This window comes from Methylobacterium sp. 37f (assembly GCF_023093475.1).
GTDB lineage: Bacteria > Pseudomonadota > Alphaproteobacteria > Rhizobiales > Beijerinckiaceae > Methylobacterium.
The window spans coordinates 1-55,969 of sequence record NZ_JAGHKN010000030.1 but is presented as its reverse complement, the minus strand read 5'-3'; the positions used below and the strand labels follow the sequence as shown (position 1 = coordinate 55,969).

Here is a 55,969-nt window from a genome sequence, read left to right as displayed (position 1 = left end):
GGCTGAGACGATCCTTCTGATCGCGGGGCTCGGTACGCAGATGATCCGCTGGGCCGCCCCCTTCTGCCGCGCGTTGGTGACGCGCGGCTATCGTGTCGTGCGGTTCGACAACCGGGACACAGGACGCTCGACCCACTTTACCGAGCACGGCGCGATGAATTTCGCGGCCTTAGCCGCGACGCTTGCCGAGGGGCGACGGCCGGAACTCGCCTACACGCTCGACGACATGGCCTCAGACGCGCTCGGCTTGCTCGACGTCCTGTCCATACGCCGCGCCCACGTCGTCGGTCGCTCGATGGGCGGCATGATCGCCCAGATCATGGCAAGCGAGCACCCGTCCCACGTTCTCTCGCTCACCTCGATCATGTCGAGCACAGGCAATCCGTGTCTGCCACCGGCCGCGCCCGACGCGTTGGCAATCATGATGCGTCCCGCTCCCGATCCCGTCTTGGACGAGGCGGGCTTCCTCGATCACGGCGTCGCTTTCGCACGCCGCATTGCTGGCACTGCTCATCCGTTCGACGAAGGGGGCTGCCGCGCTCTCCTCCAAGAGGAAGTTCGGCGAGGCCGTGCGCCGGGCGGGTTCGGACGACAGGTCGCGGCGGTCGGGGTGGCTGGCGACCGTCGCTCACGGCTTGCCGCGATCACGGCGCCGACACTCGTCATTCACGGGACGGACGATCCTCTTTTTCCTCCTGCCTGCGGCGAGGACACTGCAGCCTCGATCCCGAATGCGGAGATGATGTTGATCCCCGGGATGGGCCATGATCTGCCGCCATCCTTATACCGAGCCATTGCCGATGCGATCGAGCGAACCACTCGCCGTTCAACCATCTCTGCATCAGGAGATGAGAAGAGCACCATCCAAGGGGTCGAATGACCGCTTTCGAGAAGGCCGCCGCGCTATCCCTATGACGTTGTTGGGTCGAACGCAGACGGTCCCGAACGTCGGGCTTCGGCGGCCTGGACAGTCGCCCAAGCTCCACCATCCACAACGCGCGCCTCAGGCGCCGCCCCACTGCATGGTCAGGCCGCCGTCGACCACCAGGGTGTGCCCGGTGACGTAGTCGGAATCGTCCGAGGCGAGGTAGAGGATCGCCTTGGCGATCTCGTCCGGCTGGCCCGCCCGGTGCCAGGGGATGCGGTCCAGGGACTGGGCGAGCTTGTCCGGGTTCTCGAAGCGGTCGCTCGTCATCGGCGTCTCGATCAGGCCGGGCGCCACGTTGTTGACGTTGATCCGATCCTCGGCCAGTTCCCGCGCCAGGCTGCGGCAGAGGGAGCCGACGCCGGCCTTGGACATGCCGTAGGGGGCGCTCTCCGGGGTCGGCAGGTGCTGGGCCACCGAGGAGACGATGACGATCTTGCCGCGTCCGCCCGCGGCGCGCCGGACCTTGATGAAGGCCCGGGCGCAGAAGACCGGCGCCATCAGGTTGACGCGCAGGATCCGCTCGAGCGTGGCGTCGTCCATCTCGGCCACCGGCATGCCGCTCATGGCCTGGCCGGCATTGTTGACCAGGATGTCGAGGGCGCCGAGGTCGCGGGCGACCGCCGCGAAGGTCGCCTCCACCGAGGCCGGGTCGCCGACATCGTTCTGGATCACGAGGCAGCGCCGGCCCGCCGCCTCGACCCGGCGCGCGGTCTCGCGGGCTCCGTCCGCATCGGTGTGGTAGGTGATCGCCACGTCGGCGCCTTCGCGGGCGAACAGCTCGGCCGCCGCCTGGCCGATCCCTGAATCCGCGCCGGTGATCAGCGCGCGCTTGCCGTGCAGCTTCATGGTGAGCCGGTCTCCTCGCATCGGGGGTCGATGCGAGGACTAAGGACGCGACGCCCGGTCCTGTTCCGGGCGCCGATCGTCCCGGATCAGGGATGGCTTCGGCTCAGGTGATGACGCTCGGCTCGGAGCGGCCGGTGAGGGCGGCGATGTCGGCCAGCGCGTTCGCCACCGCCACCACCGGGGCGAGCACCTCAGCCACCGGCAATTCGAGCCGGTCGGGGGCGGATTCGTAGCGCTCGAGATAGACCCGCAGGGTCGCGCCCGCCGTGCCGGTGCCGGACAGACGGTAGACCACCCGGGCATCCTCCGCGAAGGTGACGCGGATGCCCTGCTGCTCGGTGACCGAGCCGTCGACGGGATCGACGTAGCGGAAGTCGTCCGCCGCCGCGACGGTGAGATCGCCGAGCTTGGTGCCGGGCAGCGTCGCGAGCTTGGCGCGCAGGCCCTCCATCAGGCGCTTGGCGGCCGCGGACTCGATCTCCTCGTAATCGTGCCGGGTGTAGTAGTCGCGCCCGAACTGCGCCCAGTGGCCCCGCACCACGTCCTGGGCCGGCTTGCCCGTGACCGCCAGGATGTTGAGCCAGATCAGCACCGCCCAGAGGCCGTCCTTCTCCCGGACGTGGTTCGAACCGGTGCCGGCGCTCTCCTCGCCGCAGAGGGTGATGAGACCGGCATCCAGCAGGTTGCCGAAGAACTTCCAGCCGGTGGGGGTCTCGTAGGCCTTGATCCCCAGGGAGGCCGCGACCCGGTCCAGCGCCCGGCTGGTCGGCATCGAGCGGGCGACGCCGGCGAGTCCCTGCGCGTAGCCGGGGGCCAGGTGCGCATGCGCGGCCAGGATCGCGAGGCTGTCGCTCGGGGTCACGAACAGGCCCGGCGCCACGATCATGTTGCGGTCGCCGTCGCCGTCCGAGGCCGCGCCGAGATCGGGCGCGTCGGCGCTCAGCATCAGGTCGTAGAGGTCATGGGCGTGGACCGGGTTCGGGTCGGGATGATGCCCGCCGAAATCCTCCCGCGGCGTCCCGTTGACCACGGTGCCGGCTTGCGCCCCGAACACACCCTCCAGGATGGCGTGGGCGTAGGGGCCGGTGACCGCGCTCATGGCGTCGAAGCGCATGCGGAAGCCGCCGGCGAACAGCCGGGTGATGGCGTCGAAATCGATGAGGTCGCGCATCAGCGCGAGGTAATCGGCGACCGGATCGATCACCGCCACGGTCATGGGGCCGATCCGGGTCTCGCCGAGGGTGTCGAGGTCGAGGTCCGGCCCCTCGACGATGCGGTATTCGGTGAGGGCCTGGGTGCGGGCGTAGATCGCTGCCGTCACGCCCTCGGGGGCCGGGCCGCCATTGGCGGTGTTGTACTTGATGCCGAAATCGCCGTCCGGGCCGCCCGGGTTGTGGCTCGCCGACAGGATGATGCCGCCGATGGCTCCGTGCTTGCGAATGACGCAGGAGGCGGCGGGCGTCGAGAGCAGGCCGCCCCGGCCGACGAGCACGCGGGAAAAGCCGTTGGCCGCCGCGATCCGCAGGGTGGTCTGCACCACCTGCCGATTGAGGAAGCGGCCGTCGCCGCCAAGCACCAGGGTGGCGCCCGCCCGGTCGGGAATGCAGTCGATGATCGCCTGGACGAAGTTCTCGACGTAGCGTGCCTGCTGGAAAACCGGCACCTTCTTGCGCAGGCCGGACGTGCCCGGTTTCTGGTCGTCGAAGGGCGTCGTCGGCACGGTCGTTACGGACATCGTTCTGGCACTCCTCAATCCCGCGCTCAAGAACGCGGTTTGCCCGCGCGGGTCAATCGCCGACGGTCCTGTGGGACGGACCGGTCCTCCGGCACCCGCATCGGCCGGCGTCAGCCAAGCATCGCGCGACCCGATCCGGAGGAACGGCAAGTCGAGGCGAGCAAAGCTGATGGATGTGTCGTTCATGACTTCGCAACCGTTCCTGCGCCCGTAAGACGAGGCCCGCTTGCATCGTCAAGACCACCATGCAAGACCACCATGATTGATAGCCCTCGGCCAGGTGGGTGAGTGTCGAGCCAGGATCCCCGCAAGGATTCGCACGTCCGGTTCAAATCCGGACCCCGGCCTCCATCCGACCTCTCCGCCCGGTCCGCACAACGTCGACTTGCGCGAGGCCGCCGATGCACGGGGCGCACCGTCCCGGCTCGGGATGAATCCCCCCGCTGAGACGTGTTGCCCCGGGAACGATCCGAAACGGTCAAGATTTGTCCTTCACGAATTCGCGCGTGAGGACCATGCATGGAATGCCCCCAGGATGTCAGCCTGCGCGCTGATGCGTCGAGCGCGACCGAAATGCAGCCTCAGGCCGACGACATCCTGCTGGCGCCGCTCGCCGACATTCCGCGCATCAACCTGCGCGAGGCGGGCGAGCCGTGGGACAAGCGCCGCCACGCCGGCAAGGCCCTGCGCGAGGCGGTGCCGCACGCGGCCCACGGGGCGTGGCACCCGCCCGCCAACCGGCCCGACCCGGTCTCGCTGATCGAGGCGGCGCATGACGGGCGCCAGCCGCACCTGATCCCGCTCCGGGTCGCCCGGATGGCGAGTTCGCCCTTCGCCTTCCTGCGCGGCGCGGCGCACGTGATGGCGTGGGACCTCGCCCATACCCCGCGCAGCGGCATCGCGGTGGTGATGAACGGCGACGCGCATCTGGCCAATTTCGGCCTGTTCGGCACGCCTCAGCGCGACATCGTCCTCGACCTGAATGATTTCGACGAGGTGACGATCGGCCCGTGGGAATGGGACCTGAAGCGCCTCGTGGCCAGCATCGAGGTGGCGGCCCGGACCGACGGCGTCGCCAAGCCCGAGCGCCGCGAGGCTGCCCTCGCGGCGGTGGCGGGCTACCAGCACACCATGACCGAACTGGCGCCGCAGGGCCCCCTCGACGTCTGGCATCAGGCGGCGCGGGCCGACCAGCTCGACTTCGCCGGCCTCTCCATCGACGAAGATTCCAAGGCGGTCATCGCCCGGGCGGTGGAGAAGGCGCGCAAGAAGCACAACAAGAGCCTGCTCGCCCGGGTCGGCGAGCGCCGCACCGACGGCGGCTGGCGCTTCAAGGAGGCGCCTCCCATTCTCACCGGCGTCGATGCCGAGACCCGGGAGGCGGTGATCGGCGGGCTGGAGCATTACGCCGAGACCCTGCCGCGCGAGCGCCGCTTCATGTTGAGCCGCTACCACGTGGTCGACGTCGCCCACCGGGTCGTCGGCGTCGGCAGCGTCGGCACCCGGGCCTACGTGGCGCTCCTGTGCGGCAATTCCGACCAGGACGTGCTCTTCCTCCAGGTCAAGGAGGCGGTGACGCCGGCCCACGCGCCCTACCTCTCCGGGATGCCGGATTCCTACGGCGACCACGAGGGCGAGCGGGTGATCTACGGCCAGCGCCTGCTCCAGGCGGTGGGCGATCCGCTGCTCGGCTGGACCACCATCGACGGGCGGCCGTTCTACGTACGTCAGATGAAGAACATGAAGGGCGACATCCCGGTGGCGGGCCTGACCGGGCAGCCGCTGATCTACTTCTCCTGGGCCTACGGCGCCCTGCTCGCCCGGGCGCATGCGCGCACCGGGGATGCGGCCGCCATCGCGGGCTATTGCGGCCGCGACCGTCAGTGCGACCTGCGCGAGGCCCTGGCCGACTGGGCCTTCGCCTATGGCGACCAGAACGAGGCCGACTACGCCGCCTTCCGGGCGGCCATCGCGGACGGTCGCCTCGAGGCGGCGCCCGACCCGGAGATGTGATCCGAAAAGGCGTCCCGGAGGGCATCCAAGGATCTGTGCACAGGTCTGCCCACAGGTCACCCAGAGGGTGCTGCGACAAACTGGGGACGGCGGGGCGAATGACGGAGCCCGGCCCCCTTGGACCGCGTTGCCTGAGTCCAGATCTCAAGCCGGGCAGCGCACCTCTCCGATGGCAAAACGCAGGACCGAGACGTCTTCCGCACACGCTTCCCCCGCTCCGGCACGCACGCCGAAAACGCCCACGTTGAAAACACCCACCTCGAAAACATCCGCGTCGAAAACATCCGCGCCGAACACGTCTGCATCCAGAACCCGCCCCCGCAAGGCCGCCGGTCGCAACGCCGTCGCGCCCAAGCGGACCGAGCCGGCCCCGGCCCCCGCCAGTCCCGAGATCGTCGCGCCCCTCGTGCCCACCGGCGCCCTCGCGGTGGCCCTCCTGGGGCTGACCGAGTGCGGCAGGCCCCTGATCCACATGGCCCGCGAAAGCCATCGCCTGGAGGCCATCGCGGGCATCCTTCGGGCGCTGTCGCCGGATCGCACAGTCGCCCTCTATCCGGAATGGGACTGCCTCCCCTACGACCGGGCCTCGCCCTCGCGCGGGGTGATGGGCGCACGCACCGGCGTGTTGCGCTGGCTCACCGACACCGCGGCCCTGCCCGACATCGTGCTCACCACCGCCCCGGCGCTGATCCAGCGCGTGCCCCCGGCCGAGACCTGGGCGGGCGCCCACCTGGAGATCCGCATCGGCGACGCCCTCGATCCGCCCGCGATCACCGATGCCCTGCAGCGCCTCGGCTACATCCTCGACGACCGGGTCGACGAGCCCGGCGAGGTCGCGGTCTGGGGCCGCACCGTGGACGTCTTCCCGGCCGCCGCCGACCGGCCTTGCCGCATCGAGTACGAAGCCGGCCGGGTCACGGCGATCCGCTCCTACGACCCGGTCTCGCAGCGCTCGCTGGCCGATGCCGAGGTCCTCGTCATCGATCCCGCCACCGAGATCCTCCTGGCCGAGGGCTCGGAGCACCGGCTGGAGCCCTTCACCGGGCAGGAGCACGGCCTCGCCCGGTTCTATCCGGCTCTCGTCACCGTGCTCGACCAGGTGCCCGACGCCCGCCTCGTCGTCGAGGAGGGGGCCGAAGAGCGGGCGCAGGCCTTCTTCGAGCAGATCGCCGAGGGGCGGGAATCCGCAGCCCGGTCCCGGCGCGGGGCGGCCGACGATGGCGGCCTCTACCTGAGCCCCGAGGCCTGGGCGACCCAGCTCGCCGCGCGGCGCGTCGCCGACGCCGAGACGGCGGAGGGCGAGGATCTCACCATGCCGGCCTTCGTGCGCAAGGCCCGGCCGAACACCGCGCTGGCCGAGACCCTGCGCGAGCGCCTCACGGCGGGCGACCGCATCCTTCTCACGGGGCCGGCCGAGCCTCTGGCGCGGCTGGTGCGCATCGCCGAGCGGGCGCTCGGCCGCAAGGCCCGCCGGGTGGGCGCCTGGGCCGAGGCGACCGCGGCCAAGCCCGGCGCCCTGCTCATCCTGGAAGCCCCGATCGAGGCCGGCTTCCGGGTGCCGGACCAGGGCATGGCGGTGATCGCCGCCGCCGATCTCTTCGGGGCACGCGCCGCCACCGTGGCGAGCGGAGGCCCGAGCGCCATCCTGCCCATCGGCGAGGTGGAGCTGCGGATCGGCGACGTCGCCGTCGACCGCGACAACGGGCTCTGCGTGTTCGAGGGGCTGGAGGCGGTGAGCACCGGCACCGGCGGCCAGGAAGACGCCCTGCGCCTGCGCTTTGCCGGGGACGGCATCCTGATGGTTCCGGTGTCCCAGGCCGACCGGATCTGGCGCTACGGCTCCGAGGCCGAGGCCGTGACCCTGGACAAGCTGGAAGGCGGATCCTGGGGCCGTCGTCGCCTCGAAGCCGAGGCCTGCATGGCCCGGGCCGCCCGGGTGATGCTGGCGGATGCCGAGAAGCGCCGGGCGGTCCGCGCACCGGTGCTGGCGCCGCCGGACCGCGAGATGGAGCGCTTCGCCGCCGGGTTCGGCTTCGCCCTGACGGCCGACCAGGCCGGGGCGGTGAGCGGCGTGATGGCCGACCTCGCCTCCGGCCGGCCGATGGACCGCCTCGTCTGCGGCGATGTCGGCTTCGGCAAGACCGAGGTGGCCCTGCGCGCCGCCGCCGCCGCGGTGTTCGCCGGCAAGCAGGTGGCGATCGTCGCCCCCACCACCGTCCTGGCGCGGCAGCACGTGCAGACCTTCACCCGGCGCTTCGCGCGCTTCGGCGTGGAGGTCGCGCACCTCTCGCGCCTCGTCTCGCCGGCGGATGCCAAGCGGGTGAAGGCCGGGCTCGCCGACGGCTCGATCCGTCTCGTGGTCGGCACCCACTGCCTCGCGGCCAAGGGTGTGGCCTTTGCCGATCTCGGCCTGATGGTCATCGACGAGGAGCAGCGCTTCGGCACCAAGATCAAGGAGGGCCTGCGTCAGGCGGCCGGCGACGGCCACGTGCTGACGCTGACCGCGACACCGATCCCCCGCACCCTGCAGAGCGCCCTGGTCGGCCTCCAGAGCCTCAGCGTCATCGCCACGCCGCCTTCCGTGCGGCAGCCTATCCGCACCGTGATCGCCGCCTTCGAGGACGCGGCGATGCGGGACGCGCTGATGCGCGAGCATCGGCGCGGCGGCCAGAGCTTCGTCGTCTGCCCGCGCATCGAGGACATCGCCCCGATGGCGGCGCGCCTCGCCAAGCTGGTGCCGGACCTGACGACCATGATGGCCCACGGCGAGCTCAAGGCCGCCGAGATGGATGACGTGATGGTGCGCTTCGCCGATGGCGAGGGCGATGTGCTGCTCGCCACCAGCATCATCGAGAGCGGACTCGACGTACCGCGCGCCAACACCATGCTGGTCTGGGATGCGGAGCGCTTCGGCCTGTCGCAGCTGCACCAGCTGCGCGGCCGGGTCGGGCGTGGCCAGCGCCGCGGCGTCGTCTATCTGCTGCACCGCCCGGACCGGCCGCTGTCGTCCGCCACCGAGAAACGCCTGCGGACCCTGGAGGCCCTCGACCGCCTTGGTGCGGGCTTCGCCATCAGCGCCCGCGATCTCGACCTGCGCGGCGCGGGCGACCTCGTCGGCGAGAACCAGGCCGGCCACGTCAAGCTGATCGGCCTGGGGCTGTACCAGCACCTGCTGCACCTGGCCCTGCGGGCGGCCAAGGGCGAGCCGGCGGAGGACTGGAACCCCGAGATCCGCCTCGGCCTCTCCGGCTCCGTGCCGGCGGATTACGTGCCCGAGCCCGAAGTGCGGCTGAGCCTCTATACCCGCACCCTGCGCCTCACCAATCCGGAAGAGGTCGAGGCCCTGCGCAGCGAGGTGGTCGACCGCTTCGGCCCGCCGCCCACGCCCTTCGAGGACCTGATCGCCCTCGCCCGGCTCCGGGTCGGCTGCCTGGCGCTCGGCATCCATCGCCTCTGCGGCGGCCCGCAGGGTCTGGCGGCCGACCTCCGGCCCAACGCGCCGCCGCTGGCCGTGCCGGCCCACGCCCATATCGAGCGCCGGGACAACCGCGTGCTCCTGCGTCAGGGCCACGACGACCCGGCCGAGCGCGGCCGCCTCGCCGCTGCCTTCCTCGAGCGCCTGACGGCGCAGGGCGATCGCGGAGCCGGTGCGAAGGCCGGCTGACGCGTCGAACGATCGGGCGGAACGCCCGATCGACCCCGTCCGCACCGGTCAGACGGCCATCCCTGCCGTGGGCGGGATGACCGCGCCCGAAGCGTAGCGCCGGCGGTCGGCCGAAATCCGGCTGCCGCAGCGTGCGAGGTGCATCGTGCACAGGCCTGAATCGCGCGAGCCACCGTCGTCTCAATCTTTTCGGCGCGTCACGATCCGGCCCTGCGCAGTCCGGCCCCCGCCGTCGCCCCAATCCTCCGGTCTCGCGCCAGCAGATGGCCGTCGATGCGACGGTCCGACGCGTCGTTGGAGCGCTCTCATGTCCAGGTTGCACCCGTTCAACTCGGGATCATCGCCTGTGTCTGGCGCGCAACAGGCGATGGATCAGCAATTTTAAGTACGCATTCGTCTTGCGGATCAATCTGCGGGTGATATCGACCTTGATGGCTTTTTCAATCCATCCGGAACTATAGACGATGTCTTCAGCCGCCTCAAAAGCAAAAGATATACTGAAATCGGTTTTCTATAAAGAGGGCAGCTACAAACAGGCAACGATATCGGGGACAAAATTCAATATCCCGATCAACAAAAGTTTTCATTCGCAACATCTGAAGTCATACGAAGATTACTTCCACGATTTCATTGAATTATCGCTGAAGTTGAATCCGGGACTCTTCGTCGATGTGGGGGTCAATGTCGGGCAGATCCTTCTCAAGATGAAGTCCATCGAGCCGTCGCGGGCCTATGTCGGCTTCGAGGCGTCGGTTCCCTGCTGCGCTTACGTGTATGACCTGATCGACGCCAACGCGATCAAGGGGTGCAAGATCATCCCCTTTGGCCTCAGCGATCAGGCCTGCCTGGTGCCGTTCTACTATTCGAGCGCGGTCGATCCCCAGGCCACCATCGTGCAGGGCTTCTGGACCGGCGCGAATCAGCGTTCCTACGAGCGGTTCATCTATGTCAGCCGAGGCGACGAGGTGCTGGCGACCCTGGGGACGGACACCGTCGGGATCATCAAGATCGACGTGGAGGGCGGCGAGCTGGAGGTCCTCAAGGGCCTGGTCGACACGATCGGGCGCGACCGGCCGCTCATCCTGTCCGAGGTGCTGCCATTCGTCGAACGGCAGAACGTCGCCGAGCAGGCGACGATGCTGCGGCGCCGGCAGCGCTGCGAGGAACTGACCCGCCTGATCGAATCGCTGGACTATGTCTGCCTGCGAGCCCTGCCGCGATTCCAGGTCGAAGAGGTGGAATCCTTCGGCGCGCAGGAGTTCGTGGCCGACCGCACGAACTATGTCATGCTGCCCCGCGAACAGAAGAGCGTGTTCCTGAACGCGTTGCACCGCAAGGCAGCCTGAGGCCGCCCGACGCGCCGGCGGATTGGGGACGTTTCCGCCTTTGCGCCGGCCGCATCACGGGAGCCGGCATCGCTCAACGCCGGCCGTGGAACGAGGCACCGCGCGGGACCGGCTCGGGCGGCCTCGGATCGCGCAGGCGCAGGACCACGATGGCGGCAAGCGCGGCGGTCACTGCGATGATGAGCAAGCGTGGTCAGTCTGTTGGACCGGTCGCGGTTCACAGGCAACGTCCGTCGTGCTTCCCCGCCACCGTCGCGAGCCGGCCGACCTCCACCCCCCAGCGGACGCGCCACGTCAGGGTGCAGGATGACTCGGAGACAGTAAATCGCATCCGACGCTCGTCGGACGGGTCAGCCGCCATCAGGTCGCGGCCGAAGCCCTCGGCCTGCAGGCGCTGGACCAGGACCGATTCCGGCGACCCAAGCGGGAAGGTATCGGCGATGCGGGCCGCGAAAGCCGCGTCGGCCTGTGCAAAGCCGGCGGGCAGGTCGCGCAGCAGGGGCGGCCGCGCCCGATGCGGTCCGGCCGTGGCGAGGACCAGGAGGGGCACGGCGAACAGAATGGTCAGCGCGAGCAGCACGGCCCCGCTGAACAGGATGACCAACGTCCGCCCCGTCATGGCGTAGCCTCGGCGATGCCAGCATCCCCTGCGGAGCTGCGCGCGAAGGTTACGCCTCACTCGCTTCAATGCAACTCATAGATGCATTCGTGTTCAGCTTCCGGGCTTGCGCACCGCCGAGGCGACATCGAGCGGCTTCGGCAGAAGGCCGAGGCGGTGGAAGGTGTCGGCGACGCGCTGCTGGTCGGCGGTGGTCTCGGCGTTCAGGGGCGTGACCCCGTAGGTGAGGCGCCGCAGCGCCACCGTGAGGATCGGGGCCGGAATGCCGACCGAGGGCGCGAGCTCGGCCGCCACCGCGTCGGTGTTGTCCTTGGCCCAGGCATCGATCTCGCCGATGGCGGCGAGCGTCGCGTCGAGGGCCGGGCCGTTGGCCGCCGTGAAGGCGCGGGTCGAGAGGTAGAACTGGCGATTCGGCACGAGGCCGGTGCCGTCGACGAGGATGCGCCCGCCGGTGCTGCGCTCGCCCGAGGCCAGGAAGGGGTCCCAGATCGCCCAGGCGTCGACCGCGCCCCGGGCGAAGGCGGCGGCCCCGTCGGCCGGCGCCAGGAAGGTCGGGCTCACGGCCTCGTAGGGCACACCGGCCTGCTCGAGGGCGCGGACCAGGAAGTAGTGGACGTTCGAGCCCTTGTTCAGGGCGATCTTCCGGCCGCGCAGGTCCGCCACCGTGCGGATCGGGCTGTCCTGCGCCACCAGGATCGCCTCGCCCTTCGGCGCCGCCGGCTCGTGCCCGACATAGAGCAGGTCCGGGTTGGCGGCCTGGGCGAAGATCGGGGGCGCCTCGCCGGCCGAGCCGAGATCGACGGCCCCGGCATTCAGCGCCTCCATCAGGGGCGGCCCCGAGGGGAACTCGGCCCAGGTGACGCGGTAGCCGAGCGGCTTCAGGCGCTGCTCCAGCAGGCCCTTGCCCTTGAGAAGCACCAGCGTGCCGTATTTCTGATAACCGATGCGGATGACTTTCTCGTCCGCGCGGGCGTGCAGGGTGCCGAAGGTCAGCAGCGCCAGGGCGGTGAGGAGAATCCAGGCGCGGCGCGTGCCGTCGGGGCGGAGCGCAAGGGCACGGGTGGCGGCGGGCATGGGGGGCTCCTTCACGCGGGGATGCTCGGGCTCGATGTTCGATGGATGAACCCAGCCGCTCGGCTTCCCTCTGCTCTCCGTCATCCCGGAGCCGCGCAGCGGAGTCCGGGAACCAGAAACACAGGTGGGGCAGAATCCGATGCTGTCGCGGCTCTGGATTCCGGGCTCGCCTGCGGCGCCCCGGAATGACGGTGGCTCTCCTGTCCGCCAAGCTCTCGTCGTTCGGGGACGTCGCCCCCTCAATGCGCCGCGATGCGGCGGCTGGGCACGATGTCGTTGGCGATGACCTCGCCGAAGGGGCCGTTGTTGCGGGCGTTGCTGGGCGCGACGCCGGTGGTGGCCCGCAGGGGGAGCTTCGGGAAGACCAGCTCGGCGAAGCGGTAGGCCTCCTCCAGGTGCGGGTAGCCCGACAGGATGAAGCGGTCGATGCCGAGGTCGATGTATTCCTTCATGCGGTCGGCCACCTGATCGGCCGAACCGACCAGGGCGGTGCCGGCGCCGCCGCGCACCAGGCCGACGCCGGCCCAGAGGTTCGGCGACACTTCGAGCTTGGTGCGGTCGCCCCCGTGCAGGGCCATCATGCGGCTCTGCCCGACCGAATCCTGGCGCTTGAGCGTGGCCTGGGCCTTGGCGATGGTCTCGTCGTCGAGGCGCGAGATCAGGTTTTCGGCAGCGGCCCAGGCCTCGCCCTCGGTCTCGCGCACGATGACGTGCAGGCGGATGCCGTACGAGAAGGTCTTGCCCTTGCGGTCGGCCGCCTCGCGGGCCTTGGCGATCTTTTCCGCGACGCCGGCCGGAGGCTCGCCCCAGGTCAGGTAGACCTCGCAATGCTCGGCCGCGACCTCGATGCCGGCCGGCGACGAACCGCCGAAATAGAGCGGCGGGTAAGGCGTCTGCACGGGCGGGAAGATCACCCGGCCCTCCTCGACCTTGAGGTGCTTGCCCGCGTAGCTGACGGTCTCGCCCGACATCAGCCCGCGCCAGATGTGCAGGAACTCGTCGGTGACGACGTAGCGCTCGTCATGATCGAGGAAGACGCCGTCGCCGCGCAGCTCGACGGGGTCGCCGCCCGTGACGACGTTGATCAGCAGGCGCCCGTCCGAGATCCGGTCGAGGGTCGCGGCCATGCGGGCGGCCATCGCGGGCTCCTGCAGGCCGGGGCGCACGGCGACGAGGAAGCGCAGGCGCTTGGTCAGGGGCGCCAGCGCCGAGGCCACCACCCAGGAATCCTCGCAGGAGCGGCCGGTGGGCAGGAGCACGCCGTAATAGCCGAGCTCGTCCGCCGCCTGGGCGATCTGGCGGAGATAGGCGATCGAGACGTCGCGGGCGCCTTCCTGCGCACCGAGATAGCGGCCGTCGCCGTGGGTGGGGAGGAACCAGAGAACGTCGGTCTGTCCAGTCATGGGGGCTCTCGTGTGGTGGGAGGCGGCGGCGCTCAGGACGGCGCGCGCTCGGACAACAGGTGATCGAGGATGCGGCCTTCGAGAGCCGCGAGGTCGGCGTCGCCCCGGCGTCGGGGCCGGGGCACGTCGACCGTCACGTCGAGGGCGATGCGGCCGGCCTCCACCACCAGGATGCGGTCGGCCATCGCCACGGCCTCGGCGACGTCGTGGGTGACCAGGATGGCGGTGAAGCCCTGCGCCCGCCAGATCCGCTCGATCATCGCCTGCATGTCGATGCGGGTCAGGGCGTCGAGGGCGCCGAGCGGCTCGTCGAGGGCGAGCAATCCGGGACCGCTGACGAGAGCGCGGGCCAGGGCCACGCGCTGGCGCTGGCCGCCCGACAGGGTCGCGGGCCAGTTGCCGGCCTTCTCGGACAGGCCGACCTCGGCCAGGGCCGCCTCGGCCTTGGCGCGCCGCTCGGCCTTGCGGCCACCCTCGCCGAGACCCACCGCCACGTTGTCGACGACGCGGGCCCAGGGCAGCAGGCGCGGCTCCTGGAACATGATGCGCTTCGAAGGCGTGCGCAGGGCCTCGGATTCGAGGGCGATGCGGCCGGCACTCGGCTGCTCCAGGCCGAGGATCAGCCGCAGCAGGGTGCTCTTGCCGCAGCCCGAACGCCCGACCACGGCGACGAACTGCCCGGCCGGGATGTGCAGGTCGAGCCCCTCGATCACCGTGTGGCCGTCGAAGTCCTTCCGTAAATCCCGGATCGTGACGCCGATGCCGGTGGCGGAGGCCTGCGGCGCGACCCGAGGCGACGCCTTCGGGGCGGCGACCCCGCGCGGTTTCAGGTCGCGGATCGGCGTGTCCTCGCGAAGCTGGGAATCGTCAGGGACGCGAAGGGCGGTGGCGAGCATGGGGCGGACCGTCGAATGGGAGAAGGGGGTTTTGGGAGCGCCGCTGGCGTGAAGCGGCACGCCTCGAAGGTCTGGTCGAAGGTCTGGCGCTCCCTCCCGCTTGGCGAGGAGGAGAGGCGCCAACGGCGCATCACGCGTTCCGGTAGGCCGGGTTCCAGGCCAGGAACCGGCGCTCCAGCAGGCGGGTGACGGCGTCGGCAGCCTTGCCGAGGCCGGCGTAGATCACGATCGCCAGCACCACCACGTCGACCAGCATGAACTCGCGGGCCTGCATCGCCATGTAGCCGAGGCCGGACGAGGCCGAGATCGTCTCGGCGACGATCAGCGTCAGCCACATGATGCCGAGCGCGTAGCGCAGGCCGACGAAGATCGAGGGCAGCGCGCCGGGCAGGACCACGCGGGTGAACAGGGTGGTCGCCGACATGCCGTAGACCCGGCCCATCTCGACGAGCTGCGGGTCGACCGAGCGGATGCCGTGCAGGGTGTTGGCGTAGACGGGGAAGAACACCCCGATCGCCACGAGGAAGAGCTTGGCCTCCTCGTCGATGCCGAACCACAGGATCACCAGGGGGATCAGCGACAGGTGCGGGATGTTGCGGATCATCTGCAACGTCGTGTCGGTGAGGCGCTCGGACAGGCGCGACAGGCCGTTGGCGAGGCCGAGCGCGAAGCCGATGCCGCCGCCGATGAGGAAGCCTACCGCCGCACGGGCGAAGCTGATCGACAGGTTGGTCCAGAGTTCGCCGCTGCGCGCCGCCTGCCAGCCCGCCGCGACGACCCCCGAGGGAGCCGGCATGAACCGGGTGGAGACGAGGCCCGTGGAGGCGGCGACCTGCCAGCCGAGCAGGATCACGGCGGGCACGAGCCAGGGCGTCAGACGCTCGAGGGTGCGGGTGCCGAAAGAGGGAGTCATGGGTCAGCCCTTGCTTGCCGGAGGTGCCGGCGGCGTCCACACGGCGTCGCGCACGCGGATGGGGTTGGCGATCAGGCCCAGGGCCTGGAAGCGGTCGGCCACGCGCTGCTGGCCGGCGATCACGGCCTCGCTGAGCGGCGCGATGACGTAGACGCTGCGGTCGACGGCGCGCCGGGTCGCATCGAGGGGCACGCCGGTGCCCTTCGACAGCAGGGCGGCCACCTCCGGGCGATTCGCTTCGCACCAGGCCGCCACTTCAGCCAGGGCTGCAACCGCCGCCTGGACCACGGGGGCGTTGGCATGCGTGAAGTCCCGGTTGCCGAGAAAAAAGTTGGTGGGCCTCTCGATCTCGGCGGCACTGGCCAGGATGCGGGTGCCGGGCTGGCGCTCGGCGATAGCGAAGTACGGGTCCCAGATCGCCCAGGCGTCCACGGCGCCGCGCGCGAAGGCCGCCGCCGCATCGGCGGGCGCCAGGGTCACGGGCTCGATGTCGCCGTAGGTCAGCCCCGCCGTCTCCAGGGCGCGGACGACGAGGTAGTGGGCGCTCGATCCCTTGGCGAAGGCGACGCGGCGGCCCTTGAGGTCGGCGAGCGTCGTCAACGGCGAGCCCTGCGGTACCAGGATCGCCTCGCCGGAGCCGCCGGCATCCTGCGCCGCGACGTACAGGAGGGTGTTGCCGGCGGCCTGGGCGAAGACCGGGGGCGGCGCGCCGGTCTGGCCGAAATCGATGGCGCCCATGCCGAGCGCTTCGAGCACCGGCGGCCCGAACGAGAATTCGGTCCAGCGCACCGTGACCCCGAGGGGTTTCAGCGCCCGCTCGATGGTGCCCTGCTGCTTGGCGACGACGAGGATGCCGTTCTTCTGGTAGCCGATGCGAAAGCTGCCGGCTTCTGCGGCGGCCGGCAGGATGACCGATCCGGGCATGGCGGCGGCCACGGCACCGGCGAGGAGGCTGCGTCGGGACAGCATTGCGGGCGCGCCCTCAACCAGCGCTGGCGAAGGCCGAGACCGGCGCATCGGCCTCCGGCGACGCGGCGCGGGCGGCCCGCGCCGTGAGGAGTTCCGCGAGCTGGTTCGCCGCGTCGCCGATGCGAGCCTTCACGCCGTCATCGACCAGGACGCCCTCGCGAAAATCGGCGTCCGAGCCGTAAACCGCGCTCGGGATGGTGTGGGCGCTGAAGAAGCCGAAGAGCGGACGCAGGGAATGCTCGACCACGAGGGCGTGGCGCGGGCCGCCGCCGGTTGCCGAGAGAATCACGGGCTTGCCCACCAAAGCCGCCGGATCGACGAAGTCGAACAGGTGCTTGAACAGGCCCGTATAGGCGCCCTTGTAGACCGGCGAGCCGACGATGAGCGCGTCGGCGCCCTCGATGGCCTCGACGATGCGGCGGGCCGGCAGCGGCAGCAGATCCCGCGACCAGGCGGCCCCGAGGCCGGTGCCGGCATCGACCATGTCGAACAGACGGATGTCGGCCCGGACCTGGGCTCCGACCGCCTCGGCCAGCGCCTCGGCCAGAGCGCGGGTCTTCGACGGGCGCTGGAGATTGGCGGTGAAGCCGACGATGCGGGGCAGTGACAAGCGGGGCACAGACATGAGCTCACTCTCGTGGGCGACGCGCTCGGGCTCAACGATCCGATTGGCGCAGTCGGAAAGATCTGGCGCCGGGCTTTTCGGATGCATTGCGTCACCGCTCAAGACGAACGTTGGACGACAACGACTATTCCGAAGATCCTGGCACAGCAGGGGGAGATATAGGCCCTGTGAAACCAACCGGTTTGTCGGTGTTTTCGCAGCGCCGTTCTGACGAAAACGTGCCCGTTGCGCGCCCGAGAATCAATGAAACGTTCTTTTGAATGCGTGATGCGCCGGAGAGGATCTCTCTGAGTCGCGACGGATCGGGAGATGAACGCGTTCGACACGCATTATCGTGCCGGAATCCTCATCCCTCGGGGTCTTCGCGCTCGAGGGCTTCGTCCTCGGGGTCACCGGGCCGAGATCTGCAGATCTCGGACCTCAGGCGACGGCGTCGGCCAGCGCGCCCTGCAGCACCAGCCGCTGGAACGCGGCCAGGAGGTCGGAATCGAGCTTCGGCAGCATGCCCTGCATCACCGCATAGGCCTCGCCGTGGGGAAGCGGATCGCGGTACGGCCGCCGCTCGGTCAGGGCCGAATGGATGTCGCAGATCGTGACGAGGCGCACGAGGTCGGGGATCGCCGCCCCGGCGAGGCCGTCCGGATAGCCGCTGCCGTCCAGCATCTCGTGATGGGAGCGCACCACCTCGAGGGTCGCTGCGTCGAAGCCGCTTTGGGCACCCAGCAGGTCGGCGCCGAGCGCCGGATGGGTGCGCATCACCGCCATTTCCGCCGTGGTGAGGCGGCCGGGCTTGTTCAGGATCGCGAGGGGAATCTTGGCCTTGCCGACATCGTGCAGCAGGGCGGCGCGGGCGAGACGCTTCTGGTCGGCGCGGGCCAGCCTCAAGCCGGCCCCGAAGGCGGCGGCATAGCCCGCGACGCTGAGGGAGTGCTGATAGAGCTGCTGGTCATGGCCCTGGAGGACGTCGAGCCAGGTCCGGATGCCGGCCTCCGAGACGGCCTCCAGGATGAGGTCGGTTCCCGCATCGATCTCCTGTGGGTTCAGAGGCTGCCCGGCCTCGGCCGCCCGGAAGGCGTCGGCCACCAGGGCGACGGCGGCCCGCGCCCGCTCGGCGGTGGCGCGAACCTTCCGCCGCCGCGGTGCCTTCGCGGCCGGAGGGAGGATCATCTCGGCCGGCGCATCGGTGGGCGTATGGGCCGGCGTCTCGCCCGGCAACTTGGCCGGCAACTTGGCCGGCAACTTGGCCGGCAACTTGGCCGGCAACTTGGCCGGCAACTTGGCCGCCGCCTTGACCCCATTGCTCCGGCGCGCCGCCTGCCAGGTCCCGACGAGCCCGAACAGGGCGGCGAGCACCACGGTGCGGGGCGCGTTCGACGGGAGGGTCCGGGTGGCGGCGGCGGACCGGCCCACGCCGACCGGAGGGTGGTTGGTGAGCTGGAGGCTGGCGATGCGGGAGCCATGCAGCCGGGCGATCCAGGTGGCCGCCAGCATGGCATCCCCGCCGATGTCGACCACCGCCACGAGGGGAAGCACCGACGGCAGGGACTCGAACGGCTCGATGCAGCGGCAGGTCACCACGGTCTCGACGGCACGGCACAGCAGGGCCGCAAGTTGAGGTCTGTCCGAGACGATGAGAACGGAACTGTCCTGGGTCACGAGAGGGTCCGTCAACGGATGCGCGGTCCGGCTCCGTCGCCCGACGCGACACATGTGACATGAAATTATTATCGAACAATTCACGGCAAAGCAGCAGGCAATTCATCCGGCCGTCTACGCGATCTCTGCGGATCAGTGAGCCTTTTCGGGCCGCGAGAACCCGTTCTGAAACAGATCAGTTCGGGCGCAGAGCGCACAAAGCTTGCATAGGTTCGGCCCCGCACACGCGGTGAGCGAAGCAGAGCGCGGCCGCGCGTCGTCCGCTGGCGACCCGATCCGGGACAGCACGTCCGGCGCCCTGCTCAAGCGAACAACGTGCCATCCGGGGCCGTGCCAGGCACGGCGTGCCATCCGGGGCCGTGCCAGGCACGGCGTGCCATCCGGAGTCCTGACAGGCGTGGACTTTTCCCGCGCGGTCGCGCACCCCAGCGCCTCGGCGGGGCGCGGAGCGGAGGGCATCGATGATCCCGGGCGGATGGCGGTGACGGAGGGCGAGGCATGAACCGGCGCGAGGTGGTCGCCGCGGCGCTGGCGCGGCTCGCGCCACGCCTGCCCGATTTCGAGACCGAGGCGGTGATCGACCGCGCCCTGGCGAGCCCGGGCCTGCGCAATGCGCAGCCCGAGACCGCCGCCTGGCTCGCCCTGGTGGCCTATGGGCGCCACGTCTTCACCGAGTACGACACCCTGCTGGACGAGGGCTACGATCGCGACAGCGCCCGACACTTCGTCCTCGACGACCTCAATGCGGTGCTCGCCGAATGGGGGTCGCGCCGCCGGGTCTCCGAGGTGGAAACCGCGACGGAGGACGATCCCGAGGCTTGAGCGGCCGCCGCGCTCCGGTTCCGGTCCCGACCTCCGATGCAGGGTTGCGTCGCGCCGCCTTGCACCACGGCTGCCTGCGCGGCATCGTCCCGATCCGCCGGAGGAAAAGTCTTCGCCCGGCCCCAAAGAGTTCAAGGATCACGGTTTCATGAAGATCAGCGCGCGCAACGTCCTCAAGGGCAAGGTCGTCTCGGTCGAGAAGGGTGCCACGACGGCACACGTGAAGATCGAGATCGCGGGCGGCCAGCTGGTGACCGCCTCGATCACAAACGAATCCGTTGACAGCCTGAAGCTGACCGTGGGCGGCGACGCCTATGCGGTGGTGAAGTCTTCCGACGTTCTGGTTGCGGTGAATTGAGGCCGATGCGCCGCATCGCCGCGATCGCGGTTTTCGCATTGGTCGCCAGCGCCGCGCAGGCGCAGCAGCCGACCGCCGATCCGGCAGCCTGCACGCAGTTCGACTGGTCGCTCCTGCGCGAGCAGGCCTGGTTCTCGGCCGCGGGCCTGCCGCGGGTGGAATCCGGCGGCAGGCTGGCGGCAGCGATGCCGGCGGCTCTGCTCGGGCTGAAGCCATTGGCGGAGGTCGCGTCGCCCTTCCCGCCGTCGCGGGAGGCGAAGCCCGGCACCTATGCGGGCGTGCTCCACCTCGATGCGCCGCTGGCGCCCGGTGCCTATCAGGTCACCCTGTCGGACCGGGCCTGGGTCGATGTGAGCCAGGACGGACACACCACCCGGCCGCCCACGGCGCATACGCAGCGGCACGGCTGCCCGATGCTGGCAAAGAGCGTGCGCTTCCAGCTCGGCACCGCCCCCATCACCCTGCTGGTGAGCAACGCCGCGGCGGACTCGATCCGCATCGCCGTCTCGCCGGTGGACTAGGCCGAGCTTCTCCGTCCTACCCGGGGGCGTTCGCGAACCTTCGCTGCGCGCCCTCGACGGGCCGAGCCCCGATCGACTAGCGTGGCGCCACGATCCAGGATTCACCCCGAGGGTCTCGACCTCGGCCTGGATCCTCGGCCTGATTCACGGCGCCCCGCTCGGTGGGGACGCGATTCCGGGAGCCTTCCGCTGACCCTCCGTCTCCGCCTCGCGACCCTCCTGCTCCTCGCTCCGGTCCTCGGGCTGCCCCTGTGCGCCGAGGCCCAGGACCGGGGCAGCGTCAACCCGAAACCCCTGCCGCCTCTGGCCAATCCGGACGCGCCGGACACCCCCGCCAAGGCCCTGTTCGGCCGCGCCACCACGCCCGCTCCCGGCCCCGCCGAGGCCTACGGCTCCTACGCCAAGGGCTGCTTCTCGGGCGGCGAGGCGCTGGCCGTCGACGGGCCGAACTGGCAGGTGATGCGCCTGTCGCGCAACCGGATGTGGGGCACCCCGCCGCTGGTGGAATTCCTGGAGCGGCTGGCCGCCAAGGCGCCCCGCATCGGCTGGAGCGGCCTCCTCGTCGGCGACATGTCGCAGCCGCGCGGCGGCCCGATGCTCACCGGCCACGCCTCGCACCAGCTCGGCCTCGACGCCGACATCTGGCTGACCCCGATGCCCGATCACCGCATGAGCCGGGCCGAACGCGAGGAGACCTCCGCCACCAACGTGGTCCGGGCCGACCGCCTCGACATCGATCCGCGGGTCTGGACTCCCGAGCACCTCAAGCTGATCCGGATGACCGCGCAGGAGCGCGAGGTGGCGCGCCTCTTCGTCAATCCGGCGATCAAGAAGGCCCTGTGCCGCGAGGCCGGCGGCGACCGGGCCTGGCTCTCGAAGGTGCGGCCGATGTACGGGCACAACTACCACTACCACATCCGCCTCGCCTGCCCGGCGGGCCAGGACCAGTGCGGCGACCAGGCCCCGCCGCCCTCCGGCGACGGCTGCGGCGAGGAGCTGGCCTACTGGTTCAGCGACGCGATCCTGAATCCGAAACCGGCGACGAAACCGCCGCGCCCGAAGCCTCCGATGACCATGGCCGCCCTTCCCTCCGCCTGCCGGGCGGTGCTGAAGGCGCGCTGAGGACCCCTCCCGCCGCACCCATCTGGGGAGCGGCCAGCCGGACGACAGGACGTGAGATGGGCGAACGGATTACGATCAGCGCCGGCGACGGCACGCAGGCGGTCATCGACGTCGATGGCGCCGAGCCCGTGTCCTGGCAGGTGGCGGGACGCGAATACCTCTGGAGCGGCGATCCGCAGCACTGGAATCGCCACGCGCCGTGGCTGTTCCCGGTGGTCGGCGCCTCCTCGGGCGGCACCGTGCAGGTGGGCGACCAGGCCTACCCGATGCCGCAGCACGGCTTTGCCCGCGACCTGCCCTTCACGGTGATCGAGCGGGCCGCGGACAGCGTCGGCCTGCGGCTGACCGACAGCGCCGAGACCCGCGCGCATTTCCCTTACGCCTTCCGCCTCGACATCACCGCCCGGGTCGGCCCCGGCCTGCTCGACTTCGAGATCTGGATCGAGAACACCGACACGGTACCCCTGCCCTACGGCCTCGGCTTCCACCCGGCCTTCCCGTGGCCCTTCGCCGGCGGCACCCGCGCGGCGGGCGGCGGCTACGCGGTCCGGTTCGAACACCCGGAACGTCCGTTCGTGCCGGAGGTGGGGGACGGCGGCCTGCTCCTGCGCGCGGAGCGGCCGGTCCCGCTCGACGGCGACACTCTGCCCCTCGATCCGGCCCTCTTCACCGAGGCCCTGGTGTTCCGGGATGCGGCGAGCGCCTGGATGCGCTTCACCGGGCCCGACGGCGCGGCGATCCGCCTGGCGGTCTCGGACTTCCCCCATCTGGCGGTCTGGACCAAGCCGACGGCCCCGTTCCTCTCGCTCGAATGCTGGACCGGCCATGCCGAATGGGCGGGCTTCGCCGGCGACCTCACGCGGCGGGATTCGCAGCGGATGCTGGCCCCGGGCCAGCGCGCCCGCCACGGCGTCACCCTGTCCTTCGAGCCGGAGAGCCGGGTATGACGAGGGCCGTCTCGACAGACGCTGGATCGGGCGAGGCGTTCTCAGCAGAGGCCTGGGCGCGCAACGCGGAGGCCTACGAGACCATCCGCACCATGCCGTTCAACGCCGAACTCGCCGCCGGCACCCTCACCCGGGCGCGCTTCATCCACTACATCGTGCAGGATGCACATTACCTCGTGGGCTTCGGCCGGGCGCTGGCCCTCGCCGCCGCCAAGGCGCCGGACCCGGACCGGATGGTGCAGTTCGCCCGCGCGGCCGAGACCGCGATCGTGGTGGAGCGCTCGCTGCACGGCGGCTTCTTCCGCGATTACGGCATCGACGCCACGACCTTCGCGGAGATACCGCTCTCGCCGCCCTGCGATCACTACGTGTCGTACCTCCTCGCCACCGCCTACGCGGAGCCCTATGAGGTGGTGCTCGGCGCCCTGCTGCCGTGCTTCTGGATCTATGCCGAGATCGGCCGGGACATCGTTGCGCGGGCTGGCGCCGACAACCCGTACCGGGCCTGGATCGACACCTATGCGGGCGAGGATTTCGCCGAGGCCGTCGCCGCCATGATCGCCGCCACCGACGCGGCGGCCCGCGGCGCCTCGCCGGACGTCCGGGCGCGGATGCACCGGGCCTACCGCCAGGCCACCCGGCTCGAATACCTGTTCTGGGACGGCGCCTACCGGGATGCGGCCTGGCCGGTCTGACGCCGCCCCGGGTGTCGCGATGCGCCCGGGTCGCCCGCTTACACCGCCCGCAGGCGTTCCCCGAGGGCGCCGGCCCGCGGGCGGGTCTGGCTGCGGAAGCGGTCGCGGGCGGCCCGGGCGGCCTGCTCGACGCTGCGGAACACCGTGCCCTCGAGGGGCGCGAAGTCGCGGCTCGATGCGAAGAAGCGGACCCCGCCCGGCTCCGGCACGGCGATGCCGGCGGTGACCTCGCCGATCTCGATGATGCGGGTCGGCTCGGCATGGAGGCGGTTGCGGGCGCGGTCCGCCCGGTGGTCCGGGAAAGCGGGCGTGGCGTGCAGGCGGTTCAACGCCCGATCGGCGTCGGTCTGGGCATGCGGCATGACGGGAACTCCGGTGGCCGGCTTTGGGCCGGCAGAGACAGGATCGTGGGACGCGACGGAGAGGTCAGCGTCGACAACAACCGCGTTGGAACCGGGCGTTCTGTGGAGATCGGAGCGCAGTGCAGACAGTCACGGCAAGTCATCCTTGTTAAGAAGGACCACGAGGCGCGCGCGCATCGCGGTGCTTTAGCGTTTGATGACGCGGCGCAAGCTACACACTTCAAATCACCGCGGTCCGGCGACCCGATTGGGGGCCACCGAACGTCTTCAAGATGCTCATCCGGCGAGCTTTCGTCAACGGATCGATCTTTCGAATGCAGGGCGAAACGTGGCACAAACGGCCCCGCTTGGGGCGCGGGGCGCGTGCTTCTTTCGCGGCGCGCCCGCACTCCGCGCGCCGGAGGCGTCAGGCGGCCGCGATGATGGCGGCAAGGTCCTGATAGTCGCGAAAGATCCGGGCGGCGCCGGCCCGGGTCAGGTCGGCCGCCGCCGGATCGTGGCTCCAGTGACCGCCGCCACTGAAGCCGACGACGCGCATGCCGGCGGCGCGGGCGGCGGTGACGCCCGGAACGCTGTCCTCGATCACCAGGCAGGCCTCCGGGGCGACGCCCATGGCGGCGGCGGCGTGGAGGAACAGATCGGGGGCCGGCTTGCCCCGCGCCACCAGGGTCGAGGAGAAGATCCGCCCCTCGAACAGGGGCAGCAGGCCGGTGAGCCCGAGGGAGTGGCGCAGGCGCACGGGGTCGCTGCTCGAAGCGACGCAGGACGGCAGGCCGAGTTCGGCCACTGCCGCCGCGACGCCCGCCACGGCGCGCAGCTCGGTGTCGAAGGCCCGCAGGGTATCCTCCTTCACCGCCTCGACGAAGCCTTCCGGCGCCGTGACTCCGTAATCGCGGGCGATGTGGCCCATGATGGAAACCATCGAGGTGCCGGCGAAGCGCGCCCGCACGGTCTCGACGTCGATGGGCACGCCGATGCGGTTGAGACCGGCAGTCAGGCGCCCGAGGCTGATCGGCTCGCTGTCGACGAGGACGCCGTCGCAATCGAAGATCACCAGCGCGAGGGCGGGTGCGGTCTCGCCGGGGGCGGGCACCGGATCGAGGAGGGAGGAAGCGTCGCGCATGGGCTTCGATCGGGTCTCGGGCTGCGGATGGGCCCCGCGCCGCGCGGCCCCGTGCCCGCATATGGCGCGATCGCGATCCCGCGCAAACCGCAGCGCCCGCCGCTCGGACGACGGTGGCTTGCGCACCGCGACGTGCCCTCCTACTCAGCCTCCGGGGCCGGCCCGGATGCCGGCGGTGCGATCGGGTGCGATGGTCCGTTTCCTCAGCCGCTTCCTCGGCCTCGTCTTCCTCGCGGCGGGCTTCGTCTGCCTCGTCTATGACGGCGCGCGCTCCATCGCGAACGACGCCGTGCGCGTCACCAGCGTCAGCGACCTCGCCTTCACCCTGTTCAAGGACCGGGCGAGCGCCCTGCAGGGCACGGTCGAGGGCGTCGCCCCCTGGTTGTGGAAGATCCTGGTTCTGCCGCTCACCCTGGCGCCCGCCGCCCTGGTCGGACTGGTGATCGGGGCCGTCCTGCTCTGGCTCGGCCAGCCGGCCCGCCAGCGGATCGGGTTTCTCAGCGGTCCGTGACGGCACTGCCTGACCGACGAAAGCCGCCCAGGGGTGCCATTTCGCACCTGATCAGGGCTCCGGCGGGGTCCGGCATGGTCAAGGCGCCATATTTTCAAGCGCTGTCCATCGTAGGGATCAGAACGAAGCGAGTGGCGGATCGCCAGGCCGTCAGGCCTGCGGACCGATCCGTCCTTCGGCTCCATGCGCTGAAATCTGTCGGGGATCGTCTGCCCTCATGTCCCGCATCCTTGTCGTTTCGACCCTCGCCGTTCTCCTCGGTGCCGCTCCGGTGCTGGCCCAGCCCGCGCCGGGCGCGCCCGTTCCACGGAACATCACGGCATCGGGCGTGACCAAGCCGCCGAGCGGCGGCGACCGGGGCGGCGCTCCCTACACCCGCGCCTCCACCGAGGCCGACATGGTGAAGGCCCAGCGCGCCTCGGCGGCCCGCGACAAGGCCTGGGACAACAAGATGCGCACCACCATGGGCTCGATCTGCAAGGGCTGCTGAGCCGCAGACCGGCGTGCGTCACGTCGGAACCGTGCCGTGATCCGCCTGGAGGGCGTCAGCAAGCGGTTCCCGGATGCCGGGCGCCCCGCCGTGGACAATCTCGACCTCGCGGTCGCCGAAGGCAGCGTCTGCGCCCTGATCGGCCCCTCGGGCTGCGGGAAATCCACCACTCTGCGCATGGTCAACCGGCTGGTGGAGCCGGATGCGGGCCGGGTCCTCGTCGCGGGCGTGGACGTGATGCAGGGCGATCCGGTCGCCCTGCGCCGACGCATCGGCTACGTGCTCCAGGGCGTCGGCCTGTTTCCCCATCGCAGCGTCGCCGACAACATCGCCACCGTGCCGGGCCTGCTCGGCTGGCCCCGCTCCCGGATCGCCGAGCGGGTCGATGCCATGCTCGATCTCGTGGGACTCGACCCGGCCGAGTATCGCCGGCGGCGCCCGCACGAGCTCTCCGGCGGCCAGCGCCAGCGCGTCGGCGTCGCCCGGGCGCTCGCGGCCGATCCGCCGGTCCTCCTCATGGACGAGCCCTTCGGGGCCGTGGACCCCGTCGCCCGCGACCGGCTCCAGGGTGAGATCGGCGCCATCCTGCGGCGCCTCGGCAAGACCGTGCTCCTCGTTACCCACGACATCGACGAGGCGATGCGGATGGGCGACCGGGTGGTGCTGATGCGCGCCGGCCGGATCGTCCAGGCCGACACCCCGGAGCGCCTCCTCGCCGCACCGGCCGATGCCTTCGTGGCCGGCTTCACCGGTCAGGACCGGGCGCTGCGCCGCCTCGCCCTGATCCCCGCCGGCACCCTGGCGCGCCCCGGTGCCGCCCCGGGCGCGCCCGCCCTCGACAAGGGCGCCTCGGTGCGCGAGGCGCTGTCCCTGCTGCTGGCCACGGGCGCCGACCGGCTCGACCTGACCGGCGACGGCGCGCCGGCCCATCTCACCTTGTCATCGATCCGGGACGAAGCGGCCCAGGCGGGAGACGCCGCAACGCGGGCGTAGACCCGCCTGCTTGCTGCGCGCCTGGAGACCTGTAGCCTGGAGACCTGCGGCTCGCAGACCTGCGGCTCGTCTGTCTACTTGCACTCGTCGCGGGCGCGCTTCATCGCCTCGGCGAAGCCCGCCAGGGCGTAATCGTCCTGGGTGGGATTGCCCCGCATCGAGGTGGTCTTGATCTGGAGCTTGGCCGTGCGCGTCATCTCGGTGACCACGCGGGTCTCCTCCGCCGGGTTCTGGAGCCAGGCGTTGTTGTCCTTGGTGACGAGGCCGTAGCGGGTGGCGCCGAGGATCAGGGTCGGGTCGGTGGGCGCCGGCCCCGCATTGGCCTTGGCCTGGCTGCTGGCAGGCTTGGCGGGGAAGCCCAGCATCACCGCGACCTCGTTGGCCACGTTCTCGGCTTTGCGCACGGTCACGAAGAGATAGGCCGTGTCGCGCTTCAGGGTCTTGGGCGAACGCGTCTGCGGCTGGGCGATGGCGTAGCAGACGCGGGTCTTGCCCTGGCCGTTGGCGAAGACGTTCCAGTCGCCGAAGATCGCGACCGGCGTGGCCTGCTGCATGCCCGGCGCCGTCAGGGGGGCCTTCTCGCGCCCGCGCCGGCCGCGCTTCCGGCTGGGCGCTTCGGACGCCTCGGGCGCGGCATCCTGCGCCAAAACCTGCGCCGCGCCGAGAAGCGCGCCGGGCACGGCCGGCATCGGCAGGAGGGAGACCGGACCGGCCAGGACGATCGTGACGGCCCCGAGCCGGAGACCGCGCCGCAGAACTGGAAGCATGGAGGACCCTTCGGGACGGTGCCGGGCCGGGAGGCCCCGCCCACGCGTCCGGACTTGCGGCGCGAAGGCACGCGGACTTCAGGAAACAGGACGATGGCGCCGCCCCCGCTCCGGGGCGCCGCCGGCACGCGTCAGGCGGCGTGCGGCTCCGCCGGCACGGCACTCGGAAAAGCGCTCGGCAGCGTCGCCATCACGGCTGCCGCGAGGCTCGAGACCGTGGTGCGAGCCGGTTCGGCGACGGGCGCGACGGCCTGAGCCTCCCCTTGGACCGGTCTTTGGACCGATACCTGGACTGGTCCTTGGACCGGTCCTTGGACCGGTACCTGGACCCGCGGCAGCGCCCGGGGCTTCGGGTCGTTGTAGGGCGTGTTGTAGCACTTGCGCACCGAGGCCCAGAAGGCGGCCCGGTCGGCCTCGGGCAGCCGGCTCAGGGCCACGTCGATCAGGGCCGTGGCATCGGCCGCGAGGGCCGGGACATCATCCGGCGCAATCGCGCTTTCAGGGGTCATGGAAAGATCTCCGAAGGGCTCGGGTCAGGTCTTACACAGCATCACATAGCTAAGCCGTGAACGCACCTGCCCCGAGGCCGGTTCTTTCGGCCTATGCGTCCGCGAGGGCCGCGATCCAGCGTGCGGCCTGGGCGCGCACGTTGTCGGGGGCGGTGCCGCCGTAGCTGGTCCGGCTCGAGACCGAGTTCTCGACGCCCAGCACCGCGTAGACCGCCTCGGTGATGCGGGGCTCGGCGGACTGCATCTCGGCCAGCGACAGGTCTTCCAGGCCGACATTGCGGGCGGAGGCCGTGCCGACGAGGCGGCCCGTGACGTGGTGCGCTTCGCGGAACGGCAAGCCGAGTTCCCGCACCAGCCAGTCGGCGAGGTCGGTCGCGGTGGCGTAGCCGGAGCCGGCGGCGCGGGCGAGCACCGCGGCATTCGGTTCGAGGTCGCGCACCATGCCGGTCATGGCGGCCAGGCACAGCGAGAGGGCCTGGAGCGCGTCGAAGGTGCCCTCCTTGTCCTCCTGCATGTCCTTCGAATAGGCGAGCGGCAGTCCCTTCATCACGATCAGCAGTCCCGTGAGCGCACCGATGACGCGGCCGGACTTGGCCCGCACCAGCTCGGCCGCGTCCGGGTTGCGCTTCTGCGGCATGATCGACGAGCCGGTGGTGTAGCCATCGGACAGCCGGACGAAGTTGAACTGGGCCGAGGTCCAGACCACCAGCTCTTCGGCGAAGCGCGACAGGTGAACGGCGCAGATCGCCGCGGCGGAGAGCGATTCCAGGGCGAAGTCGCGGTCGGCGACGGAATCGAGGGAGTTCGCCGTCGGCCGGTCGAAGCCCAGCGCGGCGGCGGTGGCATGCCGGTCGATGGGGAACGAGGTGCCGGCCAGCGCCGCAGCACCCAGCGGGCACTCGTTCAGGCGGGCGCGGGCATCGCGGAACCGGCCGCGGTCGCGGGCCAGCATCTCGACATAGGCGAGGCAATGGTGGCCGAAGGTGACGGGCTGGGCCGATTGCAGATGGGTGAAGCCCGGCATCACCGTGGCGGCATGGGCCTGCGCCTTCTCGGCCAAGGCCTTCTGCAGGCCGGCGGCCTGGGCGTCCAGGCTGTCCAGGGTGTCGCGCACCCACAGCTTCATGTCGGTGGCGACCTGATCGTTGCGCGAGCGCGCGGTGTGCAGGCGCCCGGCCGCCGGGCCGACGATCTCGGTCAGCCGGCTCTCGACGGACATGTGGATGTCCTCGAGCTCGCGCTTGAACACGAAGCCCCCCGCCTCGATTTCGTCGCGCACGGCCTTGAGACCGTCCTCGATCGCAGCCACATCGGCGGGGGGGAGGATTCCCGCCTGTCCCAGCATCGCCACATGCGCCAGCGAGCCACGGATGTCCTGGGGCGCGAGGCGCTTGTCGAACCCGATGGAGGCGTTGATCTCCTCCATGATCTCGGCGGGGCCGCTCGCGAAGCGCCCGCCCCACATCCGGTTGCTCATGCTCTCACTGACCCTTCCAGCCCTTCGGCCCGTCCATCCGGGCAAGCAACGCCATTCGGGCAAGCAACGATGATGCCCGGCACCCGGGCGATGGTCGCCGGCGGAGCCGCCCTCGTCGCCATCCTCGGCGGATGGCTTGCCGTATACGGGACGGGCTCGACCGGCGGCAACTCCGCTGACCTTTCCGCAACCCCGTGCGCCGACGCATCCGCGACGGCGGCCCGGATCGCGCCGCTGGCCCGGGGCGAGGTCGCCGCGTTCGCGGTCGCGCCCCGGCCGGTGCCGGCCCCCGCCCTCGCCTTCAAGGGGCCGGACGGGGCCGACGCCACCCTCGACGACCTGAAGGCCCTGCGCCTGGTGAACCTGTGGGCGACCTGGTGCGCGCCCTGCAAGGCCGAGATGCCGGCCCTCGACCGGCTTCAAGGCAAGCTCGGCGGTCCGGATTTCAGCGTGGTGGCGATCAATGTCGACACCCGCAACCTCGACGCGCCGCCGGCCTGGCTCAAGCAGAACGGCATCCGGCAGCTCGCCTACTACGCCGATCCGGCCGGGCGGGTGCTGCCGGCCCTGCAGAAGGCCACCGGCTCCCTCGGCCTGCCGACCACCCTGCTGGTCGACGGACGCGGCTGCACCCTCGGGGTGATGAAGGGACCGGCGGAGTGGGACAGCCCCGACGGCGTCAGGCTGATCGAGGCCGCTCTCGGACGATCCTGACGCCAGGGCGCAATCGGCCCCGGTTCAGAGCAGGGCGTCGAGGCTGCGAACCACACGCTCGGGTGGGAAATCCGGGTACTCGTCCGGCACCCCCTTGCGGTTGACCCAGACGGGCCGGAAGCCGAAGGCGGCCGCCCCCGCCACGTCCCAGCGGTTGGAGGAGCCGAACAGCACGGCCTCGGGCGGGACGCCGAAATGCGTCGTGGCGATGCGGTAGGCCGCGGGGGCGGTCTTGAAGGTCCGGGCCGACTCGACCGAGAGCACCGCGTCGAGATGGTCGGCGAGCCCCGCCGAGGCGACGGCGCGCTCCAGCATCGCGGCGTCGCCGTTGGACAGGATCGCGGTGCGCCAGCCCGCCGCCCGCAGGGCCCGGAGCGCGCCGGGCACCTCCGGATAGGCATCGAGATCGCGATAGGCATCGAGCAGGGCGGGCCGCAAAGCCCGATCGACGTCGGGATACGTCGCCAGCGCATGGTCGAGCGCCCGCTCGGTCAGGCTCCAGAACGGAACCGGCCGCTGCATCAGGCCGAACACCCAGGAATATTCGAGCTGCTTGGCGCGCCAGGTCTCGGACAGGGCGGCGGCATCCGGGCCGATCGCCCCGGCATGGCGCGACACCGCCGCGTGCACGTCGAACAGGGTGCCGTAGGCGTCGAAGACGGCGACGCGCGGGGATGCTTCTTCTGCCATGCGGCCTCTTCAGGCGCGCCGCAGGCGAACCCCGCACACGCGTAGCGTCGCCAATAACACTCCCGCATAGACCAGCGTTCCGGCGAGCCCCAGCACGCAGAGCACCGCGATCTCGCGCAGGCGCGGCAGGGCCGGCACCACGGATTCGGCGAGCGGCAGGCCATAAGAGGCGGTGGCGGCCAGCGCGGCGCAGGCCACGGTCACGCCCAGGATGGTGACGCCCAGCGTCCGGCCCGGTGCCATCCAGCCGCGCCGCCAGGCGAGCACCACCAGGAGGCCGAGATTGATCCACTGGCCGATGGCGGTGGCGAGCGCGAGACCGGTGACGCCGTAGGGGCCGGTGAGTACCACCTTCAAGGCCACGTTGACCGCGATGGCGGTCAGCGAAGCGATGAGCGGGGTCATCGTGTCCTGCCGGGCATAGAAGCTGGCGAGCGCGCTGCGCAGGAGCACCACGGCCGGCAGGGCGAGCCCGTAGGCGGCCAGCACCGAGGCCGCCCGCGCGGCATCATCGGCCCCGAAGGCGCCGCGCTGAAACAGGGCCGTCATGATCAGGGCCGGCAGGGTGAGGAACGCCACCGTGAAGGGCGCCGAGAGGGCGAGGGAAAAGCCCGCCGCCCGGTTCTGCGCCGCGTGCGCCCCGGCGACGTCGCCGGCCGCGATGCGCCGGCTCATCTCGGGCAGCAGCACGGTGCCGGCCGCGATGGCGATGACCCCGAAGGGCAGCTGGTAGAGCCGGTCGGCGTAGTACAGGGCCGAGACCGCGCCGGTGGGCAGCAGACTGGCGATGATGGTGTCGGCGAAGGACGAGATCTGGAATCCGGCCGAGCCGATCACCGCCGGACCCAGCACCGTGAAGAAGCGCCGCATGGCCGGGTCGCGCAGGGTCGGCGCGGCCAGGACCGGGGCGATGCCGGCGCGCCGGCAATCCCACCACACCAGGGCGAATTGCAGGACGCCCGACACCGTCACGCCCCAGGCGGCGGCGTAGGCGGCGTTCGGAAACAGCGATGCGGAGGCCAGGGCGGCCAGCATCGACAGGTTCAGGAGGACCGGCGCCCCGGCCGCCACGGCGAAGCGCCGATGCGCGTTGAGGAGGCCGGAGAACAGGGTCACCAGCGTCATGAACAGCAGGTACGGAAAGGTGATCCGGGTCAGCGAGACGGCGAGCGCGAAGCGCTCCGGGTCCTCGGAGAAGCCGGGCGCCAGGGCCCGGACCACCCAGGGCATCGCCGGCATCGCCAGGGCCAGGAAGCCGATCTGCACCAGCAGCATCAGGGTGAAGATGCGGTCGGCGAAGCGCCGGGCCGCGCTCCCCGCCGGGTCGGCCTTCTCGCTCTCCGACAGGCTAGCGTAGCTCGGCACGAAGGCGGTGTTGAAGGCACCCTCGCCGAAGATCGCCCGGAAATGGTTCGGCAGGCGGAACGCCACCACGAACGCGTCGGCCACCGGCCCGGCGCCGAGAATCGCGGCCATCACCACGTCGCGGGCGAAACCGGTGATGCGGGAGACCAGCGTCCAGCCACCGACGGAGAGGATGCTGCGGATCATGGGTCTCACTCGACGGACATCGCGCACCCTCCCCCCGCCGCGGGGGAGAGTGCCTGCGGAGCAGGCGGGAGAGGGGCAGCGCGACCTCTTCGAATAGGGCGGCGCTCCCCTCTCCCGACCCGCATTCGCGGGTCACCCTCCCCCGCAGAGGGGGGAGGGTGAGGTGCGGGCTGGATAGATCTCTGAGAAAGAAGGACCCGACTTGATCGATCGGATCTCGTCGAGACGGGCGCCGCCGGTCTCGGGAGGGGTCGGCGTGACAACGCCGCGAGTCGGACGACTCGCGGCGCGAACGTCCTGGCCTTCGGCCTTACGCGGTGGCCTCGCCGTACATCTTCTCGACGTGCTCCCAGTTCACCAGGTTCTCGATGAACGCCTTGAGGTAGTCGGGACGACGGTTGCGGTAGTCGATGTAGTAGGAGTGCTCCCAGACGTCGACGCCGAGGATCGGCTTGGCGCCGTGCACGAGCGGGTTCTCGCCGTTGGGGGTCTTCATGATGGCGAGCTTGCCGTCCTTAACCGCGAGCCAGGCCCAGCCGGAGCCGAACTGGCCGACGCCGGCCTGGATGAAGTCGGCCTTGAACTTCTCGAAGCCGCCGAGATCCTCGTCGATCTTCTTGGCGAGCGCACCCGGAGCGGCGCCACCGCCATTGGGCTTCATCCACTGCCAGAAATGAATGTGGTTGTAGTGCTGGCCGGCATTGTTGAAGAGCGGCTGGTTGTTGCCGTAGGCGGAAGTCAGGACCTCCTCGACGCTCTTGCCTTCCAGGCCCGTGCCCTCGAGCAGCTTGTTGCCGGTGTCGACATAGGCCTTGTGATGCTTGTCGTGGTGAAACTCGAGGGTTTCCTTCGACATGTAGGGGCCGAGCGCGTCGTAGGCGTAAGGCAGTTCGGGCAGGGTGAAGGTCATGGGCAACTCTCCGGCTCGTGAGTCATCGGACACGATCAGGCGCGCGACCCGCGCGCGATCTTCGCACCAACGCGTCGTTACGTAAGTCGATGCCCGGGTGAAGTCGATGCCCTTCCGGGGCCGGCCCCATTCCCGGTCGGAGCCCGATCCGGTCGATCATCTTGACCGTGCGCCACGTGCGCGGAGGCGCCCGCCGGGCCATTCGGCGTTTTGCAAATGCCGGTCAGGCCTTTAGTGTGCGCGCCGCATCTGTAAGATGCAGGCGTTTGTCGAGAAGTCCATGAGCATCGCGCTGTTCGCGCTGGCCGCCGTCATGATCGTCGGAGGCATCGTATCGGTCATCCAGGGATTCCCCTACGTTCGGCTCGAGAGCGGTCTCGCCATGACCATCGCGGGCGCCACCACGGCTTCGGCCGGAGCCGTGCTGCTCGGCCTCGCCGTCGTCGCCGGCCGCCTGCGCGGGCTGGAACGGACGATGACGGCCACCCGCGCGCCGGAGACCGCGCCTCCGGAGCCGCCGACGGCGGCGACCGACCCGGACAGCTTCACCGGGGGGATGGAGCCGGGCGTAGGTGCCCGCGGCCGCCCGAGCCTAGCCGCCACGGCTGCCAGCCTGGGCGCAGGATTTGGCGCCGGGGCAGGGCTCGGCGCAGGCGCAGGGCTTGGATCAGGCGCAGGGCTTGGATCAAGCGCGGGGCTTGGGACCACCGGCCGTCACGGCCTCGAACCGACCTTCTTCGATCCCGACCCGCCCTCGCAGCCGCAGCCGCGTGCGGTCGAACCGCTGCTGCCGAACCATCTGCCCGAGGACGCGCGGACGGACGGCGCCTCCGCCTCGGACCACGACCTCTTCGCGGCTCCGTTGAGGGACACCCTCCGCCCCGGCATGCCCCTCGAAGAAGCCCCGCACGAGGATGCCCCGCACAACGAAGCCCAGCACGACGAAGCCCGGCACGACGAAGCCCGGCACGGGACAGCCTTGGTCGAAGGAGCCTCGCCCCCGGACACTTTGCTCCCGCAACCGCCCCAGGCGGAAACCCCGTTCACGGAGATCGAGCCGGACGCAGCGGCGGCGACGCCCCCGCCCGCCGCCCCGATCGAAACGGTGCCGTTCGTGGAGATTCCGGCCGAGGAGCCTGCTCCGGAGAGCGTCCGGGAGAGCGCCCCTGCGAGCGCTTCAGAGACTGCGGCGGTTCCGACCGACGAGGCCGAGCCCGTCCCCGAGCCGGACCATCCGGTCGTGGGCACCTACAAGTCGGGCGGGAACACCTACGTCATGTACGCCAACGGGGTGATCGAGGCGGAGACGCCGCGCGGGCGCTACACCTTCGATTCCCTCGACGAGCTCAAGGCCTTCGTCGAGGCCGGCGGTGAAACCGACAACCGCGGCGCCGCCTGAGCGGCGCCCCGACCGGCACTCAGGCCAGCGGATTGAGCGCGGCGTTGCGGACAGGCAGGGGGGCGAGCATCGTCAGGGCGAAGCCCTCCGCCGGGTAGGCCATCGACACTTCCGCCCGGACCTGGGCCGTCAGCACCCGCTGGAGCAGGCGCGAGCCGAAGCCCTGGCGGGTTGGCGGGCTGACGGGCGGGCCGCCGCTCTCGACCCAGGAGAAGCGCAGGGTCCCGGCCGGGCCGCCGGGTTCCAGCGCCCAGGTGATGGCGACGCGCCCGTCGCGGGTGGACAGGGCGCCGTACTTGGCCGCGTTCGTGGTCAGTTCGTGGATCGCCATGCCGATCGGCACCGCGATCTCGGACGACATGTCGACCGGGGGCCCGGACAGCTGGATGCGGGCATCCCCGTCATCCGTTCCGGTCAGGGCGCCCTCGGCATAGGGCTTGAGTTCGTTGGCCAGCAGAGTGCGCAGGGAGGCGGTCTGCCACGTGTCCTCGGTGAGAACCGAATGGGTATGGGCCAGCGACATGATCCGCCCGACGAAGGCCTCGTAGAAGCTCTCGATGCTGGAAGCGGTGCGGGCGGTCGATCCGACGATGGCCTGGACGGTGGCCAGGGTGTTCTTCACCCGGTGGTGCAATTCCCGGATCAGGAGCGTCTGGCGCTCCTCGGCGAGCCGGCGCTCGGTCACGTCGGCGACGACCCCGATCAGGCGGCGCGGCAGGCGGTGGGGGGCATCGCGCTCGAAGCGCCCCGCGAAGTCGAGGGTGCGCCACGCCCCGTCGCTGAGGCGGCGGATGCGGCCCGAGACCGCCAGGGTGCTGTCCTCGCGCAGGGCCTGGGTGATGGCGGCGCGAAAGGCCGGGCGGTCCTCGGGGTGGAGCACGGTCTCGAGGAATTCGCGCTTGCCCAGGGCGCCGTCGGCGGCGCTGCGCCCGAAGATCGCGAACATGCGCTCGTTCTCCCAGATCGCCTGATCGTCGAGCATGTGCCACTCGAAGATCCCCAGGGCCGCCAGGGAGGTGGCGATGCGCAGGCGCTGCTCGCCGTCGCGCAGGGCGTTGCGGGCCTCGACCCGGGTGGTGACGTCCTCGACCACACCGACGAGGGCGGTGGTCCGGCCATGGCCTTCAGCCGCCGGGATGGCCTGCCCCCGGACCCCCACGTCGACGGCGGCCCCGTCGCGGGCGCGGCGCAGGCGGCATTCGAAGGCGAAGGGCTGGCCGTCCTTCAGGGCGGCGCGGACCTGGACCCGGATGCGGGCGGCCTCGCCAACGTCGAGGGTGGCCTTGAGGGCATTCCAGGACACCGGCATGCCGGGGGTGTAGCCGAGAAGGTGCGCGGCGCGGCGCGAGAGGACGACCCGCCCGTCGGTGAAATCGTAGCGCCACTCGCCGAGGCCCGCTGCCGTCAGGGCTGCTTGATTCTCCTCGGCCCGCACGACCTCGTCCGGGTCGACGGCTTCGACGACGAAGACCTGCCGGTCGTCGCGCATCGGCGAGGGCCGCAGACGCATGTCGAGACCGGTGCCGTCCGCGCGCATCCAGCGCCGGATGCAGGCCCGCGGGGCCACGGCGCCCAGGACCGAGAGAGAGCGCCCGTCGAGGGCACCGGCCGGATAACCCAGGAGGTCGCACAGGTAAGGATTGACGTCGCGGATCAGGCCGGCGCCATCGCTGACGAGAATGCCGATCGGTGCCTGTGCGAAAGCGGTGTCGCGCAGGTCCGCACTCCGATGCGGAGCCTGTTCCGAAGCCTCTCGCAAGCCCGGAGCTTCTCGCGAGCCTGAAGCTTCCTGCAGACCCGGAGCCTTCTGCCGATCTGAAGCGTCGTCCACGCCACATCCTCGCTCAGCGGGGTCCGACCTCGTGTCACGGACTCGCGGGCGAGTCCGACCGACAAGCGCGCACGCCATCGTCGACCATCAGACCGCTGAAGATCGGATGGAATAAGGCAGGAATGAGATGGCAATCCAGATTCGACGAACAACCCCCCACCGAATGACGGCGTCGGATCTTTGATCCCCTGGGTCGATTTCGTGCGAGAGTCGCAGCCTGTCGGAGGATGTCCTGTGCAACATCTTGGGGATGCCGGGGTTCGGCTTCGTTCAGGCGCCCGGTGCGACGCCCAAAACTGTCGCGACGCGGCGGAACTCCAGATAGCTCGGCGGCCGACCGGCGGCCAGCGCCTTGGCCTCGTAGCGCGTGCCGGGCCAGTCGGCCCAGGGCCGGGTCCAGTCTCCGGCCGCTTCGGCGGTCCAGGTCAGATCGGGGCAGCGCGCGGCGCGGACCAGCGTCCAGCCGGCGTAGTCGTCGATGTCGCTGGCGAAGCGGAAGATGCCCCCGGGCTTGAGCACGCGAGCGATCTCGGCCAGTGCGGCGTCGGAGACGAAGCGGCGCTTGCGCTGCCGGCGCTTCGGCCACGGATCGGGATAGAGCAGGTAGACCCGCGTCAGGCTCGCCGTCGGCAGGGCCGCGAGCAGGGCCGTGGCGTCCTCGTCCCAGACCCGGACGTTGCGCAGATCGGCCTCATCCACGGCGCGCAGGAGCTTGACCACGCCGTTCACGAAGGGCTCGGCGCCGATGATGCCGGTGCGGGGGTTGGCCGACGCCTGGGCCGCGAGATGCTCACCGCCGCCAAACCCGATCTCCAGCCAGACCTCGTCGGTCGGCACCGGAAACAACGCGTGCGGATCGAGGTGTTCGCCCTGGGGCGGCAGGCTGAGCCGCAGCATCGGCAGCAGCTCCGTCAGGCGCTGCTCCTGGCCGGCGCGCAGGCGCTTGCCCTTGCGGCGCCCGTAGAAGGCGCGGTCGGCGCCCTCCCCTTCGGTCCCGCCTCGCTGGGGCGGGTGTGGATCCCGCCCCAGCGTCATGGGGTCAGGCCAGCGCCGACTTGAGGCTGTCGGCGAGATCGACGCGCTCCCACGAGAAGCCGCCATCGGCCTCAGGGGCGCGGCCGAAATGGCCGTAGGCGGAGGTGCGGGCGTAGATCGGCTTGTTGAGGCCGAGCTTGGTGCGGATGCCGCGAGGCGACAGGTCGAAGGCGTTCATCAGCACGTCCTCGAGCTTGGCCTCGTCCACCTGCCCGGTGCCGTGCAGGTCGACATAGATCGACAGCGGCTTGGCGACACCGATGGCGTAGGCGAGCTGGATCGTGGCGCGCGTCGCGAGGCCGGCCGCGACCACGTTCTTGGCAAGGTAGCGGGCCGCGTAGGCGGCCGAGCGGTCGACCTTCGTCGGGTCCTTGCCCGAGAAGGCGCCGCCGCCGTGGGGGGCCGCACCGCCGTAGGTGTCGACGATGATCTTGCGGCCGGTCAGGCCGGCATCGCCGTCGGGACCGCCGATGACGAACTTGCCGGTCGGGTTCACGTGCCAGACCGTCTCCTCGGAGACCCAGTTCTGCGGCAGGGCCGCCAGGATGTAGGGCTCGACGATGGCGCGGACGTCGGCTGAATCGAGCGATTCGTCGACGTGCTGGGTCGAGAGCACGATCTGCGTGACGCCGACCGGGCGGCCGTTCTCGTAGCGGACCGTGACCTGGCTCTTGGCATCGGGGCCGAGCTTGGCGGCATCGCCCTTCCGGCCCTTGCGGGCGTCGGCGAGGTCCTTGAGGATCTTATGGGCGTAGTAGATCGGCGCCGGCATCAGCTCGGGGGTCTCGTCCGAGGCGTAGCCGAACATGATGCCCTGGTCGCCGGCGCCCTCGTCCTTATTACCGGACGAGTCGACGCCCTGCGCGATGTCGGCGGACTGCGCGTGCAGGTGGATTGCGATGTCGTTGTTCTTCCAGTGGAAGCCCGACTGCTCGTAGCCGATGTCCTTGACCGCCTCGCGGGTCAGCTCGGTCAGGTGATCGAAGGTCACCGAATCGGGACCGCGCACCTCGCCCGCGATGACGATCCGGTTGGTGGTCGCCAGCGTCTCGACGCCGAGGCGGGCCTCCGGCATGGCCGCCAGATAGGCGTCGACGACGGTGTCGGAGATCCGGTCACAGACCTTGTCCGGGTGACCTTCGGAGACCGACTCGCTGGTGAACAGGTAGTTGGAACGCGGCATGGAGCCCCCAATGGACTGAGCGCCCAGACGGATGGGGCGCCTTTTCTGAACGTCTCAGGCGCGAATGTCTGGCAGTCACGGCGCAGAGGGTCAAGCCGAAAGACCGGATAAATCCGCCATAGCGAACGAACCGGACGATAGATCAGCCCACAAGCTTGTCGTCGATGACCTGGAGCGCAGCGGCGAACTGGCGGCGCTCCGCCTCGGGAAAATGCGCCCTGACGTGGCGCACCACGATTTCGGCCAGTCCCAGCCAGGGGTTTTCGGAGGCATAGGTCTGCTGGGCCGGCTCGGAGAAACCGGGGCCGCTCGCCTCGCCGGCCGACGCCGTCTCCCCGTGGTCGAGGCCGTCGAAGAAATACGCGATCGGAACACCGGTCATCCGGCTGAAGGTGTCGAGATGGATGGCACTGATGCGGTTGGTGCCCTTCTCGTACTTCTGCAATTGGGCCGCGGACATCCCGAAGCTCTGGGCGACGCGCTTCTGGGTCAACGCAGCCTTCTTGCGCTGCTCCGCGATCCGCTGTCCCACATGCACGTCGCGTGCATCGGTCTTCTGTCCCGCCATTCCGCCCGACCCTCGTAAGCGCGCGAACGGTATGACCGGCACTCCCGGGCGTCAAACCGGCATCCCTGCGCGGCCCGCCTCCGGACCGCCGATCATGTGGACAATCAGACGCCGTCCCGCTTGAGGGCGTGCACGAGGCGGGCCGCGCCGGATTCCGCGTCCGGATTGCGCAGTTCCCGCATGCCCGGCGCCCGGCCGGTCGTCAGGAAGACGATCAGCGTCAGTGCCAGAATGATCTTGGAGCTCATCACCGCGGTCCCATCCGTTCAGGGATGGGCGGTCTAGGGTGTGAACCGAACCAAGACGTTGCGAGAATTCTGGTTTTGTGATTCAGAGCCGCCGTTTGCAGCACGGAGGCGGCGATGGCGGACCTGTTCTGGCTCTCGGATGAGCAGTGGGCGGTGATGGAACCGTTTATGCCCAAGAACCAGCCCGGGCCGGAACGGAACGACGATCGGCAGGTCATTTCCGGCATCCTGCACGTGCTGACCTCGGGCTGCCGCTGGCGCGACTGCCCGGCCGCGTATGGTCCGCGCACGACCGTCTACAACCGCTTCAATCGCTGGTCCCGCCGCGGCTTTTGGCGGGCGATGTTGAGGGCGCTGGCCAAGAGCGGATGGGCGGGCGAGGCGGCCGCTATCGACAGCACCTACGTCAAGGCGCACCGCTCGGCGCATGGCGGTAAAGGGGGGCTCGTACGCAAGGCATCGGCCCGTCGCGTGGCGGCCAGACGACCAAGATCCACGCCCTCACCGATGTCCTCGGCCGCCCAGGCGTCCTTCTGCTGACGCCTGGCAACGCCAGCGACGTCGCCACCGCCCCAGCCGTACTCGCCGAGGCTCCCGGTCGGGTCCGTCGCTTGGCCGCCGACAAGGGCTACGACGCCGACTGGCTCCGGGCCGACCTGCGGGAAAAAGGCATCACGCCGATCATCCCCGGCAAGCGCGGCCGCAAGCGGAAGATCCGCCACGACAAGCGCCGCTACTGCGAGCGCTGGCGGATTGAAGCAACCTTCAATCGCCTGAAAGACCTCCGTCGCATCGCCACCCGCTACGACAAGCTGGCCCGAAACTACGCCTCGGCCGTCGCACTCGCTGCCGTCATCGCCTTCTGGTGCTGATCGAGTCCAGACCCTAGCTTCGGCGGTGGGACAGAGACGCTGCGCCAGCGCACCTCGATTGGCCCTGGGCAGAAATCCGGGCGAACACGGTTAAGAAACGCTCATGCCCCCTTCGTCGACCGGATCGGTCAGGAGTCTTGACCGATCCTGAAAGAATATGTGGCACGCCTATATTTCTCGCAACTTCCTGATTTCTCAAGGTTTGCAGGATGCAAACCTGCTCTTCCGTGCCTATACTCTCGCCATACGGCACCCCAATGGCAGTGCAGGCAAGGACCCGCGCACAAGGTCCCGACACACGAAGGACTCTGCGACCTATGACGAGTGGACATCATCAGCAGACGGCCCAGATTCTGCCGTTCCGCAGCCGGCGCGATCTGGCGACCGACGCCTCGGGCCTGATCGGCAAGACGGAGGCGAAGGCGCAACGCCTGCCGCAGGCGGTTGCCTTCGACAGCTGGTATCATCAGGCCGCCATCGAGGACGCGTCGCGGACCCGCAAACCCTGACACCCGCATGCCCTGACACCCGTATGCCCTGACGTCGGCTCGCCCGCGCTATGGATGCGATGTTCAGATTCGCGTCCACGCTTCACTGACGGGTCTCGCCCCCCCTTGCCGGGCGGTATCAAGTCGGGCGGTATCAAGTCCTTGGCGAAGGGAAACGTCAGGCTCATGTCGCCGGCCGCATCGACCATCACGAGATGCGCGCCGATCAGGCGGGTGTCATTGGGTAATTCGCCTACCCGGTGGTCGCCGATCTGCGAACACATACCTCACGGCGTATGCGGATCTCACGGCGTATGCGGGCGGCCCTGATCCGTCCCACGCGGGACGCAGCCCCGCCAGCCCGCCAGGAGAAGCGCTCGGCGCCGCGACACGTCGCACGCCCGAGCAAAGATGGTGGCGTCCCCGGCAGGTCTCGAACCTGCGACCCCAGGTTTCATCCCACTTCGGCTTCCGCCGCCGCACCCCCGAGGGCGCGTTCGTGGTCTGGACTATCCCTTCACCGTAGACCTCGTCGCCGAGGTCCTTAGGTGCCGCCCGTCTAGTCTCTACACCGTCCCGGTCCCCGTCGGGGCATCGGGCTTGGCTCGGGATTGGCTGTGTCCGCGGGAAGCGGACGTTGAGCGTTCCCCGAATTTGAGCGGATCCGCCGCGCGGTTTCCCCTCGCGACGCCCAATTGTGATCTAGGAAACCTGTGCTCTGTCCAGCTGAGCTACGGAGACTCACCGGGAGTGTTCCTAACACCATCGCACGGGGCCGCCAACCGGGCAGGCGCATTCCGGGCTCCGCCCCAAACTCCTGCGTGGCGATCGATTTGTGTGGCGATCGATTTGTGTGGCGATCGATTTGTGTGGCGATCGATTTGTGTGGCGATCTTGCCGCAACGCGTCCTGAACCGCTCCGAGACACCGAGACTTCCTTGTCTCGGCCCGATCGCGGAGGACAATGGCGCCGGATTCGCAACGGGAGCCGGGGGCCGGGTTCGTGACAATCGCGCAGCGACCATCGCCCTGCCGGTGGAGAGCGGGCTGGCTCCTCGGCTTTGCCATGAGCGGGTTGCCGGCGCTGTCGAGCCCGGCCAGGGCCGTGGCGCCGGAATGCCGTGAGGCGCCCGCGCGGGAGGACCGCCTCGTTGGGCTCGGCCCCCGGGGCGAACTGATCCTCGCCTCGGGTGCGCGGGCCGTGCTCGACGGGGTGCACTGGCCGGACGGCCCGGAGAGCGCCGAAGCCGCGCGGGCTTGGCTCATCGCGCGACAGGGCCGCGCCCTGACCGTCGTGCCTCGGGGTGACACCGACCGCTGGGGCCGGTCACGGGTCGACGCGATCCCGGTCGAAGCGATCCCGATCCATGCGAGGGCGGGCGAGGCTGAGGCCGGCAGACAGCCGGAGGCCATGGACCTCGCGGCCGGCCTCGTGGCGGGCGGCCTCGCCGAGGTCGATGCGGGTGAGCGGGACAGCCTGTGTCGCCCTGCCCTCCTGGCCGTCGAGGCCGGAGCCCGGAGCCAGCGGCTCGGTCTCTGGAGTCAAGGCCGCCCCGAGGTCCGGGACGGGCCCGCCCTGCGCGAACGGATCGGCCGTTTCGTGGTGGCGGAAGGGACCGTCCTGTGGGTCGGCGAGAGGGCGCGACGGACCTATCTCGACTTCGCCCGCAAGGGTGAGGACGGGCTTACGGTAACCGTGTCGAAACGCACTTGGCGCCAGTTGCAGGAACGTGGTTTGCAGAGACCGGTCTTCCGGGACACGGATGGCCAAGATGTCGTTGGCCAAGATGCGGGTGGCCGGGGTGCGGGTGGCCGGGGTGCGGACGGGAAGACGCCTGCGCCGCGGGCCACCGCTTGGCGTGGACGTCACCTCCGGGTCCGGGGCATCCTCGAAGCTTGGCGCGGCCCGACCCTCGACATCGCGAGTGCCGACATGATCGAAGTTCTGGACGGGGAGCAGGCGCAGCGGCGCTGAACGGCATGGGTTCGATCCTCCGCCTCACGATGCGCGCGACCGCCCGGCCGCGCGCGGCCCGTCGCGGCGCCCGGTGGGGCGTCCGCGCCGGCACCTGGCCGGTCCTCGGCCTGCTGCTCTCGGGCTGCCTCGGCGATCAGACCGGCGCGGTGCCGCAGACGGCAGCGGTCGCGGTGCCACGCGAGGCGCCGCGCACCACCGGACGCGAGCGCACCGCCTCGGATGCCGACCACGCCAAGCTGGTGGCGTCCTTCGGGGGCGAGTATCGCTCGCCAGCCGCGCTCAAGCTCGTCAGCGACGTGACAGACCGCCTCGTGCGCTCGACCGAGCGGCCGGAGGAGACCTACGCGGTCACCCTGCTCGATTCGCCCGTCATCAACGCCTTTGCGCTCCCGAGCGGCCGCCTGTACGTGACCCGGGGCCTGCTCGCCCTGGCCAGCGACACCTCGGAAATCGCGGCGGTGCTGGCCCACGAGATCGCCCACGTCACCCTGCGGCACGCCACGGCGCGCACCGAACTGGCCCTGCGCTCGCAGCTGGTCAGCAAGGTGGTGGCCGACGTGCTCAACGATCCCGTCACCGGCGCGCAGCTGCAGAGCCAGTCGAAGTTCGCCCTCGCCCGGTTCTCGCGCGACCAGGAACTCGAGGCCGACACCGTCGGCGTGCGCACTCTGGCCCGGGCCGGCTACGATCCGTTCGGGGCCGGGCGCTTCCTCACCGCCCTGAACCGCACCACAGCGCTGAAGACCGGCACCGGCATGGCCGGTGAGCCCGACATGCTGGCCACCCACCCGGGCACCACCGAGCGGATCACCCTGGTGACCCGTGCCGGCCGCCTGATCGGTGCGCCGGGCCTCGGCGTCGACGAGCGCGCCCGCTACCTCGCGGCCATCGACGGCATCGCCTACGGCGACAATCCCGGCGACGGCGTCGTGCGCGGGCGCCGCTTCCTCCATCCGGGCCTCGGCATCGCCTTCGAGGTGCCCGAAGGCTTCTCGATCGAGAACACCCGCAACGCGGTGCTGGGCACCACCGGCGAGGGCAGCCGCCGCCTGCTGTTCGACCAGGTCGAGAGCCATCCGGGCCAGGGCCTCGACGAGGTGCTGAAGGCGACCTGGAGCGACGTGATCGAGCCCGGCTCCCTGGAGAACCGGATGGTGGCCGGCTACCCGGCCGCCACCGCCCTGTCGCGGGGCAAGGACTGGACCTTCCGCCTCGCCGCGATCCGGACCGGCGAGACGACCTTCCGGATGATCATGGCGGCCAAGGGCAGCACCGATCCGGACGGGGCCTTCCGACGCTGGACCGAGAGCCTGTCGGCGATCGATCCGGCCGAGACCCGCACCCTGCGCGCCCTGCGCCTCGTGGTCGTGACCGCGGGGCCGGGCGACACCGTCGAGACCCTGGCGCAGCGCATGGTGGTACCGGACAAGCCGCTGGAGCGCTTCCAGGTGCTGAACGGCCTCGAGCGCGGCGCGCACCTCCGGGTCGGCCAAGCCTACAAGGTCGTGGTCGAATAGGCGGCGCCGTTTCCCGGCTCCGCCGCCCGTCGTCCGCCCCGTCGACCGTGCGCGCCCGCCCCGGATATCGACTGAAGCACGATAGACTTGAGCTTTCGAGATTAGAAAAAAAATTAAAGCACAATTCATGCGTGCAAGAACCAATAAGTCCCAGGTTCGCGCATGACAGAGCTGAAATGGCTCATGATATAGTTTATATTTTTACCTGGAACGGCGGTTGATATTCGGGCTATACTACTCGGAACGGCTGCCCGCTGCGCCGGACTGATCTGCGGCGGCTGATTCCATCCCGTCGAGACGCGACATGATCGAGACCCTGACCGGCTTCCTCGACGGCACCAGCCTGACTCCCCACGGGATCTGCCTGTCGTGGCGGCCGGAGCTGATCTGGACCCACATGGTCTCCGACGCGATCATCGCACTGGCCTACTTCACCATTCCGGTCGCCCTCGGCGTCCTCGTCACCCGGCGGCGCGATCTCGTCTTCGGATGGATGGTCTGGGTCTTCGCGCTCTTCATCCTGGCCTGCGGCACCACCCATCTGTTGGCAATCTGGACCCTGTGGGTGCCGGATTACGCCGCCGAGGCCGTGGTCAAGGCGGTGGCGGCGGCGGCCTCGATCGTGACGGCCGCCCTCCTGTGGATGCGGCTGCGCAAGGCCCTGGCCCTGCCGTCGCCCAAGCAGTTGCGCAGGGCCAACGCCGTCCTGCTGGCCCGCGTGCAGGAGCGCGACGCGGCGCTCGCCGCCCTCCACGAAGCCTCGGCCGAGCGTGACCGGGCGGAGGAGATGCTGCGCCAGAGCCAGAAGATGGAGGCGATCGGCGCCCTGACCGGAGGCGTCGCCCATGATTTCAACAACCTGCTCGGCGTCGTCATCAGCAATCTCGACCGGATCGAGCGCTTCCTTCCGGCCGAGAGCGGCATGCATCGCCCCCTGCGCGGCGCCCTCACGGGGGCTGAGCGCGCGGCGGCCCTCGTCCAGAAGATGCTCGCCTTCGCACGGCTCCAGCCCCTGCGGCCGGCCCGCCTCGACCCGAACGGGTTGATCCACGATCTGACAGAGCGTCTGCGCGGGTCCCTCGGCGCCGTCGAGAAGCCCGAGCTGGTCCTGGAGCCGCGGGCCTGGCCCGTCTGCGTCGATGCGAACCAGCTCGAGAACGCCCTGCTGAACCTGGCGATGAATGCCCGCGACGCCATGCCGGACGGCGGCTGCGCCGTGATCCACACCCGCAACATCCCGGCCGCCGAAGCGGCGCGGATCGCCGACCTTCCGGCGATCGATCACGTCGCCATCGTGGTGGAGGACAGCGGCACCGGCATGAGCCCGGAGACCCTGACCCGCGTCTTCGAGCCGTTCTTCACCACCAAGGCGGTGGGCGAGGGCACCGGGCTCGGCCTGAGCCAGGTCTTCGGATTCGCCAAGCAGTCCGATGGACATGCCGAGATTGTGAGCCGTCCCGGCCAGGGAACCTCGGTGTGGATCTACTTGCCACGCGACGGAACCCAGCTATCGTCAGTGCCTGCCGATGAAAAGACGGCACCAGCCGACCGCGTATCCCGCCTCGGTTTTGCCTGACGGAACGCGACGACGATGAGCGGCTCGCCCAAACCCAGAATCCTGATGGTCGAGGATGAGGCGCTTCTGCTCGAAGTCATTACCGCCGATCTCGAAGATTTCGGGTTCACGGTCGTCCAGGCCACCACCGCCGAGAGCGCCATGGCCATCCTGGAGGCCGAGACCGCGATCGACATCCTGTTCACCGATATCCGGCTGCCCGGGCAGATGGACGGGTGGCAGCTCGCCGAGGCGGCGCGACGGCTGCGTCCCGGCCTGCCGGTCATCTACGCGACGGGTTTCTCGCAGACGCCGCCCCGCCTGATCGAGGGCAGCGTGTTCTTCGCCAAGCCCTATCGGGCGGTGAGCCTGATCAAGGCGATCGCGTCCTTCGAGGTCGGGCCGGACGCGGCGTGACGCCGCCGAACCGTCCCAACCGCCGGGTCACCCTGGCGGGGCTGGCCGGCACCGCGGCGGCGCTGACGGCTGCGTCGGCCCGGATGGCCCAGGCCGGAGATGGGTCTGCCCCGGACGCACCCGTCCCCGCATCCGCACGGCCGCTGCGCATCGCGATGCTGCTCTATCCCGGCATGACCGCCCTCGATCTGGTCGGGCCGCAGGCGCTCCTGGCCGGGATCGCCGGAGGCGGGCTCCACCTGGTGGCCCGCACGGCCGGACGCGTCGCCTCGGATACCGGGCTCGCGCTCGTGGCCGAGGAGAGCTTCGAAACCTGCCCGCGCGACCTCGACGTGCTGTTCGTGCCGGGCGGCGACGGCACGCCCGGCCAGATGCGCGACGCCGACACCCTGGCGTTCCTGCGCGATCGCGGGGCGCGGGCCGGCTGGATCACCAGCGTGTGCACCGGTTCGCTGATCCTCGGCGCCGCCGGTCTGCTGCGGGGCTACCGCGCCACCTCGCACTGGTGCGTACGGGACCAGGTGCTGCCGCGCCTCGGGGCGATCCCGGTGGAGGCGCGCGTGGTGTTCGACCGCAACCGTGTCACCGCGGCGGGGATTTCGGCAGGCCTCGACTTCGCCCTGGCGCTCTCCGCGCGCCTCGCTGGCGGGGACGCGGCCCGCACGAGCCAGCTCGTGGCGGAATACGCCCCGGCGCCGCCGTTCGACGCCGGAACGCCCGCGGCTGCCGGCCCGGCCATCACGGCCCGAGCCCGGGCGATCCTGGGCCCGCTGATCGCGGGTTCGGAAGCGGCGGCTGCGGCGATGGCTGCGCGCCCGTGACGATCGTTCGGCCCGAAACCTGCAGGTGCGTACGTCGGCACCTGCCACTCAGGCGGGCAGGCGCCGGGATCGCAGAGGGCTGGCATACGGATTCATCGCACGAGACTTTCCCGCGAGATCATCGCATCCCGGATCGGCGCGGCGTCGCGCGGATCTTCGCTTCTGACCAGGATAGGACAAACCCATGGCGGCAGGCTTCGCGAGCGACCTCACACGCGTCAAATCGCTGGAACGGCTGAACCGGGACGCGGAAGGGGGCGAGAACAAGCTCACCCGCACCCTCGGTCCCTGGAGCCTCATCGCCCTCGGCATCGGCGCGGTGATCGGGGCCGGCCTGTTCTCGCTCACCGGCATCGCGGCGGCCGAGTATGCCGGCCCGGCGGTGGTGATCTCCTTCGTCATCGCCGCCATCGGCTGCGCCTTCGCGGGCATGTGCTACAGCGAACTCGCCGGCATGATCCCGGTGGCGGGCTCGGCCTACACCTATTCCTACGCCACCATGGGCGAGTTCGTGGCCTGGATTATCGGCTGGGATCTCGTGCTCGAATACGCGGTGGGCGCCGCCACCGTCTCGGTGAGCTGGTCGAGCTACGTCACGCGCTTCCTGCACGACACCCTGGGCATCAACCTGCCCCCGAGCCTCGTCCGCTCCCCGTTCGAGACCTATGCGCTTCCCGACGGCACCCTGGCGCACGGCCTCGTCAACCTGCCGGCGATCTTCATCATCGTGGCGGCCTCGGCGCTCCTGATGATCGGCATCCGGGAATCCGCCCGCGTCAACGCCGTCGTCGTCGTGATCAAGCTCGCCGTGGTGGCGGTCGTGATCGGCGTCGGCCTGTTCTACATCAAGGCGCAGAACTACGTGCCGTTCATCCCCGAGAACACCGGCACCTTCGGCGAGTACGGCTGGAGCGGGATCATGCGGGGCGCCGGGGTGGTGTTCTTCGCCTATGTGGGCTTCGACGCGGTCTCGACGGCGGCGCAGGAGGCCAAGAACCCGCAACGCAACATGATGATCGGCATCCTGGGATCGCTGGCGATCTGCACGGTGATCTACATCGCCTTCGCGGGCGTCCTCACCGGCCTCGTGCATTACGACCAGATGAAGGGCGACGCCGCCCCGGTGAACACCGCCATCGGCCAGACCCCGTTCCCGTGGTTGCGCAGCCTCGTGACGCTCGGGGTGATCGCGGGCTTCTCCACCGTGATCCTGGTGCTGCTGCTCGGCCAGAGCCGAGTGTTCTACTCGATGAGCCAGGACGGCCTGCTGCCGGGCTTCTTCTCCAAGATCCACCCGACCTGGAAGACGCCCTACCGGTCGAACCTGTTCTTCATGGTGTTCACCAGCGCCTTCAGCGGATTCCTGCCGATCTCCGAACTCGGCCACATGACCAGCATCGGCACGCTGCTGGCCTTCATCCTCGTCTGCGTCGGCGTCATCATCCTGCGCCGGACCCAGCCGGATGCGCGCCGCGACTACCGTACGCCCCTGGTGCCCCTCGTGCCGATCCTCGGCATCGTCAGCTGCTTTGCCATGATGGTGTCGCTCGATGCGGAGACCTGGCTGCGCCTGATCGTCTGGCTCGCCATCGGACTGGTGATCTACTTCGCCTGGAGCCGTCACCACAGCCGCATCGGGCGCGAGACGACGACGTAACCCGCCAAGGACCTGATCGACCGGCCGCCCCTCCCTCGGGACGGGGCACCCGTCAGGCGCTGCGGGCCAGAGCCAGGGGCGGAACCGCGCGGACCGGCTCGCCCACGGCCACGCTCTGGCGCTCGCGAGCGATGAAGGCGGTGGGCATCACGGCCTGCATGTCGGCCTCGACGCTGCGCAGCATCGCGTCGGTGTGGCACGGATGCAGGTGGATGATGGCGAGCGCCCCGACACCGGCGGCCTGGGCCAGTTCCACGCCCTTCTGCCAGGTCGAGTGACCCCAGCCCCGGCAGACCGGATACTCGCCCTCGGTGAACATGCCGTCATAGACCACGAGGTCGGCGTCGCGCACGAAATCCGTCAGGGCGGTATCGGGCCAGGGGTCGCTGTGCTCGATGTCGCTGATCACGCAGAGCCGCCGGCCCGCATGTTCGAACCGGTATCCGACGGAGCCCTGCGGGTGATTGAGCAGGATGGTGTCGACCGAGGTCCCGTCCGGGAAGGTCAGTCGCTCGCCCGCCCTGAAGCCGTGATGGGCGAGGTGGCACGGAATGATGTCGAGGGTCACCGGAAACAGCGGCGGCGCGAACAGGCGATCGAGGGCCTCCGAGGCGCTGGCGCCGTCGAGATTGCCGCAATAGGTGTTGAGGGTCCGGGTCGGATCCAGCACCACCGGCTTGAAGAACGGCAACCCGGCCGTGTGATCGAGATGCAGGTGGCTGAAGAGCAGGTCGATCGCCTTCGGCATCGCGTCGCGATGGTGCCGGCCGCAGGCATTGATGCCCGAGCCCGCATCGATCAGGAACAGGCGCTCGCCGCAGCGGACCTCCAGGCATGGAGTGTTGCCGCCGAACTCGGTGTAATCCGGGCCGCTGACGGGCGTCGAACCACGCACACCCCAGAAAGTGAGGGTGAGGCCGTCCTCCGCGGCGGGATGGGTGAAGAGGGTCATCGTTCGATTACCATGTGCCCCGATCCCGTTCAGGTCGAGTGCCTTTCGTCGCGCCGACGCGATCCAGTTCGAGCAGATCGGCGATGGGCAGGTGCAGGGATCGAAGTGGAACGCCTCTGAGGTAGTAATCCCCCGAGACCCCCGATGTGCGAGCCCGCACATGGCCGGGAGCGGGATCATCCGCACGACGGTCCGAGGCTGGGTCGTGTCTGACGGGCCACAGCACCCCGTCAGCGCTGGGCCAGCACGTCGACGACGTCGCGGATCGGACCCGTCGCGGGCGGCGGCAGAGTGCCCGACAGGCTCAGGCGGACGAGACGCGGCCACGCGACCGGATAGCCACCCGGTTCGGCGCCGGTCGTGGTCAGCACCGGCGCGAAGCGGGCCGCCGGGCGCTCGTGGACTGGCACGAAGCCGGGCATCCGGGTCCGCGAGAGCAGCGAATCCGGTGCGATCCAGCGCGACCACACCGCCTCGGCGACCTGGACCGGACGCGGCCGGGCGGCGATGACCACCACCTCCTGCCCCGCATAGGCCAGGGCCTCGGGCCGGCTGACGTCCCCGAGCGAGGTGCCCTTGGCGGCGAGCGCCGCCCAGAACGGGTGCTGCGCCCCGTCCGAATAGGTGGTGCGGATGGCCGCGCTGCCCTCGTCCACCAGGGTGGCGATGCGGGCTTCCTCGGCCCTGCGGTGGGCGGCGACGATGGCCTCCTTGGCCGGGTCTCTGGCGGGCGCGAAGGCGTAGCGCCCCGCCACGACGCTGACGGCCGGCTCCTCGCCGAGGGCCTCGAAGCGGTCGGCCCCCTCCTTGAGCTGGCGCCAGAAATCGATGTTCGGATCGGTCCGATGGCGGGCCATGTTCGCGGCATTCATCCGGAACGGATAGGACTGGAACTGGAACGCGGCCTGACCGCCCGCGAAGGCTTCGCGGGCGATGGCGTAGATCTCGCCCGCCACCGGGTCGGTCATGGCAAAGCACCCCATCGACGAGCAGACCCCATGCACCATCACGGCCGAGCCGGTGGAGCCGTGGGCGCGGTCATAGGCGTTGGGGTAGCCGACGTCGAAGGAGAGATAGTAGCGCGAATTCGGGTTCATCTGGCGCTGGGGCACCGTGTAGAAGCCCTCCGGCGTCTGGCGGTCGCCGGTCTTGCGCTTCGGCCCGAGCTGGCCCGACCAGCGGCAGATCGGAAAGGTCTTCACGTGGACGAAGCGGCCGCTGGCGGCCCGCTTCCAGACCTCGATCTCGGATTCCTTCTTGTAGGCCCGGAACAGCACCGGCGCGGCGGCGGTGGTGCCCTTGGCCTGCATCAGCGCCAGGGTGGCGGCCGGAATCGGCGCGAAGGCCTTGCCCGTCGCGGCCGAGGCGGACTCGACGGCGGCCGGGACGGTGATCAGGCCCCCGAGGGCGAGGAGCACCGGGACCGCGAGGCGGTTCGGACGCGTGAGAAGCGAAATCCGGCGGGCCGGGTTCCGGGACAGACAGACCATGCGCGGCCCTGAAGAGCGCCCCGTCCGCTCGGTCGCGGACGGCCGTGCACGATGCACGCCAACCTGCCTATCGCATCCCATTGGGGCGGCAATAGGGGCCGCTCGGTTATCCCGGGGACGTGAGGGGCTCCCGTGCTGCTTCCCCGCTGCTTCCTCGGCGATCAGGCAGCCATCACCGTGTTGCGTTCGACGCGCAGCACCGCGTCGAACGGCGCGATCCCGTCGAGCGCCCGAGCGTCGGGCAGGCAGACGACGAGACCCCGGCCGGCCCGGGCGGTCCGAAGGGCTCCGAGGCGGGCCCGGATCTCGTCGGACCGTCCATCCTCGAGCGCGATGGCGATGACGACGATGTCGGGCCGGCGCACCAGGCAGCGGGCGAGATCGATGGCGATGCGCTCGCGCGGGCCGATGGCGTTCTCGCCGAGGCTGGCGCCGCCTCCGGCCAAGCCCGGCTCGACCCGGCTCTCCAGGCCGAGGCGATAGACGGCGGGCTCAAGTCCCTCGTCGGCCAGCACCCGGCGTACCAGGGCCCGCACCCGGGCTTCGGCGCCGGCCTCCTCGCCGTTGATGCGGCCGAACAGGATATTCTCCTCCAGGCTGGCGGCGGCGGTGAGCCGGGCCGGATCGTAGAACTCGACGCTGCCCCGGAGATGCGGCGGCATCAGGCGCGCGAACGAGCGCCGGGCCTCCACCAGCCGCTCCTCGAAGGCGGTGTCGATGAGGCCGAAGCGGTGCCGGGTCTCGCTGTAGCGGAGCGCCAGGCCGATCAGGCGCTTGCGGTCGCGCTGGCCGGCCGGGCCGCGGCGCCAGCCCTTGGCCTCGGGCTGCCGCCCGACGAGATCCTCGAAGAAGCCGCGCTCGGAGGCCGGGAACAGCGAGAACGTCTCGAAGAGCGGGTGGTCGTCCGGCAGCTCGGCGAAGATCTCCACGAGGCTGCGGGCGACCTGAAGCCCGATCTCGGTGAGCGGTCGGCTCAGTCCCTCGGCCTCCAGCACGGCGCGCAGATAGGGATGGGCGGCGATGTGGTCCTGCGCGAAGGCCGGCCCCACCGCCTCGCCGAACAGGATGTTCTCGCCGACCGTGGCCTGGTGGTTGTAACGGGCGGGGTCGAAGGGTTCCACCAGACGCCCGGCCTTGTCGGCGGCCAGGGCCTCGCGCACCGCGTGGCGGGCGGCGACCACCGCGCGGGCGATCTCCGGCTCGGCCGCCGGGTCGACGGTGCCCTCCAGGCCCCGCGCATACGCGAAGGCGTCGAGGCCGGTGATTCGCAGGGTCGCGATGAGTTCGTCGCGGTCGGGCGCAACGGCGGCGCCGTAGAGGATGTTCTGGCGCAGGGTGCCCTCGATCAGGATGGCCTCGGCGCCGGCCAGCGCGATGCGCCGGGCGCGCGCCTCCGGCTCGAAGGCCCGCAGGTCGGTGCCACCGTAGCTGACGGCGCCGGCCGAAGGTTCGAGCTGGCCCGCCAGGATCGCGGCCAGGACCCGGCTGCCACTGCCGCGCTCGCCCAGGATGGCGACGTGGCCGGGCATCGGCAGGGTGGCGTCGACGCCGGCCAGACGCTCGCCGGTGGCGGGGTCGTAGGCCCCGACCCCCTGCGCCACCAGAGCTCCCGCCTCCGGCAGGGCCGTGATCGTGCCCGGCCGCACCGGGGCCCGGCCTTCCAGCGCCGGCACGTCGAGGGCGACCTCGCGAAACGGCCCCACGATGGCCCGGTGGAGGCTGGCCATCGGCAGGGTCACGGTCAGCGCCACCACCGCGAGCGCGAAGCCGCCGCCGGCGGCCAGCAGCGCCCCGGGCTCGACCGGCGCGGTGGTGCCGTCATGGCCGCGCCACAGCGCCACCGCGACCACGATCGCCGGAAGCAGGATCGCCAGCGCCATGGATGGGGCGCGGGCGTAGGCCAAGGCGGATTCGGAGGCTTCGAGCGCATCGCGGGTGTGGGCGCCCTTGGCGGCGAGGCGCTGGCGCTCGAAGGCCGCCGCCCCGTGGGCGCGCACCGCCGGCATGCGGCGGATCAGATCGGCCAGGGCGCGCCCGGCCGCACCGCCCGCGCGCAGCCGGAGGGCGGCCCGGTCCTGCATCCGGCGCTGGATCAGCGCCCGGGCCAGCCCGGCCGCCACCAGCCCGACCGCCACGGTGGGGACGAGGCGCGGCGCGGCGAGCCAGGACAGGACCAGGGCGAGGCCGGTGGCGCCGACGGCCAGCGCCGGCACTAGGATCGCCAGTCCGAACAGGGTGTCGAGGCGCGCCAGAAGATCGCCCATGGCCTGCGCCAGGGCACGGGCCTCGTCGCGGGCGCTTGGGGGGGCGTGCAGAATGGCCTCCATGACCCGCTCCTGGAGGGCCGCCACCGTGCGGGTCTGGGCGTGGAAGCAGAGGCGCGCCACGGCCCAGCCGAGGCCGGCGGAGGCCAGCGCCGCGGCCGCGAGTCCGACGAAGGCTGCGCGTACGAGGTCGGCCGGCGGCAAGCTCCAGCCGGCAAAGGCGACGAACGGCCCCTCCGCGGGCGAGCGCCAGGGCAGCGTCGCGGCGATCCGCAGGAACTGGCCCACCGGTTCGGTGTCGTGGACCTGGACGCCGACGAGATCCCGCAGGCACAGCAGCGCGAGCAGCGCCAGCGGCCCGCCCAGGCCGAGCGCCAGCCCGACCGCGGCGGCATGCTCGCGCCGCGCGGTCCGCCAGGTGAAGGCGATCGGATCGCGGTTCATCGGCACCCTGTCCACGACGCCCCGGGACACGGGGCATGGCTGCGGCTTAGAGGATCGTCCGCCGCGGTGAAAGCGCGGGGACGCACCTCGACCGGCCTCTAGCGCGGTCCTCCGTCACCCGCGGACATCCCGATCGCGGCAATTCCGACACAACCGTAACGCGAAATTCGCAGGGATGGCCCATGACGGCGGGACAGCTGATTCCGTCATGGACCCGTCGTACGGCCAAGCTAGCGCTGCACCGCAACAAGGCTTCGGCCTGCTTTCCGTGCGAGGCTTCGTGTCCAGACATCTCAAGACCGCCCTGCTGGCTGCGACGGGCCTTCTGCCGCTCGGGGCAACCGCACAGCAGATCCCGACATCCCCGCCGGTGGGCTTCGCCAACAGCACCTCGGTCAGACCCGGAACGGTCGTTCCGCGCGTCCTCGACAGCTTTGTCGGGTTGATGACGGCCAATCCCGCCGTCATGACCCAGAACTACCAGACCGTCGTTCAGATGACGCAGGCCCGGACCGCGGACCAGACGCTGGCGGCCATCCATGACGACCGCACCGGGCAGGCCTACAGCATCCTGAACGGGCTCGGTCCCCTCACCGCCGCCTATCTCACCGGCGCGGGGGCCTCGTTCACCGGCACCCGGCCGGCGAAGCTGACGCCGACCACCTACGCGACCACGACGCTGGCGGATTACGGCCGAAGCCTCAACACCGGTTCGAACGCGAACGGAGGCGCGACGACGTTCGGCGACGGCACGGCGACGCCCCTGGCGGCGGCCGTCGGCTTCATCGACAACACGGTCCGGGCCAATGCCTCGACGGAACCCTCGAAGCGCGTCTTCGGGCGCTATCAGGGCCTCAATCCGGCCCTCGATCCCCTGGCGGCCCGCTTCAACGACTACAATGCCACCACGAACAAGACGGCCCTGTCCGCCGCCGACACGGCGAATTTCGTGGTTCCGAGCTACCTCGCGAACTTCCCCGTCCCGGCGGTCTACGGAACCGCGGAGCGCTGGGTGAAGGGCTTCACCGTGACCCAGGCGATGATCGACGCCAACGGCGGACGCCCCCTCGTGGCCCCCGATGTCGGGTCCTTCAACGCAGCCGGTGCCTTCACCCCCACGACCTTCGGGGTCGGTGCCTACGTGCCGGGAATCGGGACCGCGCCCCGCCCCTATCGCGTCACCACCGATGTCGCCGTGCCGCTGCTGCTGAATCCCCGCAAGAACACCACGAACGCCTACGCGGATGGGGGTTATCCGAGCGGCCACACCAATTCCGGGTATCTCCAGACCCTGGGCGTCGGCTTCCTCGTGCCGCAGCGGATGCAGGAACTCCTCACCCGCGCCTCCGAGCTCGGCAACAACCGCATCCTGGCCGGCATGCACTCGCCCCTCGACGTGATCGGCGGCCGGATGCAGGCGACGGCGATCGCCGCCACCAACATCTACGCCGCCCTCTATGACGCGGCGGGCAACCGGATCGACTGGACCAATCCGGCCAATGCCGGCGCCTACGCGGTCTATCAGGCCTACCAGCAGACGCAGGCCTACCTCGCCGCGAGCTGCGGGGCGGGAACCGTGTCCGGCTGTCTCGCCGGGACGGCAGCCAACCGGGCGGCCGATCCCTTCGGCAATGCCGCGCAGAACAAGGCGGACTACGCCGCCCGGATGACCTACGGCTTCCGGCCGACCGGAGCGGGCACGCCCCTGACGGCCGCGGAGGTTCCGGTCCAGGCGCAGGTGCTCCTCCTCACCCGCTTCCCCTATCTCAGCGACGCGCAGCGCCGGGAGGTTCTGGCGACCACGGGCCTGCCCTCCGGCTATCCGCTGCTCAGCGGCAACACCTTTGACGGCTGGGGGCGCCTGAACCTGTACGCGGCGGCGGACGGGTACGGCGCGTTCAACGACGCCGTGACGGTGACGATGGATGCGGCGCAGGGCGGGGTCTCGGCCCTCGACAGCTTCAACAACGACATCGGCGGTCGCGGCTCGCTGACCAAGGC

51 protein-coding genes and 1 tRNA gene (1 of these 52 cut by a window edge) are annotated in these 55,969 nt (G+C 70.4%); 25 read left to right on the top strand and 27 right to left on the bottom strand.

Features of this window, described 5'->3' with window-relative positions; translation table 11 throughout:
* Positions 1 to 880, top strand: the 3' portion of a protein-coding gene (locus tag J7U37_RS18290; RefSeq protein WP_247636602.1) for an alpha/beta hydrolase. It extends 50 nt beyond the left edge of the window; 880 of the gene's 930 nt are visible here — the last part of the coding sequence; the start codon falls outside the window, past its left edge; its stop codon occupies positions 878 to 880.
* 123 nt (positions 881 to 1,003) lie between these two features.
* Here J7U37_RS18290 and J7U37_RS18285 read toward each other — a convergent pair whose 3' ends face one another.
* Positions 1,004 to 1,774 (bottom strand): glucose 1-dehydrogenase, encoded by a 771-nt coding sequence (locus J7U37_RS18285; protein ID WP_056184718.1) that lies wholly within the window; start codon positions 1,772 to 1,774, stop codon positions 1,004 to 1,006.
* A 103-nt stretch (positions 1,775 to 1,877) separates the two neighbouring features.
* Positions 1,878 to 3,509, bottom strand: coding sequence for an alpha-D-glucose phosphate-specific phosphoglucomutase (locus J7U37_RS18280; protein WP_056480606.1), 1,632 nt, complete (start codon positions 3,507 to 3,509; stop codon positions 1,878 to 1,880).
* A gap of 274 nt (positions 3,510 to 3,783) precedes the next feature.
* On the opposite strand from J7U37_RS18280, the gene J7U37_RS18275 reads away from it, so the two are divergent.
* Together J7U37_RS18275 and J7U37_RS18270 are read left to right on the top strand one after the other, a co-directional pair.
* Positions 3,784 to 3,860: transfer RNA gene (locus tag J7U37_RS18275), tRNA-OTHER, on the top strand.
* 222 nt (positions 3,861 to 4,082) lie between these two features.
* Positions 4,083 to 5,522 carry a DUF2252 domain-containing protein gene (locus J7U37_RS18270; protein WP_348773004.1) on the top strand — a complete coding sequence of 480 codons (1,440 nt, stop codon included), beginning with the start codon at positions 4,083 to 4,085 and terminating at the stop codon, positions 5,520 to 5,522.
* A 144-nt stretch (positions 5,523 to 5,666) separates the two neighbouring features.
* On the opposite strand, the gene J7U37_RS18265 is transcribed toward J7U37_RS18270, so the two are convergent.
* Positions 5,667 to 5,819, bottom strand: coding sequence for a hypothetical protein (locus J7U37_RS18265; RefSeq protein ID WP_247636600.1), 153 nt, complete (start codon positions 5,817 to 5,819; stop codon positions 5,667 to 5,669).
* A gap of 130 nt (positions 5,820 to 5,949) precedes the next feature.
* On the opposite strand from J7U37_RS18265, the gene J7U37_RS18255 reads away from it, so the two are divergent.
* Both J7U37_RS18255 and J7U37_RS18250 read left to right on the top strand, forming a co-directional pair.
* Complete coding sequence (locus J7U37_RS18255) at positions 5,950 to 9,186, top strand: DEAD/DEAH box helicase (protein ID WP_247636611.1); 3,237 nt, start codon at positions 5,950 to 5,952, stop codon at positions 9,184 to 9,186.
* A gap of 464 nt (positions 9,187 to 9,650) precedes the next feature.
* Positions 9,651 to 10,532, top strand: coding sequence for an FkbM family methyltransferase (locus J7U37_RS18250; RefSeq protein ID WP_247636599.1), 882 nt, complete (start codon positions 9,651 to 9,653; stop codon positions 10,530 to 10,532).
* Between the two features lie 217 nt (positions 10,533 to 10,749).
* Here J7U37_RS18250 and J7U37_RS18245 read toward each other — a convergent pair whose 3' ends face one another.
* The 8 genes from J7U37_RS18245 to J7U37_RS18210 form a co-directional block, all read right to left on the bottom strand.
* Positions 10,750 to 11,151 (bottom strand): hypothetical protein, encoded by a 402-nt coding sequence (locus tag J7U37_RS18245; protein ID WP_247636598.1) that lies wholly within the window; start codon positions 11,149 to 11,151, stop codon positions 10,750 to 10,752.
* A 93-nt stretch (positions 11,152 to 11,244) separates the two neighbouring features.
* Positions 11,245 to 12,225, bottom strand: coding sequence for a sulfonate ABC transporter substrate-binding protein (locus J7U37_RS18240; protein ID WP_056184729.1), 981 nt, complete (start codon positions 12,223 to 12,225; stop codon positions 11,245 to 11,247).
* A 239-nt stretch (positions 12,226 to 12,464) separates the two neighbouring features.
* On the bottom strand, positions 12,465 to 13,628 hold the full coding sequence (ssuD, locus tag J7U37_RS18235) for an FMNH2-dependent alkanesulfonate monooxygenase (protein ID WP_056480595.1): 1,164 nt from the start codon (positions 13,626 to 13,628) through the stop codon (positions 12,465 to 12,467).
* Between the two features lie 32 nt (positions 13,629 to 13,660).
* A complete protein-coding gene (locus J7U37_RS18230; RefSeq protein WP_247636597.1) occupies positions 13,661 to 14,524 on the bottom strand; it encodes an ATP-binding cassette domain-containing protein in 864 nt (287 codons plus the stop codon).
* A gap of 130 nt (positions 14,525 to 14,654) precedes the next feature.
* On the bottom strand, positions 14,655 to 15,437 hold the full coding sequence (ssuC, locus tag J7U37_RS18225; protein WP_056184733.1) for an aliphatic sulfonate ABC transporter permease SsuC: 783 nt from the start codon (positions 15,435 to 15,437) through the stop codon (positions 14,655 to 14,657).
* Between the two features lie 3 nt (positions 15,438 to 15,440).
* Positions 15,441 to 16,406 (bottom strand): aliphatic sulfonate ABC transporter substrate-binding protein, encoded by a 966-nt coding sequence (locus J7U37_RS18220; protein WP_056184735.1) that lies wholly within the window; start codon positions 16,404 to 16,406, stop codon positions 15,441 to 15,443.
* Between the two features lie 13 nt (positions 16,407 to 16,419).
* A complete protein-coding gene (gene msuE / locus J7U37_RS18215) occupies positions 16,420 to 17,031 on the bottom strand; it encodes an FMN reductase (RefSeq protein WP_200935815.1) in 612 nt (203 codons plus the stop codon).
* 420 nt (positions 17,032 to 17,451) lie between these two features.
* Positions 17,452 to 18,687, bottom strand: a complete 1,236-nt coding sequence (locus J7U37_RS18210) for an HD domain-containing phosphohydrolase (protein WP_247636596.1) — start codon at positions 18,685 to 18,687, stop codon at positions 17,452 to 17,454.
* Positions 18,688 to 19,185: 498 nt separating this feature from the next.
* On the opposite strand from J7U37_RS18210, the gene J7U37_RS18205 reads away from it, so the two are divergent.
* From J7U37_RS18205 to J7U37_RS18180, 6 genes are all read left to right on the top strand, one after another.
* Positions 19,186 to 19,509: a DUF2293 domain-containing protein gene (locus J7U37_RS18205; RefSeq protein ID WP_056184739.1), complete on the top strand. Its 324-nt coding sequence runs from the start codon at positions 19,186 to 19,188 to the stop codon at positions 19,507 to 19,509.
* A 148-nt stretch (positions 19,510 to 19,657) separates the two neighbouring features.
* Entirely contained in the window at positions 19,658 to 19,867 is a 210-nt protein-coding gene (locus tag J7U37_RS18200) for a molybdopterin-binding protein (RefSeq protein WP_247636595.1), read from the top strand.
* A 5-nt stretch (positions 19,868 to 19,872) separates the two neighbouring features.
* Positions 19,873 to 20,388, top strand: coding sequence for a hypothetical protein (locus tag J7U37_RS18195; RefSeq protein ID WP_247636594.1), 516 nt, complete (start codon positions 19,873 to 19,875; stop codon positions 20,386 to 20,388).
* Between the two features lie 219 nt (positions 20,389 to 20,607).
* On the top strand, positions 20,608 to 21,510 hold the full coding sequence (gene mepA / locus J7U37_RS18190) for a penicillin-insensitive murein endopeptidase (RefSeq protein ID WP_244476816.1): 903 nt from the start codon (positions 20,608 to 20,610) through the stop codon (positions 21,508 to 21,510).
* 56 nt (positions 21,511 to 21,566) lie between these two features.
* On the top strand, positions 21,567 to 22,457 hold the full coding sequence (locus J7U37_RS18185; protein ID WP_247636593.1) for an aldose 1-epimerase family protein: 891 nt from the start codon (positions 21,567 to 21,569) through the stop codon (positions 22,455 to 22,457).
* Complete coding sequence (locus J7U37_RS18180) at positions 22,454 to 23,152, top strand: TenA family protein (RefSeq protein WP_247636592.1); 699 nt, start codon at positions 22,454 to 22,456, stop codon at positions 23,150 to 23,152. Before J7U37_RS18185 ends, J7U37_RS18180 begins: the two co-directional genes overlap by 4 nt.
* Before the next feature lie 38 nt (positions 23,153 to 23,190).
* Here J7U37_RS18180 and J7U37_RS18175 read toward each other — a convergent pair whose 3' ends face one another.
* Together J7U37_RS18175 and J7U37_RS18170 are read right to left on the bottom strand one after the other, a co-directional pair.
* On the bottom strand, positions 23,191 to 23,514 hold the full coding sequence (locus J7U37_RS18175) for a hypothetical protein (protein ID WP_244476809.1): 324 nt from the start codon (positions 23,512 to 23,514) through the stop codon (positions 23,191 to 23,193).
* A gap of 406 nt (positions 23,515 to 23,920) precedes the next feature.
* The gene (locus J7U37_RS18170; RefSeq protein ID WP_247636591.1) at positions 23,921 to 24,637 is read right to left on the bottom strand and encodes an HAD family hydrolase; all 717 of its coding nucleotides are present in this window, start codon (positions 24,635 to 24,637) and stop codon (positions 23,921 to 23,923) included.
* A 190-nt stretch (positions 24,638 to 24,827) separates the two neighbouring features.
* Here J7U37_RS18170 and J7U37_RS18165 point away from each other — a divergent pair, with 190 nt between their 5' ends.
* The 3 genes from J7U37_RS18165 to J7U37_RS18155 all read left to right on the top strand — a co-directional run bounded on the left by J7U37_RS18165 (position 24,828) and on the right by J7U37_RS18155 (position 26,631).
* Entirely contained in the window at positions 24,828 to 25,148 is a 321-nt protein-coding gene (locus J7U37_RS18165; protein ID WP_056184751.1) for a hypothetical protein, read from the top strand.
* A gap of 217 nt (positions 25,149 to 25,365) precedes the next feature.
* Positions 25,366 to 25,638 (top strand): hypothetical protein, encoded by a 273-nt coding sequence (locus J7U37_RS18160; protein ID WP_056184753.1) that lies wholly within the window; start codon positions 25,366 to 25,368, stop codon positions 25,636 to 25,638.
* Positions 25,639 to 25,674: 36 nt separating this feature from the next.
* On the top strand, positions 25,675 to 26,631 hold the full coding sequence (locus tag J7U37_RS18155; protein WP_056184755.1) for an ABC transporter ATP-binding protein: 957 nt from the start codon (positions 25,675 to 25,677) through the stop codon (positions 26,629 to 26,631).
* Between the two features lie 74 nt (positions 26,632 to 26,705).
* Here J7U37_RS18155 and J7U37_RS18150 read toward each other — a convergent pair whose 3' ends face one another.
* The 3 genes from J7U37_RS18150 to argH form a co-directional block, all read right to left on the bottom strand.
* Positions 26,706 to 27,398 (bottom strand): invasion associated locus b family protein, encoded by a 693-nt coding sequence (locus tag J7U37_RS18150; protein ID WP_200935814.1) that lies wholly within the window; start codon positions 27,396 to 27,398, stop codon positions 26,706 to 26,708.
* A 131-nt stretch (positions 27,399 to 27,529) separates the two neighbouring features.
* Positions 27,530 to 27,907 carry a hypothetical protein gene (locus tag J7U37_RS18145; RefSeq protein WP_247636590.1) on the bottom strand — a complete coding sequence of 126 codons (378 nt, stop codon included), beginning with the start codon at positions 27,905 to 27,907 and terminating at the stop codon, positions 27,530 to 27,532.
* Between the two features lie 91 nt (positions 27,908 to 27,998).
* Positions 27,999 to 29,384 carry an argininosuccinate lyase gene (gene argH, locus J7U37_RS18140; protein ID WP_056184759.1) on the bottom strand — a complete coding sequence of 462 codons (1,386 nt, stop codon included), beginning with the start codon at positions 29,382 to 29,384 and terminating at the stop codon, positions 27,999 to 28,001.
* Positions 29,385 to 29,456: 72 nt separating this feature from the next.
* Between argH and J7U37_RS18135 the strand changes: the two genes are divergently transcribed.
* Positions 29,457 to 30,098, top strand: coding sequence for a TlpA disulfide reductase family protein (locus J7U37_RS18135; protein WP_247636610.1), 642 nt, complete (start codon positions 29,457 to 29,459; stop codon positions 30,096 to 30,098).
* Positions 30,099 to 30,122: 24 nt separating this feature from the next.
* Here J7U37_RS18135 and J7U37_RS18130 read toward each other — a convergent pair whose 3' ends face one another.
* The 3 genes from J7U37_RS18130 to J7U37_RS18120 all read right to left on the bottom strand — a co-directional run bounded on the left by J7U37_RS18130 (position 30,123) and on the right by J7U37_RS18120 (position 33,249).
* Entirely contained in the window at positions 30,123 to 30,788 is a 666-nt protein-coding gene (locus J7U37_RS18130) for a haloacid dehalogenase type II (protein WP_247636589.1), read from the bottom strand.
* A 9-nt stretch (positions 30,789 to 30,797) separates the two neighbouring features.
* Positions 30,798 to 32,339, bottom strand: a complete 1,542-nt coding sequence (murJ, locus tag J7U37_RS18125) for a murein biosynthesis integral membrane protein MurJ (RefSeq protein ID WP_247636588.1) — start codon at positions 32,337 to 32,339, stop codon at positions 30,798 to 30,800.
* Positions 32,340 to 32,649: 310 nt separating this feature from the next.
* Entirely contained in the window at positions 32,650 to 33,249 is a 600-nt protein-coding gene (locus tag J7U37_RS18120) for a superoxide dismutase (RefSeq protein ID WP_055946939.1), read from the bottom strand.
* A 280-nt stretch (positions 33,250 to 33,529) separates the two neighbouring features.
* Here J7U37_RS18120 and J7U37_RS18115 point away from each other — a divergent pair, with 280 nt between their 5' ends.
* Positions 33,530 to 34,648 (top strand): hypothetical protein, encoded by a 1,119-nt coding sequence (locus J7U37_RS18115; protein WP_247636587.1) that lies wholly within the window; start codon positions 33,530 to 33,532, stop codon positions 34,646 to 34,648.
* Positions 34,649 to 34,667: 19 nt separating this feature from the next.
* Here the strand turns inward: J7U37_RS18115 and J7U37_RS18110 are convergent, their stop codons facing one another.
* The 5 genes from J7U37_RS18110 to J7U37_RS18090 form a co-directional block, all read right to left on the bottom strand.
* Positions 34,668 to 36,407, bottom strand: a complete 1,740-nt coding sequence (locus J7U37_RS18110; protein WP_056184772.1) for an HWE histidine kinase domain-containing protein — start codon at positions 36,405 to 36,407, stop codon at positions 34,668 to 34,670.
* Between the two features lie 342 nt (positions 36,408 to 36,749).
* Positions 36,750 to 37,514: a tRNA (guanosine(46)-N7)-methyltransferase TrmB gene (gene trmB, locus J7U37_RS18105; protein WP_247636586.1), complete on the bottom strand. Its 765-nt coding sequence runs from the start codon at positions 37,512 to 37,514 to the stop codon at positions 36,750 to 36,752.
* Between the two features lie 4 nt (positions 37,515 to 37,518).
* Positions 37,519 to 38,697, bottom strand: a complete 1,179-nt coding sequence (gene metK / locus J7U37_RS18100) for a methionine adenosyltransferase (protein ID WP_056480554.1) — start codon at positions 38,695 to 38,697, stop codon at positions 37,519 to 37,521.
* 142 nt (positions 38,698 to 38,839) lie between these two features.
* Positions 38,840 to 39,265 carry a helix-turn-helix transcriptional regulator gene (locus J7U37_RS18095; protein ID WP_056184775.1) on the bottom strand — a complete coding sequence of 142 codons (426 nt, stop codon included), beginning with the start codon at positions 39,263 to 39,265 and terminating at the stop codon, positions 38,840 to 38,842.
* A 104-nt stretch (positions 39,266 to 39,369) separates the two neighbouring features.
* Complete coding sequence (locus J7U37_RS18090; protein ID WP_200935813.1) at positions 39,370 to 39,513, bottom strand: hypothetical protein; 144 nt, start codon at positions 39,511 to 39,513, stop codon at positions 39,370 to 39,372.
* Positions 39,514 to 39,627: 114 nt separating this feature from the next.
* Between J7U37_RS18090 and J7U37_RS18085 the strand changes: the two genes are divergently transcribed.
* The 8 genes from J7U37_RS18085 to J7U37_RS18050 all read left to right on the top strand — a co-directional run bounded on the left by J7U37_RS18085 (position 39,628) and on the right by J7U37_RS18050 (position 48,818).
* Positions 39,628 to 40,385 (top strand): IS5 family transposase gene (locus J7U37_RS18085; RefSeq protein ID WP_247636585.1). Its coding sequence is split into 2 segments (ribosomal slippage): positions 39,628 to 39,958 and positions 39,958 to 40,385, totalling 759 coding nucleotides; the frame shifts between segments, so codons are not numbered across the junction.
* A gap of 317 nt (positions 40,386 to 40,702) precedes the next feature.
* Positions 40,703 to 40,894, top strand: coding sequence for a DUF2735 domain-containing protein (locus J7U37_RS18080; RefSeq protein WP_056184776.1), 192 nt, complete (start codon positions 40,703 to 40,705; stop codon positions 40,892 to 40,894).
* 1,045 nt (positions 40,895 to 41,939) lie between these two features.
* Positions 41,940 to 42,848 carry a DNA-binding protein gene (locus J7U37_RS18075; protein ID WP_247636584.1) on the top strand — a complete coding sequence of 303 codons (909 nt, stop codon included), beginning with the start codon at positions 41,940 to 41,942 and terminating at the stop codon, positions 42,846 to 42,848.
* A 5-nt stretch (positions 42,849 to 42,853) separates the two neighbouring features.
* A complete protein-coding gene (locus J7U37_RS18070; RefSeq protein WP_247636583.1) occupies positions 42,854 to 44,368 on the top strand; it encodes a M48 family metalloprotease in 1,515 nt (504 codons plus the stop codon).
* Positions 44,369 to 44,672: 304 nt separating this feature from the next.
* A complete protein-coding gene (locus tag J7U37_RS18065) occupies positions 44,673 to 45,944 on the top strand; it encodes an ATP-binding protein (protein WP_247636582.1) in 1,272 nt (423 codons plus the stop codon).
* Positions 45,945 to 45,959: 15 nt separating this feature from the next.
* On the top strand, positions 45,960 to 46,340 hold the full coding sequence (locus J7U37_RS18060; RefSeq protein ID WP_056186984.1) for a response regulator: 381 nt from the start codon (positions 45,960 to 45,962) through the stop codon (positions 46,338 to 46,340).
* Between the two features lie 83 nt (positions 46,341 to 46,423).
* The gene (locus J7U37_RS18055; protein ID WP_244476815.1) at positions 46,424 to 47,161 is read left to right on the top strand and encodes a DJ-1/PfpI family protein; all 738 of its coding nucleotides are present in this window, start codon (positions 46,424 to 46,426) and stop codon (positions 47,159 to 47,161) included.
* A 184-nt stretch (positions 47,162 to 47,345) separates the two neighbouring features.
* On the top strand, positions 47,346 to 48,818 hold the full coding sequence (locus tag J7U37_RS18050) for an amino acid permease (protein WP_247636581.1): 1,473 nt from the start codon (positions 47,346 to 47,348) through the stop codon (positions 48,816 to 48,818).
* 52 nt (positions 48,819 to 48,870) lie between these two features.
* Here the strand turns inward: J7U37_RS18050 and J7U37_RS18045 are convergent, their stop codons facing one another.
* The 3 genes from J7U37_RS18045 to J7U37_RS18035 form a co-directional block, all read right to left on the bottom strand.
* The gene (locus tag J7U37_RS18045) at positions 48,871 to 49,770 is read right to left on the bottom strand and encodes an MBL fold metallo-hydrolase (protein WP_056480543.1); all 900 of its coding nucleotides are present in this window, start codon (positions 49,768 to 49,770) and stop codon (positions 48,871 to 48,873) included.
* A 230-nt stretch (positions 49,771 to 50,000) separates the two neighbouring features.
* On the bottom strand, positions 50,001 to 51,260 hold the full coding sequence (locus J7U37_RS18040; protein ID WP_247636580.1) for a murein L,D-transpeptidase family protein: 1,260 nt from the start codon (positions 51,258 to 51,260) through the stop codon (positions 50,001 to 50,003).
* A gap of 161 nt (positions 51,261 to 51,421) precedes the next feature.
* A complete protein-coding gene (locus J7U37_RS18035; protein WP_247636579.1) occupies positions 51,422 to 53,968 on the bottom strand; it encodes an ABC transporter transmembrane domain-containing protein in 2,547 nt (848 codons plus the stop codon).
* A 280-nt stretch (positions 53,969 to 54,248) separates the two neighbouring features.
* On the opposite strand from J7U37_RS18035, the gene J7U37_RS18030 reads away from it, so the two are divergent.
* The coding region (locus J7U37_RS18030) for a phosphatase PAP2 family protein (protein ID WP_247636578.1) at positions 54,249 to 55,969 on the top strand (1,721 nt) is incomplete at its 3' end.

Excerpts from the sequence above, each read along its gene's own strand:
- J7U37_RS18220 (WP_056184735.1), bottom strand. The coding sequence starts at position 16,406 with ATGCTGTCCCGACGCAGCCTCCTCGCCGGTGCCGTGGCCGCCGCCATG.
- J7U37_RS18115 (WP_247636587.1), top strand. The coding sequence starts at position 33,530 with ATGAGCATCGCGCTGTTCGCGCTGGCCGCCGTCATGATCGTCGGAGGC.
- J7U37_RS18165 (WP_056184751.1), top strand. The coding sequence starts at position 24,828 with ATGGTCCGTTTCCTCAGCCGCTTCCTCGGCCTCGTCTTCCTCGCGGCG.
- J7U37_RS18120 (WP_055946939.1), bottom strand. The coding sequence starts at position 33,249 with ATGACCTTCACCCTGCCCGAACTGCCTTACGCCTACGACGCGCTCGGC.
- J7U37_RS18285 (WP_056184718.1), bottom strand. The coding sequence starts at position 1,774 with ATGAAGCTGCACGGCAAGCGCGCGCTGATCACCGGCGCGGATTCAGGG.
- J7U37_RS18240 (WP_056184729.1), bottom strand. The coding sequence starts at position 12,225 with ATGCCCGCCGCCACCCGTGCCCTTGCGCTCCGCCCCGACGGCACGCGC.
- ssuC (WP_056184733.1), bottom strand. The coding sequence starts at position 15,437 with ATGACTCCCTCTTTCGGCACCCGCACCCTCGAGCGTCTGACGCCCTGG.
- trmB (WP_247636586.1), bottom strand. The coding sequence starts at position 37,514 with ATGACGCTGGGGCGGGATCCACACCCGCCCCAGCGAGGCGGGACCGAA.
- J7U37_RS18065 (WP_247636582.1), top strand. The coding sequence starts at position 44,673 with ATGATCGAGACCCTGACCGGCTTCCTCGACGGCACCAGCCTGACTCCC.
- J7U37_RS18195 (WP_247636594.1), top strand. The coding sequence starts at position 19,873 with ATGCGCCGCATCGCCGCGATCGCGGTTTTCGCATTGGTCGCCAGCGCC.
- J7U37_RS18185 (WP_247636593.1), top strand. The coding sequence starts at position 21,567 with ATGGGCGAACGGATTACGATCAGCGCCGGCGACGGCACGCAGGCGGTC.
- J7U37_RS18075 (WP_247636584.1), top strand. The coding sequence starts at position 41,940 with ATGAGCGGGTTGCCGGCGCTGTCGAGCCCGGCCAGGGCCGTGGCGCCG.
- J7U37_RS18180 (WP_247636592.1), top strand. The coding sequence starts at position 22,454 with ATGACGAGGGCCGTCTCGACAGACGCTGGATCGGGCGAGGCGTTCTCA.
- J7U37_RS18170 (WP_247636591.1), bottom strand. The coding sequence starts at position 24,637 with ATGCGCGACGCTTCCTCCCTCCTCGATCCGGTGCCCGCCCCCGGCGAG.
- J7U37_RS18280 (WP_056480606.1), bottom strand. The coding sequence starts at position 3,509 with ATGTCCGTAACGACCGTGCCGACGACGCCCTTCGACGACCAGAAACCG.
- msuE (WP_200935815.1), bottom strand. The coding sequence starts at position 17,031 with ATGTCTGTGCCCCGCTTGTCACTGCCCCGCATCGTCGGCTTCACCGCC.
- J7U37_RS18080 (WP_056184776.1), top strand. The coding sequence starts at position 40,703 with ATGACGAGTGGACATCATCAGCAGACGGCCCAGATTCTGCCGTTCCGC.
- J7U37_RS18230 (WP_247636597.1), bottom strand. The coding sequence starts at position 14,524 with ATGCTCGCCACCGCCCTTCGCGTCCCTGACGATTCCCAGCTTCGCGAG.
- J7U37_RS18070 (WP_247636583.1), top strand. The coding sequence starts at position 42,854 with ATGGGTTCGATCCTCCGCCTCACGATGCGCGCGACCGCCCGGCCGCGC.
- J7U37_RS18200 (WP_247636595.1), top strand. The coding sequence starts at position 19,658 with ATGAAGATCAGCGCGCGCAACGTCCTCAAGGGCAAGGTCGTCTCGGTC.
- J7U37_RS18090 (WP_200935813.1), bottom strand. The coding sequence starts at position 39,513 with ATGAGCTCCAAGATCATTCTGGCACTGACGCTGATCGTCTTCCTGACG.
- J7U37_RS18250 (WP_247636599.1), top strand. The coding sequence starts at position 9,651 with ATGTCTTCAGCCGCCTCAAAAGCAAAAGATATACTGAAATCGGTTTTC.
- J7U37_RS18045 (WP_056480543.1), bottom strand. The coding sequence starts at position 49,770 with ATGACCCTCTTCACCCATCCCGCCGCGGAGGACGGCCTCACCCTCACT.
- J7U37_RS18175 (WP_244476809.1), bottom strand. The coding sequence starts at position 23,514 with ATGCCGCATGCCCAGACCGACGCCGATCGGGCGTTGAACCGCCTGCAC.
- J7U37_RS18040 (WP_247636580.1), bottom strand. The coding sequence starts at position 51,260 with ATGGTCTGTCTGTCCCGGAACCCGGCCCGCCGGATTTCGCTTCTCACG.
- J7U37_RS18060 (WP_056186984.1), top strand. The coding sequence starts at position 45,960 with ATGAGCGGCTCGCCCAAACCCAGAATCCTGATGGTCGAGGATGAGGCG.
- J7U37_RS18245 (WP_247636598.1), bottom strand. The coding sequence starts at position 11,151 with ATGACGGGGCGGACGTTGGTCATCCTGTTCAGCGGGGCCGTGCTGCTC.
- J7U37_RS18270 (WP_348773004.1), top strand. The coding sequence starts at position 4,083 with ATGCAGCCTCAGGCCGACGACATCCTGCTGGCGCCGCTCGCCGACATT.
- J7U37_RS18145 (WP_247636590.1), bottom strand. The coding sequence starts at position 27,907 with ATGACCCCTGAAAGCGCGATTGCGCCGGATGATGTCCCGGCCCTCGCG.
- J7U37_RS18055 (WP_244476815.1), top strand. The coding sequence starts at position 46,424 with ATGGCCCAGGCCGGAGATGGGTCTGCCCCGGACGCACCCGTCCCCGCA.
- murJ (WP_247636588.1), bottom strand. The coding sequence starts at position 32,339 with ATGATCCGCAGCATCCTCTCCGTCGGTGGCTGGACGCTGGTCTCCCGC.
- argH (WP_056184759.1), bottom strand. The coding sequence starts at position 29,384 with ATGAGCAACCGGATGTGGGGCGGGCGCTTCGCGAGCGGCCCCGCCGAG.
- J7U37_RS18035 (WP_247636579.1), bottom strand. The coding sequence starts at position 53,968 with ATGAACCGCGATCCGATCGCCTTCACCTGGCGGACCGCGCGGCGCGAG.
- ssuD (WP_056480595.1), bottom strand. The coding sequence starts at position 13,628 with ATGACTGGACAGACCGACGTTCTCTGGTTCCTCCCCACCCACGGCGAC.
- J7U37_RS18150 (WP_200935814.1), bottom strand. The coding sequence starts at position 27,398 with ATGCTTCCAGTTCTGCGGCGCGGTCTCCGGCTCGGGGCCGTCACGATC.
- J7U37_RS18160 (WP_056184753.1), top strand. The coding sequence starts at position 25,366 with ATGTCCCGCATCCTTGTCGTTTCGACCCTCGCCGTTCTCCTCGGTGCC.
- metK (WP_056480554.1), bottom strand. The coding sequence starts at position 38,697 with ATGCCGCGTTCCAACTACCTGTTCACCAGCGAGTCGGTCTCCGAAGGT.
- J7U37_RS18130 (WP_247636589.1), bottom strand. The coding sequence starts at position 30,788 with ATGGCAGAAGAAGCATCCCCGCGCGTCGCCGTCTTCGACGCCTACGGC.
- J7U37_RS18050 (WP_247636581.1), top strand. The coding sequence starts at position 47,346 with ATGGCGGCAGGCTTCGCGAGCGACCTCACACGCGTCAAATCGCTGGAA.
- J7U37_RS18095 (WP_056184775.1), bottom strand. The coding sequence starts at position 39,265 with ATGGCGGGACAGAAGACCGATGCACGCGACGTGCATGTGGGACAGCGG.
- J7U37_RS18205 (WP_056184739.1), top strand. The coding sequence starts at position 19,186 with ATGAACCGGCGCGAGGTGGTCGCCGCGGCGCTGGCGCGGCTCGCGCCA.
- J7U37_RS18135 (WP_247636610.1), top strand. The coding sequence starts at position 29,457 with ATGCCCGGCACCCGGGCGATGGTCGCCGGCGGAGCCGCCCTCGTCGCC.